The organism is Pseudomonas sp. PDM18, assembly GCF_014852585.1.
GTDB lineage: Bacteria > Pseudomonadota > Gammaproteobacteria > Pseudomonadales > Pseudomonadaceae > Pseudomonas.
Genome location: NZ_JACVBX010000011.1, coordinates 1 through 56,453, shown reverse-complemented (window position 1 = coordinate 56,453; position 56,453 = coordinate 1). Strand labels below are relative to the sequence as shown.

Annotated in this window: 49 protein-coding genes and 1 pseudogene (1 of these 50 running past the window's edge); 20 read left to right on the top strand and 30 right to left on the bottom strand. The window is 65.3% G+C overall.

Translation table 11 applies throughout. From position 1 onward, the window contains the following. The 3 genes from IB274_RS21150 to IB274_RS21140 form a co-directional block, all read right to left on the bottom strand. A protein-coding gene (locus IB274_RS21150; protein WP_192434481.1) for a response regulator transcription factor crosses the window boundary here: on the bottom strand, positions 1-80 show its 5' end (the start). Its footprint begins 571 nt before the window's first position; 80 of the gene's 651 nt are visible here — the first part of the coding sequence; it begins with the start codon at positions 78-80; its stop codon lies off the left edge, out of view. A gap of 220 nt (positions 81-300) precedes the next feature. Beyond that, positions 301-2,667: a hypothetical protein gene (locus IB274_RS21145; protein ID WP_192434479.1), complete on the bottom strand. Its 2,367-nt coding sequence runs from the start codon at positions 2,665-2,667 to the stop codon at positions 301-303. A 146-nt stretch (positions 2,668-2,813) separates the two neighbouring features. Then, the gene (locus IB274_RS21140; protein ID WP_192434477.1) at positions 2,814-3,056 is read right to left on the bottom strand and encodes a hypothetical protein; all 243 of its coding nucleotides are present in this window, start codon (positions 3,054-3,056) and stop codon (positions 2,814-2,816) included. A 198-nt stretch (positions 3,057-3,254) separates the two neighbouring features. Here IB274_RS21140 and IB274_RS21135 point away from each other — a divergent pair, with 198 nt between their 5' ends. The 3 genes from IB274_RS21135 (at position 3,255) to IB274_RS21125 (ending at position 6,067) form a co-directional block, all read left to right on the top strand. Next, on the top strand, positions 3,255-4,637 hold the full coding sequence (locus IB274_RS21135) for a substrate-binding domain-containing protein (RefSeq protein WP_192434475.1): 1,383 nt from the start codon (positions 3,255-3,257) through the stop codon (positions 4,635-4,637). 220 nt (positions 4,638-4,857) lie between these two features. Continuing rightward, the gene (locus tag IB274_RS21130; RefSeq protein WP_192434473.1) at positions 4,858-5,901 is read left to right on the top strand and encodes a TerC family protein; all 1,044 of its coding nucleotides are present in this window, start codon (positions 4,858-4,860) and stop codon (positions 5,899-5,901) included. Continuing rightward, on the top strand, positions 5,867-6,067 hold the full coding sequence (locus IB274_RS21125; protein WP_192434471.1) for a hypothetical protein: 201 nt from the start codon (positions 5,867-5,869) through the stop codon (positions 6,065-6,067). The genes IB274_RS21130 and IB274_RS21125 overlap by 35 nt, the downstream gene beginning before the upstream one ends. Positions 6,068-6,395: 328 nt before the next feature. On the opposite strand, the gene IB274_RS21120 is transcribed toward IB274_RS21125, so the two are convergent. Beyond that, a complete protein-coding gene (locus IB274_RS21120) occupies positions 6,396-7,625 on the bottom strand; it encodes an acyl-CoA dehydrogenase (RefSeq protein WP_192434469.1) in 1,230 nt (409 codons plus the stop codon). 167 nt (positions 7,626-7,792) lie between these two features. Between IB274_RS21120 and IB274_RS21115 the strand changes: the two genes are divergently transcribed. Further along, positions 7,793-8,725 (top strand): LysR family transcriptional regulator, encoded by a 933-nt coding sequence (locus IB274_RS21115; RefSeq protein ID WP_184593259.1) that lies wholly within the window; start codon positions 7,793-7,795, stop codon positions 8,723-8,725. A 156-nt stretch (positions 8,726-8,881) separates the two neighbouring features. Here IB274_RS21115 and IB274_RS21110 read toward each other — a convergent pair whose 3' ends face one another. The 8 genes and pseudogenes from IB274_RS21110 to IB274_RS21080 all read right to left on the bottom strand — a co-directional run bounded on the left by IB274_RS21110 (position 8,882) and on the right by IB274_RS21080 (position 18,851). Then, positions 8,882-10,009, bottom strand: a complete 1,128-nt coding sequence (locus tag IB274_RS21110; protein ID WP_192434467.1) for an acyl-CoA dehydrogenase family protein — start codon at positions 10,007-10,009, stop codon at positions 8,882-8,884. Positions 10,010-10,019: 10 nt separating this feature from the next. After that, complete coding sequence (locus tag IB274_RS21105; protein ID WP_192434465.1) at positions 10,020-11,204, bottom strand: acetyl-CoA C-acyltransferase; 1,185 nt, start codon at positions 11,202-11,204, stop codon at positions 10,020-10,022. A gap of 16 nt (positions 11,205-11,220) precedes the next feature. Continuing rightward, positions 11,221-11,991: a 3-hydroxyacyl-CoA dehydrogenase gene (locus IB274_RS21100; RefSeq protein WP_192434463.1), complete on the bottom strand. Its 771-nt coding sequence runs from the start codon at positions 11,989-11,991 to the stop codon at positions 11,221-11,223. An 18-nt stretch (positions 11,992-12,009) separates the two neighbouring features. Beyond that, entirely contained in the window at positions 12,010-13,674 is a 1,665-nt protein-coding gene (locus IB274_RS21095; protein ID WP_192434461.1) for an acyl-CoA synthetase, read from the bottom strand. Between the two features lie 200 nt (positions 13,675-13,874). Continuing rightward, on the bottom strand, positions 13,875-14,630 hold the full coding sequence (locus tag IB274_RS30195; RefSeq protein ID WP_401090586.1) for a methyl-accepting chemotaxis protein: 756 nt from the start codon (positions 14,628-14,630) through the stop codon (positions 13,875-13,877). 102 nt (positions 14,631-14,732) lie between these two features. Next, a pseudogene (locus tag IB274_RS30190) lies at positions 14,733-15,851 on the bottom strand (HAMP domain-containing protein); the annotation flags it as partial. Positions 15,852-16,103: 252 nt separating this feature from the next. Next, positions 16,104-17,120: an AraC family transcriptional regulator gene (locus IB274_RS21085; protein ID WP_192434457.1), complete on the bottom strand. Its 1,017-nt coding sequence runs from the start codon at positions 17,118-17,120 to the stop codon at positions 16,104-16,106. Positions 17,121-17,171: 51 nt separating this feature from the next. After that, a complete protein-coding gene (locus IB274_RS21080; RefSeq protein ID WP_192434455.1) occupies positions 17,172-18,851 on the bottom strand; it encodes an AMP-binding protein in 1,680 nt (559 codons plus the stop codon). A gap of 512 nt (positions 18,852-19,363) precedes the next feature. On the opposite strand from IB274_RS21080, the gene pbpG reads away from it, so the two are divergent. The 4 genes from pbpG (at position 19,364) to IB274_RS21060 (ending at position 23,037) form a co-directional block, all read left to right on the top strand. Further along, the gene (gene pbpG, locus IB274_RS21075; protein WP_192434453.1) at positions 19,364-20,296 is read left to right on the top strand and encodes a D-alanyl-D-alanine endopeptidase; all 933 of its coding nucleotides are present in this window, start codon (positions 19,364-19,366) and stop codon (positions 20,294-20,296) included. A 165-nt stretch (positions 20,297-20,461) separates the two neighbouring features. Next, complete coding sequence (locus IB274_RS21070) at positions 20,462-21,001, top strand: PaaI family thioesterase (RefSeq protein WP_401090391.1); 540 nt, start codon at positions 20,462-20,464, stop codon at positions 20,999-21,001. An 18-nt stretch (positions 21,002-21,019) separates the two neighbouring features. Further along, a complete protein-coding gene (locus IB274_RS21065) occupies positions 21,020-22,153 on the top strand; it encodes a thiolase family protein (RefSeq protein ID WP_192434451.1) in 1,134 nt (377 codons plus the stop codon). Positions 22,154-22,470: 317 nt separating this feature from the next. Next, positions 22,471-23,037 carry a TetR/AcrR family transcriptional regulator gene (locus tag IB274_RS21060; RefSeq protein ID WP_192434449.1) on the top strand — a complete coding sequence of 189 codons (567 nt, stop codon included), beginning with the start codon at positions 22,471-22,473 and terminating at the stop codon, positions 23,035-23,037. Between the two features lie 255 nt (positions 23,038-23,292). On the opposite strand, the gene IB274_RS21055 is transcribed toward IB274_RS21060, so the two are convergent. After that, positions 23,293-24,096 carry an SDR family NAD(P)-dependent oxidoreductase gene (locus tag IB274_RS21055; RefSeq protein WP_192434448.1) on the bottom strand — a complete coding sequence of 268 codons (804 nt, stop codon included), beginning with the start codon at positions 24,094-24,096 and terminating at the stop codon, positions 23,293-23,295. A 336-nt stretch (positions 24,097-24,432) separates the two neighbouring features. Here IB274_RS21055 and IB274_RS29995 point away from each other — a divergent pair, with 336 nt between their 5' ends. After that, the gene (locus tag IB274_RS29995; protein ID WP_277873433.1) at positions 24,433-24,570 is read left to right on the top strand and encodes a PSPA7_2676 family Cys-rich small protein; all 138 of its coding nucleotides are present in this window, start codon (positions 24,433-24,435) and stop codon (positions 24,568-24,570) included. A 64-nt stretch (positions 24,571-24,634) separates the two neighbouring features. Here the strand turns inward: IB274_RS29995 and peaD are convergent, their stop codons facing one another. The 5 genes from peaD to ccsA form a co-directional block, all read right to left on the bottom strand. Beyond that, complete coding sequence (gene peaD, locus IB274_RS21050; protein WP_192434446.1) at positions 24,635-25,768, bottom strand: quinohemoprotein amine dehydrogenase subunit beta; 1,134 nt, start codon at positions 25,766-25,768, stop codon at positions 24,635-24,637. Positions 25,769-25,812: 44 nt separating this feature from the next. Further along, positions 25,813-26,136, bottom strand: coding sequence for a quinohemoprotein amine dehydrogenase subunit gamma (gene qhpC / locus IB274_RS21045; RefSeq protein WP_015477047.1), 324 nt, complete (start codon positions 26,134-26,136; stop codon positions 25,813-25,815). Position 26,137: 1 nt separating this feature from the next. Further along, positions 26,138-27,568 carry a quinohemoprotein amine dehydrogenase maturation protein gene (gene peaB / locus IB274_RS21040; protein ID WP_081516648.1) on the bottom strand — a complete coding sequence of 477 codons (1,431 nt, stop codon included), beginning with the start codon at positions 27,566-27,568 and terminating at the stop codon, positions 26,138-26,140. A gap of 77 nt (positions 27,569-27,645) precedes the next feature. After that, positions 27,646-29,217 carry a quinohemoprotein amine dehydrogenase subunit alpha gene (gene peaA, locus IB274_RS21035; RefSeq protein WP_192434444.1) on the bottom strand — a complete coding sequence of 524 codons (1,572 nt, stop codon included), beginning with the start codon at positions 29,215-29,217 and terminating at the stop codon, positions 27,646-27,648. Between the two features lie 197 nt (positions 29,218-29,414). Then, a complete protein-coding gene (gene ccsA / locus IB274_RS21030; protein WP_192434791.1) occupies positions 29,415-31,598 on the bottom strand; it encodes a cytochrome c biogenesis protein CcsA in 2,184 nt (727 codons plus the stop codon). A 490-nt stretch (positions 31,599-32,088) separates the two neighbouring features. Here ccsA and IB274_RS21025 point away from each other — a divergent pair, with 490 nt between their 5' ends. Together IB274_RS21025 and IB274_RS21020 are read left to right on the top strand one after the other, a co-directional pair. Next, positions 32,089-33,765 carry an MFS transporter gene (locus tag IB274_RS21025; RefSeq protein WP_192434442.1) on the top strand — a complete coding sequence of 559 codons (1,677 nt, stop codon included), beginning with the start codon at positions 32,089-32,091 and terminating at the stop codon, positions 33,763-33,765. A gap of 186 nt (positions 33,766-33,951) precedes the next feature. Next, the gene (locus IB274_RS21020) at positions 33,952-35,445 is read left to right on the top strand and encodes an aldehyde dehydrogenase family protein (RefSeq protein ID WP_192434440.1); all 1,494 of its coding nucleotides are present in this window, start codon (positions 33,952-33,954) and stop codon (positions 35,443-35,445) included. Between the two features lie 350 nt (positions 35,446-35,795). Here IB274_RS21020 and IB274_RS21015 read toward each other — a convergent pair whose 3' ends face one another. After that, positions 35,796-36,455 (bottom strand): glutathione S-transferase family protein, encoded by a 660-nt coding sequence (locus IB274_RS21015; protein WP_192434438.1) that lies wholly within the window; start codon positions 36,453-36,455, stop codon positions 35,796-35,798. 63 nt (positions 36,456-36,518) lie between these two features. Then, positions 36,519-37,688, bottom strand: a complete 1,170-nt coding sequence (locus IB274_RS21010; RefSeq protein ID WP_192434436.1) for an MFS transporter — start codon at positions 37,686-37,688, stop codon at positions 36,519-36,521. Between the two features lie 116 nt (positions 37,689-37,804). On the opposite strand from IB274_RS21010, the gene IB274_RS21005 reads away from it, so the two are divergent. The 3 genes from IB274_RS21005 to IB274_RS21000 all read left to right on the top strand — a co-directional run bounded on the left by IB274_RS21005 (position 37,805) and on the right by IB274_RS21000 (position 39,788). Further along, on the top strand, positions 37,805-38,302 hold the full coding sequence (locus tag IB274_RS21005; protein ID WP_192434434.1) for a MarR family winged helix-turn-helix transcriptional regulator: 498 nt from the start codon (positions 37,805-37,807) through the stop codon (positions 38,300-38,302). A gap of 274 nt (positions 38,303-38,576) precedes the next feature. Beyond that, entirely contained in the window at positions 38,577-38,711 is a 135-nt protein-coding gene (locus IB274_RS29855) for a hypothetical protein (RefSeq protein WP_263866459.1), read from the top strand. Between the two features lie 63 nt (positions 38,712-38,774). Continuing rightward, positions 38,775-39,788 carry a GlxA family transcriptional regulator gene (locus IB274_RS21000; RefSeq protein WP_192434782.1) on the top strand — a complete coding sequence of 338 codons (1,014 nt, stop codon included), beginning with the start codon at positions 38,775-38,777 and terminating at the stop codon, positions 39,786-39,788. A 226-nt stretch (positions 39,789-40,014) separates the two neighbouring features. Here IB274_RS21000 and IB274_RS20995 read toward each other — a convergent pair whose 3' ends face one another. Further along, positions 40,015-41,709 carry an amidase gene (locus tag IB274_RS20995; RefSeq protein WP_192434432.1) on the bottom strand — a complete coding sequence of 565 codons (1,695 nt, stop codon included), beginning with the start codon at positions 41,707-41,709 and terminating at the stop codon, positions 40,015-40,017. Between the two features lie 433 nt (positions 41,710-42,142). Continuing rightward, a complete protein-coding gene (locus tag IB274_RS20990) occupies positions 42,143-42,532 on the bottom strand; it encodes a hypothetical protein (protein WP_225614961.1) in 390 nt (129 codons plus the stop codon). Between the two features lie 201 nt (positions 42,533-42,733). On the opposite strand from IB274_RS20990, the gene IB274_RS20985 reads away from it, so the two are divergent. Beyond that, on the top strand, positions 42,734-43,153 hold the full coding sequence (locus IB274_RS20985) for a transcriptional regulator (RefSeq protein ID WP_192434430.1): 420 nt from the start codon (positions 42,734-42,736) through the stop codon (positions 43,151-43,153). Between the two features lie 11 nt (positions 43,154-43,164). Here the strand turns inward: IB274_RS20985 and IB274_RS20980 are convergent, their stop codons facing one another. Together IB274_RS20980 and IB274_RS20975 are read right to left on the bottom strand one after the other, a co-directional pair. Beyond that, positions 43,165-43,665: a GNAT family N-acetyltransferase gene (locus IB274_RS20980; protein WP_192434428.1), complete on the bottom strand. Its 501-nt coding sequence runs from the start codon at positions 43,663-43,665 to the stop codon at positions 43,165-43,167. A gap of 83 nt (positions 43,666-43,748) precedes the next feature. Next, entirely contained in the window at positions 43,749-44,144 is a 396-nt protein-coding gene (locus tag IB274_RS20975) for a RidA family protein (RefSeq protein ID WP_192434425.1), read from the bottom strand. A gap of 160 nt (positions 44,145-44,304) precedes the next feature. Here IB274_RS20975 and IB274_RS20970 point away from each other — a divergent pair, with 160 nt between their 5' ends. Continuing rightward, positions 44,305-45,228: a LysR family transcriptional regulator gene (locus tag IB274_RS20970; protein WP_192434423.1), complete on the top strand. Its 924-nt coding sequence runs from the start codon at positions 44,305-44,307 to the stop codon at positions 45,226-45,228. A gap of 11 nt (positions 45,229-45,239) precedes the next feature. Here the strand turns inward: IB274_RS20970 and IB274_RS20965 are convergent, their stop codons facing one another. After that, positions 45,240-45,905 (bottom strand): O-methyltransferase, encoded by a 666-nt coding sequence (locus tag IB274_RS20965; protein WP_192434421.1) that lies wholly within the window; start codon positions 45,903-45,905, stop codon positions 45,240-45,242. Positions 45,906-46,000: 95 nt separating this feature from the next. Between IB274_RS20965 and IB274_RS20960 the strand changes: the two genes are divergently transcribed. Next, entirely contained in the window at positions 46,001-46,630 is a 630-nt protein-coding gene (locus IB274_RS20960; RefSeq protein WP_192434418.1) for a TetR family transcriptional regulator, read from the top strand. Between the two features lie 16 nt (positions 46,631-46,646). On the opposite strand, the gene IB274_RS20955 is transcribed toward IB274_RS20960, so the two are convergent. After that, complete coding sequence (locus IB274_RS20955; protein WP_192434416.1) at positions 46,647-47,327, bottom strand: B3/4 domain-containing protein; 681 nt, start codon at positions 47,325-47,327, stop codon at positions 46,647-46,649. 425 nt (positions 47,328-47,752) lie between these two features. On the opposite strand from IB274_RS20955, the gene IB274_RS20950 reads away from it, so the two are divergent. Continuing rightward, complete coding sequence (locus IB274_RS20950) at positions 47,753-48,661, top strand: MBL fold metallo-hydrolase (RefSeq protein ID WP_192434414.1); 909 nt, start codon at positions 47,753-47,755, stop codon at positions 48,659-48,661. Here the strand turns inward: IB274_RS20950 and IB274_RS20945 are convergent. After that, a complete protein-coding gene (locus tag IB274_RS20945; RefSeq protein ID WP_192434413.1) occupies positions 48,655-49,548 on the bottom strand; it encodes a LysR substrate-binding domain-containing protein in 894 nt (297 codons plus the stop codon). The two genes, IB274_RS20950 and IB274_RS20945, sit on opposite strands and share 7 nt — an antisense overlap. A 379-nt stretch (positions 49,549-49,927) precedes the next feature. Between IB274_RS20945 and IB274_RS20940 the strand changes: the two genes are divergently transcribed. Then, complete coding sequence (locus IB274_RS20940) at positions 49,928-51,475, top strand: nucleobase:cation symporter-2 family protein (protein ID WP_192210855.1); 1,548 nt, start codon at positions 49,928-49,930, stop codon at positions 51,473-51,475. 50 nt (positions 51,476-51,525) lie between these two features. Here the strand turns inward: IB274_RS20940 and IB274_RS20935 are convergent, their stop codons facing one another. The 3 genes from IB274_RS20935 to ptrR all read right to left on the bottom strand — a co-directional run bounded on the left by IB274_RS20935 (position 51,526) and on the right by ptrR (position 54,420). After that, positions 51,526-52,335, bottom strand: a complete 810-nt coding sequence (locus IB274_RS20935; protein WP_192434410.1) for an N-acetylmuramoyl-L-alanine amidase — start codon at positions 52,333-52,335, stop codon at positions 51,526-51,528. Next, a complete protein-coding gene (locus tag IB274_RS20930; protein WP_192434408.1) occupies positions 52,332-53,318 on the bottom strand; it encodes a hypothetical protein in 987 nt (328 codons plus the stop codon). The genes IB274_RS20935 and IB274_RS20930 overlap by 4 nt, the downstream gene beginning before the upstream one ends. 223 nt (positions 53,319-53,541) lie before the next feature. After that, positions 53,542-54,420 (bottom strand): putrescine utilization regulator PtrR, encoded by an 879-nt coding sequence (gene ptrR, locus IB274_RS20925; RefSeq protein WP_192434406.1) that lies wholly within the window; start codon positions 54,418-54,420, stop codon positions 53,542-53,544. Positions 54,421-54,564: 144 nt separating this feature from the next. Between ptrR and IB274_RS20920 the strand changes: the two genes are divergently transcribed. After that, a complete protein-coding gene (locus tag IB274_RS20920; RefSeq protein ID WP_192434405.1) occupies positions 54,565-55,950 on the top strand; it encodes an NAD-dependent succinate-semialdehyde dehydrogenase in 1,386 nt (461 codons plus the stop codon). Positions 55,951-56,453: the final 503 nt, after the last annotated feature.

Below are 56,453 nucleotides of genomic sequence, written 5' to 3'. Positions count from 1 at the left end.
TGGTGGCCGTGCTCCAGAAGAAACCGGCGGATGGTGACGCAGTCACGTCGAGACGGTTCGATGAGTACTATGCGGGCCATGATCTTCCTTGCAACAAAAGCCCTGCGGGTCGAGTGCGGCATGGCGCGTTGAATGGGCCTAGCGCAGTGGTCGATGCCGCAGGAATGTCACTGACTGGCCATGTCAGCTAAATGCATCGCTGGCGCAGCGAAGGGGTCGGACAGTTCCATGTCTCGCCCCGTTTCGACCATCCCTCTCTGCGACAGGTGCTTGCGGCCAGCGCCTGCTATACCGCCTCGGTCACTCGTTGACCGCCTTGGAAATGGCGGACAAGGTGCTGTTGAACTGCACTGTTTCGTTGAAGCTCTTCACAATGGCACTGAACTTGTCCTTGGCACTCTGCAATTGCTTGAGCCGTACGCCCAGTTCCTCACTCTTGCGCTTGAGGGCGCTCTCCCGCTCATCCAACTCACTGGCTCGGATACGCAAGCTAGCCACCTGTTCATCGATGTGCTGCTGCTCCAACTGGATCGACTCAGCACGTTTGGTGGTGCTCTTGTCGCGCAGATCGACGGTCTGAGCCAGCTCCTTGAGTGCTTCGCTGCGCTCGCTTAGCAGACGGTTGTTCTCAGCGGCCATGCGATCGAGGTTTGTCTTGGCCTCCTTGAGATGTGTCTCCAGTTGTAGAAGACGTTCTTCCTTGTCTCCCGCCAGGCGCTCACGCTCCTGAAGCTGCGCGTCCCACTCTTCCAGCTCTTCCTGCAGACGACCAGCTGCCTGCTTCTGCTGGGTCAGCCCCTGGGCCATGCCCGCGAGAGAATTCAGGGTGCTCTGGACATCCGACAGCACATCGTCCGAATCTGCCTCGAACTGGGGCACGCTCAGTGTGGTCGCTACCTCCAGCAGGTCCACCGACGCTATGGGAGCGGAGCCCTGTACGTCGGATTCGGATATCTCATCGCGCATTTCGGTCATTTCAGTTTCCTTCTGGATAAAGATTCCCTGAAGCGCCACCGCTTCGGGGGTACGGTATTCGGCCCGCCGGGCCTCGGCGACAAGGGGCGCGGAAGTAGTGCCGGCAACTCCAGTCGCTGCCTCCGAGTCGACCTGAGCCGTCGGCACTGCATCGTGATCGACGCTGGCCGCAGACAAAACAGCCAGGGCATCCTCCAGACTCGCGATCATTGGTTCGAAACTGAACTCGTCGGGACCGAAGTCCTCCCCAATCTGATCGAGCACGAGCTTGTTTCCAGTGGGCAAATTGGGCTGCAGGGGCGACCCCATGTTTTCCAGGTGCACGCCAGTCAGGCCAGGATCCATACAGACATCAGCAGTCTCCGGCTTCAGCGACTCGGTGCCCCCCTGAGCAGCAGGCGTGATCACCGATATAGCCAAGGGTTCCGCGATAGCGGCGTCGGTGGCGGTCACACACACTTCCGCAGCAACCGGCACATCGACACGTTGCACAACGGGCTCAGGCGCTGCAGTCGGTTGAGGCCTCGCCGCGACCTTGCGGATGGCGCGAATGCCACTGACAACAAATGCCGGGGCTGTCCTCCCCGATAGTTCAGGAATTCCACCCCCTTCCGCTTGGGCAGGCTCGTCGGCGACCGTTGTCAGCGGATGGCGTACAGGAACGTCCCGCGCCTGTCCATCCATTGCATCAACTGCTTCGAAGGCACTCTCGGGGTCGGCTTCTGCGCTGGCCTCTGGCGCGGCCAGTTCGGGAGTGTCGAGAACGGTCTCGCGCTGTAATGGTGGCTCAACAAGCTGCTCCGCAGAATCTGCCACTGAGGCCGACTGCGCCGAGGACTCTGCCGCGAACGGCGAAGACTCATCCATCACGTCGAGTTCGGACAGCTGCACTAACGCTGCGGCTAGGGGCAGCGAAACCTTCGACACTTCGACGCTCTCAGGTGTTTCATCAGCGGAGTCATCCTCGTCGTGTTTACTTGTCTCCGATGGGAGCGAGGTATCCGGCCTGTCTGGCGATGTCGTTGCAAGAACTGTTACGGATTGCAGAGCGTCGGTAGTCAATGAGTCCAGCGACTCTTCCGCGGCGGACGGGGCTTCTCGAGGGCCCTGGCCCTGGAGCGACTGCATCGATGCCGCCTCGGAAATGCCTTGCTCCGAAGCAGCCCCACCTTCGATGGGGCTCTTCAGCGTCGGTGCCGGCTGAGCACCGTCGGCCTCGCGCGCGGCGAGCAGCTCATCGAGTTCGGCGCCGGAATCCTCTGCCTCGGTCTCCACCGGCACCTGCTGCAATGCATCATGAAGCCTTGACTGTCGGGCGAAATTCGCGAAATCCAGAATCATCTCGGTGGTCAGTTCGAAACCAAGCTCCTCGATACGGGCGGGAGCGTCATCATCGTCCCCCGGACGTCTCAGGACGCTTATGGCCGAATGCGCGCCAGATCCAACCGCAACTGCCGAAGGCCGCGCACTCAGCATTCCGGCGTTGGTCAGCAGATGCAGCCATGAGCGCAAAGGCTGAAACGACAACTGGACGCCCTGGAAGGACAAGTCCCGGGGAGATGGCAAGCTCAGTGCACGGCGCCGCCATGGTCTCCCCCAGTGAGGAGCAGAGGCGATGTGCAGGGCTAGAGCGGTAGGCTTCACGCGATGCGCGGAGCCAGCCAGGACTGGTGCGCTGAGGGGTTGGTTCATGATCACTTTCCGGCGGGAACGTTGAAACGGCGCAAGTTTCGCTTGGCCGGAATGCAGGTGTTATCAGGCTTTCCTGATGATCCCCGAGATTTTTCCTATCACTTCATCAAGATTCTTGTTGGCGGCAACGCTCGGCTGGCATCGACTCAGTCGTGGCCCACATGGTGCGAATTCTTTCGGGAAAGTTTGTTGGCAGAGAGGCTCTGCACAACGCCCGCGAGATCCACCACCGTGACCAGGACAAACATCGGCACCACCAGCATGAGCATAGAGGACGTCACTGGGAGCGTCCCGTCCGGCGCGACCGCCATCGATCCGGCCATCAGCACGGCCAACAGGATGAGCACGAGCTTCATCAGAACCGACGCGAAATCGAGGATCTCGTCCATTTGGTACTCCGGCAAAGCCAAATTCGGGCGACAGGTATAGCCCTGCCATGACGGCGCAGAAATAAGAAAATTCCGCCAATCCACCAGTCATGTCCGAAGGCAGTGGTAACTGCCCTGCCCCGCAGCCAAGCGTCATATCGATGCAATGATTCCGACTTAATCTGCCGCGCCAACGATGCCTCAAATGGAAGTTGACCCATGCAGTACAAGTCGAGCCCCAGCGATGCGCAACCCTGGCCCGTCACCATCGCCTGGCTCACCATCGCATTTATCTGCTACGCGTTTCCCTGGTCGGCCTTTGCCGCCCTGCCCTCATCCCAGGACGGCGAGCCGGTGCTGCGTATCCAGGGCTCCAACACCATCGGTGCCCACCTGCTGCCGGAATTGGTGACGGGCCTATTGGTCAGCGAGGGCTACACGGACGTCAGCGCCAAGCCGGGAAAGGCAGAGAATGAACAGCGCCTCGTCGGCCGCAGCAAGGAAGGCAAGGAGGCCATCATCGACCTTGCTGCCCACGGCTCCAGCACCGGTTTCGTTGCCCTGAAGGACAACAGTGCCGAGCTTGCCGCCGCTTCGCGCCCGATCAAGGACGCCGAGGTTGCGGGCCTGTCGGCATCAGGCAACCTGCGCAGCGCCAAGGCCGAACAGGTGATCGGCATCGACGGCCTGGCGATCATCGTCAACGTGGCCAATCCGCTGGACGAACTGACCACCGATACACTGGCGAAGATCTTCTCCGGCGAGGTGAAGACCTGGGAAGAGGTCGGCGGACGCGGCGGAGCCATCCACTTGTATTCCCGCGACGACAACTCCGGCACCTTCGATACGTTCAAGGAGCTGGTGCTCGCCAGCAACGGTAAGGCACTGGCCAGCGCCGCGCAGCGTTTCGAATCAAGTGACCTGCTGTCCGCCGAAGTGAGCAAGGACCCGCAGGGGATTGGCTTCGTCGGCCTGTCCTCCATCCAGAAGGCCAAGGCGCTGCGCATTGCAGACGGCAACTCCCAGGCGATGCCACCGTCGACCACGCTGATCGCCACCGAGGACTATCCGCTGTCGCGCCGCCTGTTCCTCTACATGAAGCCCGAGGAGCCGAATCGCTGGGCCCGCGCCCTGCTGCAGTTCGCTCAGGGCGACAAAGGTCAGGCGCTGGTCAGCGCCAGCGGCTTCGTCGGCCAACGCGTACAGGCGGTGAAGATGGCGCCGCGCGCCGGCATGCCGGAGAACTACCAGGCCCTGGCACGCGACGCCGAGCGCCTGTCGGTGAACTTCCGCTTCCGCGAAGGCAGCGCCACCCTGGACAACAAGGCCCAGCGCGACATCGATCGTCTGCTGGCTTACCTGCAGCAGAACGGCAAGATGAACAAGCGGGCTGTGCTGGTCGGCTTCGGCGATCCGAAGCAGGACCCGGCGCGCGCCGAACTGCTCTCCAAGCTGCGCGCCATGGCCGTGCGCCGCGAGCTGGCGAAGGAAGGCGTGATGTTCCGCGAGATCAGCGGCATGGGCGATGCCCTGCCGGTGGCGGCCAACAGCGACAACGACGGTCGGGTGAAGAACCGCCGCGTCGAGGTCTGGGTGTACTGAGCCGTCTTGCCAGTAACGAGCCTTCCGAGGATCAGCGTCTAGACTTTCCGCCAGACGTTGACTCCTCGGTCTCGAATCCATGTAGGAACTTGTTACGTTCCATCGCTTGCCTGAGGCGTCCGCTCTGCTATTTTCCCGCCAGTGACGCCGGGCCCCTCTGACGGTTGCCAACCGCCATGTCGGAGTCACTTTTCGACAACGACACTAAGGGAGGGGCCACATGACAGCTCTGCACGCCTTTTTGACCGAACCATTCCTCGGAACCGCCACCTGGTTCTGGCTGGCCTTCCTGGCCATCGTGATTCTTCTACTCGTACTCGACCTGGGCGTCCTGCAACGCGACCACCATGAAATCGGTGTACGCGAAAGCCTGATGCTGTCCGCCGGCTACTTCGCCTGTGGCCTGGCCTTCGGTGGCTGGGTCTGGTACGAGTTCGGCGCCATCAGCGCGGTGGAGTACTACACCGGTTTCCTCGTCGAACAGTCGCTATCCATGGACAACGTGTTCGTCATGGCGATGATCTTCGGCTTCTTCGGCATCCCCCGCCGCTACCAGCATCAGGTGCTGTTCTGGGGCATCCTCGGCGCCATTGTCATGCGCGCGCTGATGATCGGCCTGGGTGCTGCGCTGGTGAAGGAATTCGAGTGGATCATGTACGTGTTCGGCGCCTTCCTGCTGTTCAGCGGCGTGAAGATGCTGTTCAGCAAGCATGACGACGAGCCGGACCTGGCGAACAACCCAGTGCTGAAATTCCTGCGCAAGCGCATCCGCATGACCGACACCATTCACGAGCACCACTTCTTTGTGAAGATGCCGGATGCCTCGGGCAAGCTGGTGCGCCACGCCACCCCGCTGTTCCTGGCGCTGATCCTGATCGAACTGGCTGACCTGGTGTTCGCCGTGGACAGCGTGCCGGCGATCTTCGCCATCACCCAGGACCCGTTCATCGTCTACACCTCGAACATCTTCGCGATCCTCGGCCTGCGCGCCCTCTACTTCTCGCTGGCAGCGATGATCCACCGCTTCGTCTACCTGAAGTACGCCCTGGCGCTGGTGCTGGTGTTCATCGGCACGAAGATTTTCCTGCATGGATTCATCGGCAAGGTTCCCGCGGCCCTGTCCCTTGGCGTAACCTTCGGTCTTTTGGCAGGTGGCATACTGCTATCCTTGCTCAAGACCCACCGGACCAGCGAGGAACCGCTGGAAATCGTCAGCCAGGAGAGGCCCCATGCAAGCGCTGGAGGTGAGGATCGAAGCCGTTGAGTTTCGCGGCCGGGCCTATTGGCAGGTCCGCCTCGGTCGTCGCGCGCTGCGTTTCCCCCATGAGGCCGCCGCGCGCGCCTTCGCCGCCCAGTTGCACACGCGGCGGGAGTGGCTGATCGAGCAGCGGGCGACGAGCGACGGGCCGGAGCCCACTCCGCAACAATGAACGAACAAGGCCAGCTTGCGCTGGCCTTGTTCATTGGGCGGGGCGAAGAACCTCACGTAGGGCGCATAACCCGGAACGGGTTATCCGCCGATGGCATCGATGGCGGATAACGCCGTAGGCGTTATGCGCCCTACCCTCTGTCTTCTTTCCGGGAAGTTTGTGCCGACGTTTCCCCCTCACCCCAGCCCTCTCCCTCAGGGAGAGGGGGCAGAGCGCGCCGGCTGAAGTCATATTTTCATCCTGCACCGAACGGTACGCTTTCCCTGCGGGTGAGGGGCGATCATGAAAAAGGCCCGCATCAGCGGGCCTTGTTCATGGTTGCCTGGGATCAGCGGCCGCTGCGCAGCGCGTCACGCGGCACGTACTTGCCGATCTCGAACTTGCCGATGGCGGCGCGGTGCACTTCGTCCGGGCCGTCGGCCAGGCGCAGGGTGCGCTGCATGGCATAGAAGTACGCCAGCGGAGTGTCGTTGGAGACGCCGGCGCCGCCGTGCATCTGGATGGCGCGGTCGATCACCTGCAGGGCGACGTTGGGCGCGACGACCTTGATCTGGGCGATCTCGCTCTGGGCAATCTTGTTGCCGGCTGTGTCCATCATGTACGCGGCATGCAGGGTCAGCAGGCGGGCCTGGTTGATCTCGATGCGCGAGTTGGCGATGTGGTCGATGTTGCCACCCAGACGCGCCAGTGGCTTGCCGAAGGCGGTACGGCTGACGGAGCGCTTGCACATCAGTTCCAGTGCGCGCTCGGCCATGCCGATGGAACGCATGCAGTGGTGGATGCGGCCTGGGCCGAGGCGACCCTGGGCGATCTCGAAGCCGCGGCCTTCGCCGAGCAGCACGTTCTCGTACGGTACGCGGACGTTCTCGAAGAGCACTTCGGCGTGGCCGTGCGGAGCGTCGTCGTAGCCGAACACCGGCAGCGGGCGGAGGATTTTCACGCCGGGGGTGTCGGTGGGCACCAGGATCATCGAATGCTGCTGGTGACGCGGTGCGTCCGGGTTGGTCAGGCCCATGAAGATCATGATCTTGCAGCGCGGGTCGCAGGCACCGGAGGTCCACCACTTGCGACCGTTGATAACCCATTCGTCACCGTCGCGTACTGCGTTGGCTTCCATGTTGGTGGCGTCGGAAGAAGCCACGCCCGGTTCGGTCATGGCAAAGGCGGAGCGGATCTCGCCGCGCAGCAGCGGCTCCAGCCAGGTGCGCTTGTGCTCTTCGGTGCCGTAGCGCACCAGCACTTCCATGTTGCCGGTGTCCGGCGCGGAGCAGTTGAAGGGCTCGGAGCCCATCAGCGAGCGACCCATGATTTCCGCCAGCGGCGCATATTCCATGTTGGTCAGGCCGGCACCCAGCTCGGACTCGGGCAGGAACAGGTTCCACAGGCCCTCGGCGCGGGCCTTGGCCTTGAGCTCTTCCATAATGGCCGTGGGCTGCCAGCGGTCGCCTTGCGCCACTTGCTCCTCGAAGACCTTCTCGGCGGGATAGACATAGGCATCCATGAACGCGGTAACGCGTTCACGCAGGTCCTGAACCTTGGCGGAATATGCGAAATCCATGGGGGCTAACCTTCTGGCGGCGGTTGTTTATGTGGTGATGATGCTAGAACAGCCAAAGCCATTTACCCAGCCTATTATCCGAATCAATGAACATTCATAACCCGTATGGACCTGAGCGTCCGTTCGGGTATGATCGACCGCAGAACAACTACAAGCGGAGCCCTGGAATGAACCTCAGCAAGGTCGATCTGAACCTGTTCATCGTCTTCGACGCGATCTACACCGAAGCCAACCTGACCCGCGCCGGACAGATAGTCGGCATCACCCAGCCGGCCGTTTCCAACGCTCTCGCCCGCCTGCGTGAAACCTTCAATGACCCGCTCTTCGTGCGCACCGCCCAGGGCATGGTGCCCACTCCGATGGCGCAGAACATCATCGGGCCGGTGCGCAACGCGCTGCAGCTGCTGCGCGTCTCGGTGCAGGAGAGCCGCACGTTCACGCCGACCCAGGCGAGCAAGACCTACCGCATCAGCATGACCGACCTCACCGAGGCCATCGTCCTGCCGCCGCTGTTTCAGCGACTGCGCCGCCTGGCGCCGAACGTGCACATCGAGAGCTTCCTCTCCAAGCGCCGCGAGACCACCAAGGAACTGGCCGCCGGTCGCCTGGACTTCGCCGTGGACGCGCCACTCAACACCGACCCGCAGGTGCGCCACGTCAAGCTGATGGAAGACCGCTACGTTTGCGCCATGCGCCAGGGCCACCCGCTGGCCAAGGACAAGCTGAGCCTGGAAGAATACCTATCGGTGGCGCACATTCAGATTTCCAGCCGCCGCAGTGGTCTGGGCTATGTGGACCTGTCGCTGGGCAAGATGGGTCTGCAGCGCAAGATCGCCCTGCGCTCGCAGCACTACCTGATGGCTTCGACCGTGGTGCAGCAGACCGACATGGTGGTCACCGTGCCCGAGCGCTTCGCCCGCCACCACGGCCTACATTTCGTCGACCTGCCGGTGAACGACGTGCCCAAGTTGGAAACCCACTTGTACTGGCACGAAAGCACCGACCAGGACCCGGCCAACCGCTGGATGCGCGAACAGATCATCGAGCTTTGCCAGCAGGTGACGGCGCGGGAAGCGCGCGAGGCGGCAGAGCGCGCCTGATGCTTCCGGCGATACCCATCGAGGGTATCGCTTCGCTCCACGCCATCCTACATTGGTATGCCCGAGCCAACCCTGTAGGAAAAACAAGCCACCCGCAGACCCCGCCCTGCCGAAGTGCCTGTCCAACGAACAGGCCGGGGTCTGCCGGCGAACCCTTCAAAGACTGCGCGCGATCACCAGCCGCTGCACGTCGCTGGTGCCTTCGTAGATCTGGCACACGCGCACGTCGCGGTAGATGCGTTCCACCGGGTAGTCCTGCAGATAGCCATAGCCGCCGAGGGTCTGGATCGCCGCAGAGCACACGCGCTCGGCCATTTCCGAGGCGAACAGCTTGGCCATGGAGGCTTCGGTCAGGCACGGCAGGCCGGCTTCGCGCAGGCTGGCGGCGTGGTGGACCATCTGCCGGGCCACGGCGATCTCGGTCGCCATGTCGCTGAGGCGGAAAGCCACAGCCTGGTGCTGGATGATCGGCTTGCCGAAGGTCTCGCGCTCGTGGGCGTAGTCGCGGGCGTATTCGAAGGCCGCGCGGGCCATGCCGACGGCCTGCGAGGCGATGCCAATGCGCCCGCCTTCGAGATTTGCCAGGGCAATGGCATAACCCTGCCCCTCTTCACCCAGCCGGTATCTGGCCGGGACGCGCACGTCATCGAAGGCTATCTGGCAGGTATCGGAAGCGTGCTGACCGAGCTTGTCCTCGACGCGCAGCACGCGGTAGCCGGGGGTGTCGGTGGGCACGATGAACGCGCTGATGCCCTTCTTGCCCGCCGCCGCATCGGTCACCGCGAAGACGATCACCAGGCCGGCATGCTTGCCGGAGGTGATGAACTGCTTGCTGCCGTTCAGCACGTAGTGGTCGCCGTCGCGGCGCGCGCGGGTCTTCAGGAAACTGGCGTCCGAGCCGGCCTGCGGTTCGGTCAGGGCGAAGGCGCCGATCATCTCGCCGCGGGCCAGCGGCACCAGGAACTGGCGCTTCTGCTCGTCGTTGCCGAACTTGGCAATGGGCATGCAGCCCACGGAGTTGTGCACGCTCATGATGGTCGAGCAGGCGCCGTCGCCGGCGGCGATTTCCTCCAGGGCCATGGCGTAGGCCAGGTGACCGGTCTGCGCGCCACCCCACTGCTCCGCCACCAGCATGCCGAGGAAACCGAGGTCGGCCATTTCCTTGATGGCTTCGGCCGGGAAGCGGTGCTCGCGGTCCCAGTCGGCGGCGAAGGGTTTCAGCCGCTCCTGGGCGAACTGGCGGGCAACGTCGCGGATCTGGATGTCTTCTTCGCTGGGAATCATCACTCGCTCCTTAGGCCAGGCGCTCGACCGCGATGGCCGTGGCTTCGCCGCCACCGATGCACACCGAGGCCACGCCGCGCTTGAGGTCGTACTGCTTGAGCGCCGACAGCAGGGTCACGATCACCCGCGCGCCGGAAGCGCCGATGGGGTGGCCGAGGGCGCAGGCGCCGCCGTGGACGTTGAGCTTGTCATGGGGGATGTCCAGGTCGCGCATGGCGGCCATGGCAACCACGGCGAAGGCTTCGTTGACCTCGAACAGGTCGACGTCGCCCAGCGCCCAGCCGGTGCGCTGCATCAGGCGCTCGACTGCGCCCACCGGGGCGGTCGGGAACAGGTTCGGCGCGTCGGCGTAGGACGAATGCCCACGGATTGCCGCCAGCGGCGTCAGGCCACGCTTCTCAGCTTCGGATAGGCGCATCAGCACCAGCGCGGCGGCGCCGTCGGAGATGGAACTGGCATTGGCCGCCGTCACCGTGCCGCCGTCGCGGAACGCCGGTTTCAGGGTAGGGATCTTGTCCAGCTTCGCCTTGGGCGGCTGCTCGTCTTCGCTGATGGCGCGTAGTTCCTTGCCGGACTTGACCGTCACCGCGACGATCTCGTCCTTGAAGCGGCCTTCGCTCATGGCCTTCTGTGCGCGGGTCAGCGAGGTTATGGCGTAGTCGTCCTGCTGCTCGCGGGTGAAGCCGTATTTCTCGGCGCAATCCTCGGCGAAAGTGCCCATCAGGCGGCCCTTGTCGTAGGCGTCTTCGAGGCCGTCGAGGAACATGTGGTCGAGCACCCGGCCATGGCCCATGCGGTAGCCGCTGCGGGCGCGCTCCAGCAGGTAGGGCGCGTTGGACATACTCTCCATGCCGCCGGCCAGGGCGACGCGGGCGCTGCCGGCGAGGATGGCGTCGTGGGCCATCATCGCGGCCTTCATGCCCGAGCCGCACATCTTGTTCACCGTGGAGCACGGCGTGCCGCGCGCAAGGCCTGCGCCCAGCACTGCCTGGCGCGCCGGCGCCTGGCCCTGCCCGGCGGCAAGCACGCAGCCGAACACGGCTTCGTCCACTTCTTCGGCGCCCAGGCGGGCGCGTTCGACAGCAGCACGGATCGCCGCCGCGCCAAGGGTGGCTGCGGTCACGTCCTTGAAGTCGCCGAGGAAGCCGCCCATGGGAGTACGGGTGGCGCTGACGATGACGATGGGATCGTTCATGACTCTGACCTCCTGCTTACTTCGCGGCCATGCGGATGGCGCCGTCGAGGCGGATGACCTCGCCGTTGAGCATGGTGTTCTCAATGATGTGGCGGGCCAGCGCAGCGTACTCGTCCGGGCGGCCGAGGCGCGGCGGGAACGGCACGCTGGCGCCGAGGGAATCGCGTACTTCCTGGGGCATCGCGGCCATCATCGGCGTCTCGAAGATGCCAGGGGCGATGGTCATCACGCGGATGCCCGAGCACGCCAGTTCACGGGCGATCGGCAGGGTCATGCCGACCACCGCGCTTTTGGAAGCGGAGTACGCGGCCTGGCCGATCTGCCCGTCGAAGGCGGCGACCGAGGCGGTGTTGATGATGATGCCGCGCTCGCCACCGGCGTCCGGCTCGTTCTGCGTCATGGCTTCGGCAGCCAGGCGCAGCATGTTGAAGGTGCCGATCAGGTTGATGTTGATCGTGCGGGTGAAGCTTTCCAGCCCGTGCAGGCCGTTGCGGCCGATGACCTTTTCCGCCGGGGCCACGCCAGCGCAGTTGGCCAGGCCGTGCAGTGCGCCGAAGCTGTCCAGCGCGAGTTGCACGGCGGCTTTGCCGTCCGCCTCGCTGCACACATCGGTGCGGATAAAGCGCGCACTCGCCTCGCCCAGCTCGGCAGCCTGGGCCGCACCGGCTTCGGCGTTGATGTCGGCCAGCACCACCTTGGCGCCAGCGCTCACCAGCAGCTTCGCAGTGGCCGCGCCGAGGCCGGAACCGCCGCCGGTGATGAGGAATACCTTGTCCTGGATCTGCATGAAGTCTCTCCGCTGTACTTAGTGAGCCGCCGCTTTCTCGGCCGCTTCGCGTTGTTTGGCGATCTCCTGGTTGCGCAGGAGGAAGCGCTGGATCTTGCCGCTGGGGGTCTTGGGCAGTTCATCGACGAACTCCACTTCCCGCGGGTAGCTGTGCGCCGACAGTCGCTTGCGCACGTACTGTTGTAGTTCCTCGGCCAGCTCCGCGCCCGGCCGGTAGGACGAACAGAGCACCACGAAGGCCTTGACCAGTTCGGTGCGCTCCGGGTCCGGCTTGCCGATCACCGCCGCCTCGATCACCGCCGGGTGTTCGATCAGCGCGCTCTCCACATCAAATGGGCCGACGCGGTAGCCGGAGGTGGTGATCAGGTCGTCGGCGCGGCCGACGAAGCTGATGCTGCCGTCGGCATTCAGCTCCACGGTGTCGCCACTGAGGTAGTAGTCGCCGACGAAGGATTTGGTCTGCATGCCCTGGTAGCCGGCGAACCACATCAGCGGCGACTGGCGGCGATCCATGGCGAGCACGCCGGGCTGGCCGGCGGGCAGCTCGTTGCCCTGCTCATCCAGCACCACCACGCGGTGGCCGGGAATGGAAAAACCGGCAGCGCCCATATGCACCGGGTGCTGCAGCTCGTGGTGGTTGGCCAGCACCATGCCCAGCTCGGTCTGGCCGTAGTGGTCGTGGATGGTCACGCCCAGCTCGCTGGCGAACCAGCGGATGACTTCCGGGGTCAGCGGCTCGCCGGCGCTGCTCACCGCGCGCAGGCGGCCCTTGAGCGGTTTGGACACCGCCTCGCCAGCAGCAATCAGCAGGCGGTAGGCAGTGGGCGAGCCGGCCAGGTTGGTGATGCCGTACTTGCGCACGATGCGGCAGGTGCTCTCCACCGTGAACGCACCTTCGTAGAAGGTGATCGGGTGCCCCATGGCCAGCGGCCCGGTAACGCCGTAATAGAGGCCGTAGGCCCAGCCCGGATCGGCGAGGTTCCAGAACGAATCTTCCTCACGCAGCCCGACCGCATCGCGCATGTAGCCGACGAAGGCTACGATGGCCTTCAGCGGGACGGCCAGCGGCTTGGCCAGCCCGGTGGTGCCGGAGGTGAACATCAGCAGGAAGGTGTCTTCGCCGCTGCGCAGCACCGGTTCGAAGTCCGGCGAGTGGCGTTCCAGTTCGGCCCAGAAGCTGTAATCGCCATGGCGGATGCCCTGCCCCTTCGGCCCGCCGACTGTCACCAGCGTGGGCGCGTCGGGCACCTCGTCGAGCTTGCCGCGGTTGGCACCGTCGGTGACCACCACCTTGCTGCCGGCCAGCTTGACCCGATGTTCGATGGCCTTGGGCCCGAAGGCGGTGAACAGCGGCTGGTAGACCGCGCCCAGGCGCCAGGTGCCGAGTACGGCGATCAGCAGCTCCGGGGTACGCGGCAGCATGCCGGAGACGACATCGCCGGGACGCACGCCGAGGCCGTGCAGGAAGCTGGCGAAGCGGCCGGAAAGCTCCTTGAGCTGGGTGAAGGTGTAGGAGGCGCTATCGCCGTCCTTGCCCTCCCAGAACAGCGCGACGCGGCCTGGAATGGCGTGGCGGTCGCAGCATTCGACGCAGGCATTGAGGGCATCGAGGTTGCCGGCCAGGACGGCGTCGGCGGTGGCGCGGTAGTCGAATTCGGCCGTGGCGGCAGTATGGGAACGCATCGCGGAACTCCTGGGTTTGTTCTTGTCTGGAGTTCCCTGATGTTCCCGCTGCGCTGGCGCGCGGGCAATGTCGAAAGCCGCCAATCTGGATGAGCGGATTGGACAGCCCGGTGAGTACGTTTGTAGGGCAGATAACCTGTTCCAGGTTATTCGCCCTACGGTGTAACCGGACTGCCTTCCGTAGATGGCATGCCCGGAACTCAGACGCGGAACTGATCCATCAACCCCTGCTGATGATTCGCCAGCTTGTTCAGCGACTGGCTGACCTGCGCCGATTCCTGCGCCTGGCTGGACAGCGATTCGGTGACGTCGCGGATGCCGGCGACGTTACGGTTGATCTCCTCGGCCACCGCGCTCTGTTCCTCGGCGGCGCTGGCGATCTGCAGGTTCATGTCGGTGATCACGCCCACCGCGTCACCGATGCGCTTCAGCGCGGCCACGGCCTGCTCGACCTGACTCACGCTGTCCTGCGCCTGGCGATGGCTGTTGCTCATCGCGCCGACCACGTCGCGGGTGCCGTTCTGCAGGCCTTCGATGACCTGGCGGATTTCCTCCACCGAATCCTGGGTGCGCTTGGCGAGGTTGCGCACCTCGTCGGCGACTACCGCGAAGCCGCGACCGGCCTCACCAGCGCGGGCCGCTTCGATGGCGGCGTTGAGCGCCAGCAGGTTGGTCTGCTCGGCGATGCCGCGGATCACTTCCAGCACCGAGCCGATCTGCTCGCTGCTCTGTGCCAACCCTTCCACCTGGCTCATGGCGCTGCTCATGTCGCTGGCCAGTTCGTCGATCAGGCGGGTGGTGTTGTCGATCACGCTCAGGCCATCGCGGGTCGCGCCGTCGGCGCCGCGTGCGGCATCGGCAGCCATGGCGGCGCTGTTGGCGACGTCGTGGGCGGTGGCGCTCATCTCCTGAGAAGCGGTGGCGACCTGGTCGACCTCGCGGAACTGCTGCTGCATGCCGGCACTGGTCTGGCTGGCAATTTCCGAGGACTGGTCGGCAGTGGCGCGGGCGTCCTGCACCGAGGACTTCACGTCGCGGATGATCGGCTGCAGCTTGTCGAGGAAACGGTTGAACCAGCCGGCCAATTCGCCCAGTTCGTCCTTGCCGCTGTAGTCCAGACGCTTGGTCAGGTCGCCTTCGCCGCTGGCGATGTTGCGCAGCATGGCGGCGACGCCCAGGATCGGGCGGGTCACGCCGCGGGCGGTGAGCCAGACCAGCAGCAGCCCGACGACGGCAGCGGCGAGGCCGAACAGGGTCTGCCACAGTGCGCCGCTGGAGTTGCGATCATCCAGTTGTTTTTGCAGCTCCAGCGCGGGAGCCAGCAGCACGTCCTGCGGGACGTCGAGCACCACGGCCCAGGGCTTGGTGGCATCCGGGATCGGCAGCAGCGGTTGCAGTACGCGCAGCTGGCCGTCCTGCTCCAGCACCTGCGGACGACCGCCGGCCTGCAGGGACAACAGCTCGGCGGCCTGGCCGGGAATGGCCTTGGCCAGCGGCTGGCCGAGCAGCGCTTCGTCGCTGCTGTAGCCGGCGAGCAGGCCGGCCGGGCTGACGATGCTGACGCTGCCGGCGCCATCGTAGAGCTGACGGTCGCCGTCGACGGCGAGCTGCTGCAGGCGGCTGAGACTGATATCGATGCCGATCACGGCGATGACCTTGCCCTGGTCGATCAGCGGCAAGGTCACGGTGGTCATCAACACCTTGGTGCCCGAGGCACTGTCGAAATAGGGGTTGAGCACGCAGGCCTTGCGGGTCTGCAGCGGGCACAATTGCCAGGTGTTGAATGGGCTGCCGTCGAGCATGACGGAGGTGTCGGCGATCATGTCCTCGGTCACCGCCAGGCCGGTCATCTCGCCGGAGGTCTTCTGCGCCCAGTAGGCGCCGAAGCGGCCCTTTTCGTTGCTGCCGGCGTCTGGCTGGTCATGGAAGCCGGCGTCCTGGCCGTCCAGCGCATCGGGCTCGAAGACCACGTAGAGGCTGAGCAGGTTCGGGTTGCTCTTCAGGCTGTCGCGTACCAGTTGGTTGAGGTCCTTGCGCACGCCACCGGCATCCGCACCGTGCTTGATCGATTGCTCGCGCAGTTGGGCGACCTGGCGGGAGAACTGGTTGCCGAAGTGGTAAACGTCGGTGAAGAAGCGCTGGATGATCTCCGCCTGCTGCTCGCTGCGCGCTTGCATCCGCGACTTGGCCGCGTCCTTGAGCATGTCCGCGTTGGCCGCCTTGATCAGCTGCGCGTCGTGGTTCATCCGGAACAGCGAGAGGCCGACCAGCAGGCAGACGATGCAGAGCAGGCAGAGGCCGGTCAGCAGCGTGATCTTCCACTGGATCGAGAGGCGGGACAGGGGCATGGTTGGCGTCCTTGAGCAACAAGCAATTCTTTGAGGTTTTATCGGCTTGTAAGGCGGCTACTTGAGCCGGGCCCTTAAATTTCAGGGCTCCTGGCGGATCAGCGCGCGGTATTGCCCGGGCGTCGATCCGGTCCATTTGCGGAAGGCCTTGTAGAACGCGCTGGTGTCGGCGAATCCCAGCTCCTCGGCCAGGTCGGCGAAGTTGCCGTCGCCGCTGTCCAGCCGCGCGATGGCGAGATCGCGGCGCAGCTGGTCCTTGAGTGCCTGGTAGGACTGCCCCTCGGCGGCGAGCTTGCGGCGCAACGTCGAGGGCGCCATGTAGAAGTGCCCGGCGAGGGCGTCGAGGTCCGGCCAGCGTTCGAACTTGAGGCTGCGCAGGTAGGCCTTGGTGCGTGCGGCAAGGCTCTGCGGGTCGCGATAGCGCACCAGAATGTTCGCCGGCGCGCCATTCAGGAAGCGGCGCAGCTCTCGCTCGTCACGGCGAACCGGCAGATCAAGCGCCTCGGCGTTGAACAGCAGGCGCGAATGGCGGCGGGAGAAATTGAGGTTCTCGGTGAACATCACCCGGTAGTCGGCGATGAAGTCCGGCTGCGGGCAGCGCAGCTCGATGGCCAGCACCGGAATTCGCCGTCCCACCAGCCAGCAGGCCAGGCCGTGCAGCATCAGCCACAGGGTGAAATAGCAGAAGGCGCGCGGCGCCGGGCCCTCGGGTTCGTCGAGGACGATAGCGGCCAAACCTTCCTGGCGCGTCAGGCGCGGGGTGAAGTCGTCGAACACCAGGCCCATGAAGCGCAACGCAGCGTTCATTGCCGCCTCCAGGGTCGGTTCGCGCACCGCTGCGGCCGCCATGAAGTTGAAGCTGCCGGACTTCATGCGCCGGGCGTTCATGCCGAAGAATTCGTCGTCCATCTCCCTGGCCAAGCGCAACCAGAGCCGTGCATAGACCTGGCAGGACACCCGCGCGTAGGGCTTGCCGAACAGCTCCGGGGCGATGCCGGCGGCGGCCAATAGCGGGCCGTCGTCGCGGCCGGCGCGACGAAACTCGGCCAGCGCTTCGCTGACCAGGCGGATGGAGATGGTGCCCTTCTCTACGCCCATGGCGCCCCGGCTTTATGCAAACGCGCCAGGGCGAGGGCAGGCCTGAAACAGTCAACCACGCTTGCTGCGCACCTCTTCGATGCTGATCTCGCGCATGCGGAACTTCTGGATCTTGCCGGTCACCGTCATCGGGAACTCGTCGCAGAAGCGGAAGTGGCGAGGCACCTTGAAGTGGGCGATGGCGTTCTTGCAGAAGGCGCGCAGCTCGTCTTCGACGACGCTGTGTCCGGGGTGGAACTTGACCCAGGCCACCAGTTCCTCACCGTACTTCTCGTCGGGTATGCCGATCACCTGGGCGTCGGCCACTGCGTGGTGGGTATAGAGGAACTCCTCGATCTCACGCGGATAGATGTTCTCTCCACCTCGAATGATCATGTCCTTGCTGCGCCCAACGATGCGCACGTTGCCGGCTTCGTCCATCTCGGCGAGGTCGCCGGTGAGCATCCAGCGTGCCGGGCTGATGGCCTCTGAAGTCGCCTGCGGGTTGTTCCAGTAGCCGAGCATCACGCTGTAGCCGCGTGTGCACAGCTCGCCGATGGTTCCGCGCGGGACGATGCGGCCGTCGGCGTCGATGATCTTGCTTTCCAGGTGCGGCTGGGTGCGGCCGACGGTGGTGACGCGGGTTTCCAGGTCATCTTCCGGGCCAGTCTGCAGCGAGACCGGGCTGGTCTCGGTCATGCCGTAGGCAATCTGCACCTCGGCCATGTGCATCTCGTCGATGACCCGGCGCATCACTTCGATCGGGCAGGTGGCGCCGGCCATGATGCCGGTGCGCAGGCTGGAGAGATCGAAGTCGCGGCGGGTCGGGTGGTCCAGTTCGGCGATGAACATGGTGGGCACGCCGTACAGCGCGGTCGCCTTCTCTTCCGCCACTGCTGCCAGGGTCGCCTCGGGCTCGAAGCTGGGCGCGGGGTAGATCATGGTGGAGCCGTGGGTCAGGCAGCCGAGGTTGCCCATCACCATGCCGAAGCAGTGGTACAGCGGCACCGGGATCACCAGGCGGTCGTGCTCGGTGAGGCCGAGGCTGTCGCCGACCATCAGGCCGTTGTTGAGGATGTTGTAGTGGCTGAGCGTGGCGCCCTTGGGAAAGCCGGTAGTGCCGGAGGTGTACTGGATATTGATCGGCTCGTCGAACTGCAGCAGCGCCTGGCGCGCGGTGAGTTCGGCGGCGGCAATACCCCGGCCCAGCGGCTCCAGCTGGCTCCAGCGCAGGAACCCGGCGGGCGCGGTATCGGAAAGGCTGATCACCCCGCGCAGCTCCGGCAGGCGGTCGCTGGAGAGCTCGCCCGGCCGCCCCTGCCCCAGTTCGGGCAGCAGGTCGGCGAGCATGCCGTGGTAGTCGGAGGACTTGAAGGCGTCGGCGCACACCAGCCAGCGGCAGCCGGACTGCTTGAGCGCGTATTCAAGTTCGTTCACCCGGTAGGCCGGGTTGATGTTGACCAGCACGGCGCCGACCTTGGCGCTGGCGAACTGGGTGACGCACCACTGCGCGCAGTTGGGCGCCCAGATGCCCAGGCGGTCGCCGGGACGCAGGCCGAGGGCGAGGAAAGCGCGGGCGACGCCATCGACCACCTCGGCCAGTTCCGCCCAGGTGTAGCGTAGGTTCTGGTGACGCACGACCAGCGCCTCGCGCGGGGCGAAACGTTCGACGGTGGCGTCGAAGGCAGCGCCGACGGTCATGGCCAGCAGGGGTTTGTCCTGGGGGCCGCGGGTGTAACTCAGGTGGTTCATGGCTTTCCCTTGTTGTGCTTGTTCTGGGATCAACACTGAACGATCGGTTCGGGCAGCGACGCAGAGCGTCGGGAACCGCGCTTGCTTACCGGCAGCCGCGCGGCTGACTGGTCGGTCGCGGCTGCGGAACATGTTTACGTTAACGTAAAGGTAAACGCAACCCCGACCATCGGCAAAGCAGCAGGCCGGGCGCCTCCGCTCATTTCAGGATAGCCACTCACAAAGCATGCCACTCTGCCCGAACGCCATATGTGGCGGGGCTTTGAGAAGGTTTTCAGTCGCTCTGCGGGAAGCACTTCCGGTTGCATTTCGCAACAGCTCGGACAAGCGGCCGCGCCGCGACTGCCAGCACGGTTCATGGCCTCTGCGCAGCGGGCGGCGCGACGTCTCAATCTGTCGCAATCTGAGACGCCTCACGCCGCGTGCGCTATGGCGGACCTTGCATTAGAATTCGCCGAAAATGCCTACATGGATGTAGACACATTCCCACCTCATGCTTGCGAATCACATCCATGCCTAGCCGTCGTTCGATACTGAGCCTGCTGTTTGCCTGCGCCGCTGTTGTCTGTTCATCGAACACCTTCGCCGCCTCCCCCGCCAAGGCGGCCTCTTCCAAGGACCTGGTGCTCGCTTCCGGCAGCGCCCTGGTGATCGACCTGGAGAGCGGCAAGACCCTCTATTCCAGCAATCCCAACCTGGTGGTGCCCATCGCCTCGGTGACCAAGCTGATGACCGCCATGGTCACGCTGGACGCCCGGCTTCCGATGAACGAGCTGATCCCCGTGGATATTTCCGAGACCGCCGAGATGAAGGGCGTGTTCTCGCGCGTCCACCTGGGCAGCATGATCAGCCGCCAGAACATGCTGCTGCTGGCGCTGATGTCCTCGGAAAACCGCGCCGCCGCCAGCCTCGCCCACAACTATCCGGGCGGCTCAAAGGCCTTCGTCGCGGCGATGAACGCAAAGGCGAAGTCCCTGGGCATGACCAGCACCCACTACGTCGAGCCCACCGGCCTGTCGATCCATAACGTCTCCGACGCCAACGACCTGATCCGCCTGGCCAAGGCCGCCTACACCTACCCGCAGATCCGCGCGATGAGCACCACCGCCACCAGCGACGCCCGCTTCAGCAAGCCCAGCTACTCGCTGAGCTTCTTCAACACCAACCCGCTGGTGCGCAGCGGCAAGTGGGACATCCGCCTGACCAAGACCGGCTTCACCAACGATGCCGGCCACTGCCTGGTGATGGTCACCATGATGAACGGCCGCCCAGTCGCCCTGGCGCTGCTCGATGCCTTCGGCAAGCGCACCCACGTGGCCGACGCCGCGCGCATCCGCCGCTGGGTGGAAACCGGCGTCGCCTCGCCGGTGCCCGCCGTTGCCCTGCAATACAAGGCCCAGCGCAGCCAGGCGCGCGCGGCCAGCATCACGGCCACCGCCGAGTAAACTCCTCCCGCGCTGGCGGAGCCCGCTCCGCCAGCCACCCTCTCCTGCTCCCGTCTTCTCGCCCTGTCGCTTCAGCCCTGCTGGATGGCGCTTCCGTCACTTATATGCTGGTCGTCATTCAATGATAGTATGATAATCGTAATATTCGATTGCCGGAGCCTTGCGATGACCGACCTGACCCTCACCCGTGAACAGAAGATCGCTGCCTGGGAAGCCGCCGCGGCGGACATGCGCCAGCGTCTGGCCGAGCCCGGCGTGGTTTCGCTGGAGGAATTACGCGGCAAGACGCCCCAGGAATTCTTCGACGGCATCGGCGCTGGCGAACTGCCCGCCCCGCCGATCAATGCGCTGATCGGCTTCGTCCCACTGGAATGGGGCCAGGGCCGGTTCATCTTCCAGGGCACCCCGGACATGCGTCACTACAACCCGCTGGGCACCGTGCACGGTGGCTATGCCGCCACGCTGCTGGACTCGGCCATGGGCTGCTCGGTGCACACGATGCTCGAACCGGGGCTGGGCTACACCACCACCGACCTGCGCATCAGCTACATCCGCGCGCTGACCCGCGACACAGGGCCGATCCGCGCCGAAGGCACCTTGGTGCATATCGGCCGCTCCACCGCCCTGGCCGAAGGCCGCCTCTACGACGTGGACGGCCGGCTCTACGCCACCGGTTCCACCACTTGCCTGATCCTCGGGCGCTGATCTCTCAGGAGAACGACCATGACTTCCGTCGTCATCGCGGGTTATGCCCGCTCCCCGTTCCACTTCGCGAAAAAAGGCGCACTGATCGACGTGCGCCCGGACGACCTCGCCGCGCAGACGGTCAAGGGCTTGGTTGCGCGCAGCGGCCTCGACGCCCGGCTGATCGAGGACCTCATCATGGGTTGCGCCTACCCCGAGGCCGAACAGGGCATGAACCTGGCGCGCATCACCGGCTTCCTCGCCGGACTGCCGGAGACGGTGGCCGGCGCCACGGTGAACCGCTTCTGCGGCTCATCGATGACCTCCATTCACTTCGCCGCCGGGCAGATCCAGCTCGGCGCCGGGGACGCCTTCATTTGCGCGGGCGTGGAGTCCATGACCCGCGTGCCCATGGGCGGCTTCAACCTCTCGCCAAACCCACGCCTGCTGGCGGAGTTTCCCCAGGCCTACATGCCCATGGGGCAGACCGCCGAGATAGTTGCCGAGCGCTTCGGCATCTCCCGCGCGGACCAGGAAGCCATGGCCGTGGACTCCCACGCCAAGGCCGCCCATGCCCGCGAGCAGGGCCTGCTGGCGGCGGAGATCGTGCCCATCGATACGCCCAGTGGCGTGGTCAGCGAGGATGGTTGCATCCGCCCCGGCACCAACCTGGAAGCGTTGGCGCAGCTCAAACCGGCCTTCGGCGGCAGCGTCACCGCCGGCACCGCCTCGCCGCTGACCGATGGCGCTGCGGCGGTGCTGGTGTGCAGCGAGGACTTCGCCCGCGCCAACGGGCTGGACATCCTGGCGCGGGTGAAAAGCGTCGCGGTTGTCGGCTGCCCGCCGGAAATCATGGGCATGGGCCCGCTATATGCGACCCGCAAACTGCTTGATCGCTCGGGGCTGCGAATGGCGGATATCGATCTGGTGGAAATCAACGAGGCCTTCTCCAGCCAGGCCCTGGCCTGCCTGCGCGGGCTGAAACTGGATATCGACCGGGTCAACCTGCACGGCGGTGCCCTGGCGATCGGCCACCCGCTGGGCGCCACCGGCGCTCGCATCACCGGCAAGGCGGCAGCGCTGCTGAAGGAAACCGGCGGGCGCTACGCCATCGCCACACAGTGCATCGGCGGTGGGCAGGGCGTGGCGACCTTGCTCGAAGCCGTTCGCTGAGGACGACACCTGTAACCCGCAGCCCGTAGGGCGCATAACGCGCCAGCGTTATCCGCCGCGAACCAGCCGGCGGATAACCTGTTCCAGGTTATTCGCCCTACGGTGGTACAGGACGACTCCGGCGCGTAGCCAACTTGTAGGAGCGAGGGGGACGCCGTCGTTATTGCTCGCGAACCCAAAGCCCGCAACGGAGTCTGTTCGCGAGCAAGCTCGCTCCTACAGCCCACTGCACCTTCGTGCCTGCCCTGAGTCACCTCCCCGCGCCCACCCTGCGTTAGAATGACATCCAGCATTCCATGATCCGCAGGAGACCGGTCATGCGTTACTCCGAAGACCACAAGGCCCAAACCCGCGAACGCATCATCAACGAAGCGGCGCAGCGCTTCCGCAGCGAAGGCGTGGACGCCACTGGCCTGCAGACGCTGATGAAGTCGCTGGGCCTGACCCACGGCGGCTTCTACGCGCACTTCAAGTCCAAGGACGAACTGGTGGAGATCGCCCTGCAGCAGGCCGCCGAACAACTGCGCCCCATCGTCGACCAGCAGTTCGCGAAGGCCGACCCGCTACCCGGCTTCATCGACCAGTACCTCTCCCCCGGCCACCGCAATACGCCCGGCAAGGGCTGCCCACTGCCGACCATATCCGCCGAGCTGGGCGCGCGCGGCCATGCCAGCGCGACCACTGACACCATCGTCCAGGCACGTATCGACGCCATCGAGAAAGCGCTGCCCAGCGAGCATGCCGAGGACGAGAGCGTTGCTATGCTCGCCACCCTGATCGGTGCGCTGGTGCTGGCTCGCAGCGTGGCTGATCCCGAGATGTCCGACCGTATCCTGGAGAGCACGCGGCGGCATCTGAAGCGGGAGATTGGGGCGGCGGAGTGAATCTCCCACAGCAATCGCATGCGACGCTTTTGTAGGGCGGATAACGTACCAGCGTTATCCGCCGTTCAAGGACCGGTGGAAAACCTGTTCCAGGTTATTCGTCCTACGCTCCCACGCACCAATTTCAGCGCCGATCGACACCTGCAGGAGCGGGCCATGCCGGCGATCGCGCGCATGGCACGCTCCTACAAAAACCGCGCATAAAAAAGCCCCGGCGCAAGGCCGGGGCAAGCTTTTCGCCACTCAGTTAATCGATCAAACCGCCACGCCATAACGCTGCGCCGGGGCGCTGCGCGACAGGTTCGGCGCCATCTTCAGGCGCGCGGCGGTGAAGGCTTCGAATTCGCCCGCATCCGGCAGCGCCGGCAGGGTCACCACTTCACCCTGGGCCAGGCCGGCCAGCGCGGCGTCGACCATGTGGTTCACGTCCATCAGCATTTCCGCCGGCAGTGCGGAGATGTCGGTGCCGGCGCGGTCCCAGATTTCGGTGCGGGTGGCGCCCGGCAGCACGGCCTGGATGCGCAGGCCCAGCGGCGCCAGCTCCTGCTGCATGGACTGGGTCAGGTTGAGCACGAAGGCCTTGGTGGCGCTGTAGCTGCCGTTGAACAGTTCCGGCGCCAGGGCCAGCACGGACGCCACGTTGATGATGGTGCCGCGGCCACGCCCGGTGAACGCCTTGGCGGCGGCGCCGGCCAGGCGCGCGGTGGCGATGACATTCAGCTCGATCATGCTTTCCAGGCGGTCCAGGTCGGTTTCCAGCAGGGTGCCGTTGATCGCCACGCCGGCGTTGTTCAGCAGCAAGCTGATGCTGGCGTCCTCAGCCAGGCGAGCTTCGATTCGGGCGCGGTCTTCGCGGCGGGTCAGGTCGGCCTTCAGCACATCCACCGAGACGCCGTATTCCTCACTGAGGCGCGCGGCCAGGGCGTCCAGGCGTTGCTGGTCGCGGGCCACCAGCAGCAGGTCGTAGCCCTGGGCGGCGAGGCGCTGGGCGTAGGTGGCGCCGATGCCGGAGGAAGCACCGGTGATCAGTGCGCGGCCCAGTTCGGATTTGGCATTCATGGTTCTTTCTCCAGGGAGGCATTCGCCTCGCTTGCAGGATTGAGTGGGCCGGGTGGCCGTCTGGAATGTCCGGCCAATTGAATGATGGCCGTCATCTGAATGTGAATATTATGCTCATAATATTATCTGTCAAGGTCTGAGGTTCAGCGCTGACGAACGGCCAGGTAAGCAGTGGAAATCCTTGTGCGATGGGCGTCACGCGCCGCTGGGCAGTTTAGGTTGCCCATTCCAGAGCGCTCGCGAGAGGCTCACCGCGTCTCCACACAAGAACAATCCCGGAGCGTCACCTGCACCCTGCTGCCTGCCTACGCACCGGAGCGATCCGGAGGAGGACACATGCGATTGCGCTGCTTTTTCCTGGGATGTGTTTGGGATGAAGGGAATCTGACCGAAGTCGGCCGCGTACCGATGCTGTGCCAGCGCTGTGCGCGCTGCGGTGCACAGAGGTACCTCAGCCCCGAACCGGAAATCTGAGCCGGAAACAAAACTGCCCCGGAGCACGCGAATGCTCCGGGGCAGTTCGTCAATCAGACAGCTTTCAGTTGGCCACGAACGCCTGACTGGTGGTGATCGCCATGTCGCCGCCGGGCAGCTTCAGATCGCCGATGCGCTCCAGGCTGTCGGCGTCGAAGATCGCCACGTCGTTCAGGGTACCGGTCAGGTACAGCTTGTTGCCGGCCTTGTTGGTCGACAGGCAGTAGTAGGAATGGTCCAGGTTCGCCGCCTTGACCAGCTTCTGCTCCTTGATGTCGTACTTGGCCAGGCGGTTCAACACGCCGTAGATGATGTTGCGGTCCTTGGCCGAGCGGATGCCGCTGAAGTACACCTCGGTGACCGGGCCGAAATCGACGGTCTCGGTCTTGCCGGTGGCCAGATCGATGTTGAAGAAGCCGTAGAGGAAGTCGGCCGTGGCCATGTCCTGCTTGGCGTCCTTGAACTTCGCCGTGGTGTAGAGCAGCGAGAAGTCACGCGGGTAGGTCTGCTGGTTCCACACGTAGAGCACATCTGGCGGCGCGTAGTTGGGGCGCTTCCAGTTGCGGCTGGGGATCACCACGTCGAACTTGCCGGTCTTCACGTCCACCTTGTAGATGTCCGGGCCTGCCACGTAGAGGGTGCCGTCATCGCCGCTCTGCATGATGGTCAGCTGGCGCGGCGCCGGGAAGGTGCGCACCGGCTTGGCGCCCATGCCGTCGGCGACGGAATACACCTGCAGGCGCGGCTGCTGCACCTCGTAGTGCTCGGCGAGGATCAGCGTCGGGTTGGCGATGGCGTAGATCTCCTTGCCGTCGTGGCTGACGGTCATGGAGAACATCGCCCGCGCGTTCTCGCCCGGCTTCTGCGCAATGGTGGCGTGGAACACCGGTTTGCAGTCATCGAGCTGGATGCCGTAGATGTCCGCGTAGTGGTTGCTGAGGATGTAGACGGTCTTGCGGTCCGGCGACAGCTGGGTCATGCCCGGGCCGTAGGCGCCGGGGATGGTGCAGGTCTTGAACAGCTTGTCGGTCTGCATGTCGATGACGTGCAGGTTGTTCGGGTAGTTGGTGCTGATCAGGTACTCGTGGCCACTTTCCAGCGCTTTGCTCACGTCTGCGCCGGCGTCGGCGGCTACAGCTTGCAGCGCGCAGGCCAGCGAGAGGCCACCGAGGGCGGCGGCGAATGCTTTTCTGGACATGCAGGTTTTCCTCTTGTTCTTCTGTCCCATATGTTTCAGGGCGATCATTTGTCGTCCGGGAATACGGTGCCGAGGTTGCGCCAGTTCTCGGCCGAGGCCTGCGCATCCTTGTTCCAGTCGGGGTAGGTGCTCATCATGTCCGGCACCTGGGCCGGCCACCAGCAAGGGTCGGAGCAGCCGTAGAGGTCCGCTTCCATCGGCTGGCAGAGCGAGGACACGCCGCCGAACACGTCGACTTCCCAGCCCGGATCGGTGGTCGCCGCGCAGCCGGCCACGGAGTTCATCGCCACCACGTCCTCGATGCGATCCTCGGCGGCGGCCTGTTCGAGCTTCTGTGCTTTGGTGTTGATCGCTTTCAGATGTTTCATGTCAGTGCGCCTTCCGCGGAGTGATGTGGCGGTCGATGAAGCTGGGGTTGGAAGCCATGATCCGGCTGTAGACCTCGATGCCGAAGTCGACCCAGTCCCTCATCAGTTCGCAGTAGTGGTAGGTGGGGTGCGCCGGGTCGCCGTAGCGCGCGTAGCTCTCGTGGTAGCAGCCGCCGGAGCAGAGGTTGCGGATGTGGCAGCTGGCGCAGCCGGTATCGGTGCGGTCCAGGCGCTGCGAGAGGAACTCGTTCAGCTCGGCCTGCTTCACCCCTTCATGCACGTTGCCGAAGGTCGGCAGCGAAGAACCGGTGAAGCGATGGCACAGGTTCAGCTCGCCCTTGTGGTCCACCGCCAGCATCTTCAGGCCGGCGCCGCACGGCAGGGCCTTCTTCTGCCCTTCGTGGATGTCGGTGATCAGCTGGTGCAGGTTGGAGAAGCCGATGTTGCGCCCTTCCAGCGCCTCGTCCAGGTAACGGCGACCGAGGGCCTTCATACCGGCGAAGACAGCCTTCAGCTCATCGGTGGTGAGGTTGTAGCTGCTGATGTCGCCCGAGGTGACCGGTGCGAAGCCGACTTCGGCGAAACCCATCTCGTTGAACAGGTGATTCCAGATGGTCTCGACGTCGGTGACGCCGGTGGTCAGGGTCACCCGCGCGCCAACCGGCCGCGCGGTGTAGCGCGACAGCAGCATGTCGGCCTTGCGCCGCACCACGTCATAGGTGCCCTGCCCGCCCACAGTGATGCGGTTGCGGTCGTGCACCGTCTTCGGCCCGTCGATGCTGATGGACAGCCCGAAGCGATGGGCATTGAGCCAGTCGACGATTTCCTCGGTGAGCAACGTGGCGTTGGTGGTCATGACGAAGTCCACCGTCTTGCCCAGCTCGCCGAAGCGGCGCTCGCAGTACGCGACCATGTGCTCGATCAGCGGGCGGTTGGACAGCGGTTCGCCGCCGAAGAACACCACGGTGTAGCGCTGCTCGTCGGGGGATTCCTGGATCAGCATTTCCACCGAAGCCTCGGCAGTTTCCGCGCCCATCTTCTTGCCGGCGGAGGGCTTGTCCAGGTCTTCCTTGTAGCAGTAGGTACAACTGAGGTTGCAGCCGGTGTTGACGTTCAGCACCACGGTGTTGAGCGCGGTGCGGTCAACCTTCTTGATGCCGATTTCAGGGGTCAGCGGCGAACCGTCGCTGACCAGTTCCAGCGCGATCAGCTCGCGCAGGGTCTCGTCGATATCCTCGGCGGCGAAACGCCCGGCCAGGCGCTGGGTCAGCTCGTCCGGCGAGCAGGCATGCCCGCGCAGCGCATCGATGATCCCGCCGGTCAGCTCGTCGCTGGCGAACAGCGAGGAGCTGGGGATGTGGAACAACAGGCGGTCGGCGTCGACCTGCACTTCATGCAGGTTGCGTTCGACCAGATTCAAGATGGCGCCCATGGCGACCTCCCGGAACTTGCTTGGTACACCCGCCCGAAGGCGGGGGCTCATGCTCTGAGTTCATCCGATACCGACACTTACGGGATCGGCGGGTTGTTCCAACGCTGCACGGTGACGATCATGTGCCCTTCGCCCTTGTGCGACTGGCCGGCGTCGTCCACCGCGGCGATCACCTTCAGGTTGCCGGCGTTGTTGGTCATCATCTTGCGTTCCGGGTTCGGGCCAGCGTCACCCGGGGTGAAGATGCCGGTGGCGGCGTCCATCGCGCCGGCGAACTTCACATCCTGGTCTTCCTTGGCGCGGTCATCGAAAGGCTCGACCGACCACTGCGCCGGGAACACGCCGATGCGGAACGGCTTGCCGTCGGCGCCCTTGCCCCAGGCCTCGGCATCGAAGCTGCCCTGGACCTTGGGCGTGGAGCCGCCATTGCCACCGATGCGGGAGATGGAGAACTCCGGCACTACCTTCACTTCGGCGATGTCCTTGTACACCGCGAGGCTGCCGCCCTTGGCGGTGCCCACGGTGACATCGCGCTCGCCAGCGGCAGCCGCGTCGCTGGCCTTGACCTTGACGGTCACGCGCTCGGGCGTTTCGGAAACCACCGACACCACTTCCACGCCCTTGCCGAACGACGGCTTGCCCTTCAGGCCGGTGCCGACCACGCTGACTTCGGTCTCCGCGCCCGCCTTGATGTAGGCCGGCTGCACACCCAGCACGTGGCTGGTGCCGTCCTTCGCCGCGACGAAGTCCAGGCCGCGCTCGTCGTGGGCCTTGTCGAACATGCGGCCCTGCATCTGGCCATTGAGGGCGGCGAACACCTGACGCATGGTCACGTCACCGACGGTGACCGCGCCACGCCATTCGTAGCCGTTGTAGAGCACCGCGCTGCCCTCGCCGCTGAACGGCGAACCGTCGGCGTACTGGCCCTTCACGCTCACCTTGAAGGCATCGTCGCCGTCCTTGCTCACGCTCATGCTGCCGGCCAGGTCGCCCTTGCCCGGCATGTGCCCGGCGAAGCTCCAGTTACCGGCCAGGGATTCGGCCTTGGGCCGGTTCTTCTGCCAGTCGGACCAGGCCTTGCTGTCCAGCGGGTAGCGCTTGGCCAGTTCCGGGACCATCTCTTTTTTCGCCAGGTCGAACCAGTCGCGATCGCGGGCCAGGGCCTGGTATTCCAGCGACGGCCAGCGGCCGAGGTGGAAGTTCACCAGCTTCTCCCACTCCGCCGCCGGGCGGCGCTGCAGGGCGATGCGCGCACCCGAGTGGCAACGGGCACACATCTGCTCGAAGTTCGTATCGAACTTCTCGACGGTGTTCAGCCGGCGCTCGAGGGCGTAGCGCACGCCTTCGGTCTCGCTGGGCGCCAGGCCCTGCTTGTCGGCGAGGAACTTGACCACCGAGCGGCGCTCGTCGTCGGTAATCTTCAGGCCGTACATCACCTGCATGCGGGCGATGCTCATCAGCCAGCCTTCGGGCGTCTTGCGCTGGTGGCTGATGCGGCTGAGGGAATTGTTGCCTTCGGGCGTGTGGCACGCCTGGCACTTGGCGTTGATGATCGCCTGGCCTTCGGGTGCGGCCTGGGCCGTCTGGTGGAGCGCAAGGGCCAGTGCGGCCAGGGTTCCGGCACCCAGATAGTGCCGAAGTCGTGTCATCTTCAAGGTCAGGCCTCCTCGGTATTCTTGTAGGTTATTCGCGCCCACCGATGGGCTAAGAGCGAGCTCTTGAAAGCGGTTTTGCAGGTTGTGTGCCACTACTGCGCAAACCGCGCCGAATCAGGCTTTCGGCGCTGTTTGCAGGCACGCCCGGCAGAGGACACCGGGATTGCGACGTCACATTTCGCGATTGCTGTCTAACTCTGAGACAGGGCCCGTGAGACACCCTGCGAAGCAGTATGGTCCGGCTGGCGCAAAGCGCCGCCCGCCGGGAGCAACAAGGCGCCGAACAGCATGGTCAGCAGGCCGATCCAGACCAGCGAGAGGAACGGAAAACGGCGCACCACCACGACGCTCTCGATGTCGTCGCCGGGCTGCTTGAGCAGACGAGCGGAAGCCGGCACCCAGATCTGCAGGTCGCCGCTCCAGCCGCGGACGATGAATGGATGCAGCACGTAGCCACGATCCGAGGCGAAGCGCGCGTAGTGGTAGTCGAGGATTTCGCAGAGCTGGCGCACCGGGCCCTGGTAGGCCGGCGGGTTGCCGCGACTGTCCTGGAACAGCGCGTGGCCGGCCAACGTGCGGTCACCGTCACGCAGCTCCACCTTGGCCACCGCGTGGTAACCGGAGAAATCCGGGCGGCTGGCATCCGGCGAGACGCGCATCTGCATACCGCCGATCACCGCGTGCCACTGCTCGAAGGAAGTGCCCGGCGGGATGCTGATCTGCTGGTAGCTGTTCAGCGCCGTGGCGGCCAGCCCGCCCACCAGCGCGATCACCGCGCCGCCGTGCACCAGCGCCAGCCCGCCGCTGTAGCGCAGGTTGCCGACACGCCGGCTGCGCCACAGGCTTTGCACGCCCCAGAGCAGGCAGCTGAACATCAGGAAGGCACCGCCGAGCAGCGCTGCATCCAGCCACGGCAGCATCTGTACGATGTTCTGCGAGAGCATGCCGTCGCCGTTGTAGCCGTCGCTCAGCCAGCCGCCACGCCAGCCGGTCCAGAACATCAGCGCGGCCACCAACACGGTCGCCAGCAGCGCCAGACGGGGCCGTCCGCAACGGCGCAGGAAGCTGTAGCCGCCCATCAAGCCGAGTGCCGCCAGCAGCGGCACCACCCAGTGAGCCAGGCCATAGCCGTTGACATCCCACTGGTCGAAGGCGCGGCGCAGGCTGTCCATCTCCGCCGTGGTGGCCCAGGCGGTCAGGGTCTCGAAGAAGGGTTTCAGCTCGCTGGGCCGTTCCATCCCCAGCCATTCGTAGAGGTGCGCCTGGAGCAGCGCGCCAAGTGCCAGCAGGCCGGTGCCAGCGAACAGGTAGATGGCCACGTCGAGCGTCCAGTCCGAGGCGCCGCGTCGCCGCCCTGCCCGCTTCCGCGCACGCCATCCCACCAGCAGATAGAGCGCCGTGAGAACCAGCAGGATCGCCGCCAGCGCCAGATGGCTGAGCCAGGACGTGGTGCCGATGTAGCGGTGCGAGCTGGCCAGCACCGTGCTGCGTGTCACCGCCATGGCGCCGCAGGCCATGGCTGCGGCCAGCAGGCTGAGGACTGGCAACAGCCGTGTGTAGGGGCCGTCCGCGCGCCAGCGGCGGGCACCGTGCAGCACCGCGCCGAGCAGCGCCCAGATGATGAAGGCCGACGTCTGCACCGGGTCCCAGTGCCACAACTGGCCGTAGGTGAAGTCCTCCATGGCCCAGGCCATGCCCACGCCGATGCCCGCGCTGAGGATCAACCACGCACGGCGGCTATACCGCGGCATCACCCAGGCGTAGGCGTGGCCGCCCCGCCCCAGCGCCTCCAGCGCGGCACCGGCCGGTGCCAGAACCCAGGAGTAGGCGCAGAGAATCAGCGGCGCGTGCAGGGACATCCAGAAGGTCTGCAGGTGGGCGTTCATGCCCTGGCTCGGCTGCGCCGCCAGCCAGTCCGCCGGCGTCGCGCTGAACGGTCCAAGCCAGGCGGCAGTGGCGGCGTACCACGCGGCAATCAGCGCCATGCCGCGCCCCGCCCAGCCGGGCAGCGCCGAACTTTTCAGGGCGATGGCCATGCAGAAGGTCGCCAGCAGCAGCACCGTTCCTTCGTCGCCGCCCCATAGGTTGGAGAACTTCAGGTAGTCCGGCAGCGCCGCGCTGCTGTAGAGCCACGCGTAGCGCAACTGGAAGTGGTCGGCCACCAGGTGCAGGCCAAGCGCCAGGCAGGCGCCGCACAACACACCCAGCGCAACGGGCCACAGGCGCCCGCGCCACACCGGGCGAATGGCGCCCAGGGCGATCAGAACCGCCAGGGCCCAGAGCAAGCCATTGCCCGCGCCGGGCAGCAGCCACAACAACAGGCCGGTCAGCGCGGCAGCCAGCGGCCCCGCAATCCACGGCAGCGATAGGTGCATCCTCTTCAAGCCAGGCCTCCTTGTGCAGCGCCGACGTGGCGCAGGGCGAAGCCCTGAGCGTTTCACGTTGCGTGCCAGGCGGAAAAATCCCTGCGAAACAGCAGGCTGCGCGCGGCCCAAGCCCGTCTGCACGTGGCAGATCGCGACAGCTGTAGCAGTCTGAGACGACCCAGCCGTTATAGACGATGGTCTAATTGCACGTCTTCACCACAAGGAAGTGCCGACCAACGAGGCGCCAGCCAGACGCCTCGCGTTATCCGGCCTGTCCGGAACAGGTACCAATCCGCGCCAGCCGGTGCTTTGCCGGGGCCGGCAGGTGGCTGAATACGTGAGAACGATTATGCTTTCAGATGACCTTGCGGCCTTTCGCAGGGCCGCCTGTTTTCAAGCTTTGCGCAATCCGTACGACCTGACATCAGCCCTGGGCTCGAGTGCGGTAACGGAAAATCGAGGGACTCCGGCCCAAAACAACAACAAGACGGAGACGAACATGGCGCAGACATACAGCCCGGCCGCGGGCAACGCTCCTCACAGCGGGATCACCAAGGAGGAGCGCAAGGTCATCTTTGCCTCGTCCCTGGGTACGGTGTTCGAGTGGTACGACTTCTATCTCTATGGCTCCCTGGCGGCGATCATCGCCAAGCACTTCTTCGCCGGGGTCAATGAAACCACCGCCTTCATCTTCGCCCTGCTGGCCTTCGCCGCCGGCTTCGCGGTGCGGCCCTTCGGCGCCATCGTGTTCGGTCGCCTGGGCGACATGATCGGGCGCAAACACACCTTCCTCATCACCATCATCATCATGGGCGTGTCCACCGCCGTGGTCGGCCTGCTGCCCGCCTACGCCACGATCGGCGTGGCCGCACCGATCATCCTGATCACCCTGCGGCTGCTGCAAGGCCTGGCACTGGGCGGCGAGTATGGCGGCGCGGCGACCTACGTCGCGGAGCACGCGCCCAAGGGCAAGCGCGGCTTCTTCACCTCGTGGATCCAGACGACCGCGACCCTGGGCCTGTTCCTCTCGCTGCTGGTGATCATGGCCTGCCGCACCGTGCTCGGCACCGAGGCGTTCGAAGCCTGGGGCTGGCGAATCCCCTTCCTGCTGTCGATCCTGCTGCTGATCGTCTCGGTGTACATCCGCCTGCAACTCTCCGAGTCGCCGGTGTTCCTGAAGATGAAGGAGGAAGGCAAGGCGTCCAAGGCGCCGCTGACCGAATCCTTCGGCCGCTGGGAGAACCTCAAGGTGGTGATCATGTCGCTGCTCGGCGGCACCGCCGGGCAGGCCGTGGTCTGGTACACCGGGCAGTTCTACGCGCTGTTCTTCCTGCTGCAGACGCTGAAGATCGACGCGCAGACCGCCAACCTGCTGATCGCCGGCTCCTTGCTGCTGGGCACGCCGTTCTTCGTGTTCTTCGGCAGCCTGTCCGACCGCATCGGCCGCAAGAAGATCATCATGGCCGGCTGCATCCTCGCCGCGTTGACCTACTTCCCGATCTTCCACGGCCTGACCCAGTTCGGTAACCCGGACGTGTTCGCCGCCCAGGAGAAGAACCCGGTGACCGTGGTGGCCGACCCGAACGCCTGCTCCTTCCAGTTCGATCCAGTGGGCAAGGCGAAATTCGTCAGCTCCTGCGACATGGCCAAGAGCCTGCTGGCCAAGCGCGCCATCCCCTACGAGAACCTCAAGGCGGAAACCGGCGCACTGGCCCAGGTGCACGTCGGCGACAAGGTCATCGCCAGCTTCGAAGGGGCCGGCATGCCGGCGGCGGAGTTCAAGGTGCAGTCCGAAGTCTTCACCGCGCAGCTCGCCGCCTCGCTCAAGGAAGCTGGCTACCCCGAGAAGGCGGACCCGGCGAAGATCAACCACCTGATGATGCTGGTGCTGCTGACCATCCTGGTGATCTACGTGACCATGGTCTACGGGCCGATTGCCGCGTGGCTGGTGGAGCTGTTCCCGACGCGCATCCGCTACACCTCCATGTCGCTGCCCTACCACATCGGCAACGGCTGGTTCGGCGGCTTCCTGCCCACCGTCGCCTTCGCCATGGTGGCCGCCACCGGGGACATCTATTACGGCCTCTGGTACCCCATCGTCATCGCCGTGATGACAGCCATCCTCGGCATCTTCTTCCTGCCGGAGACCAAGGATCGGGATATCACCAATACCTGAGCCCTGCGTCTCAGCCGCTGTCGCACAATGCGACAGCGGCTTCTCTTCCGCTGGCCAAAAAATCAAATTAAATCCTTTTAATTCAATCATTTATAACAACCAGACAGCCTTGGCACAGCCGTTGCGATGCTCCGCCTCAGCGACTCCCAGACCGGGAGCACGAACAGACAACAAGAGGCCACCGCAATGCTCGCTTCCCTGCCCATCAAGCCCGAATCCCGCGCCTTCCTGCAGCGCGCCCCGAAGATGCTGATCGGTGCCGACTGGACCTCCGCCAGCGACGGCGCCCTGATGGACCTGCGCAACCCGGCTACCGGCGAAGTGCTCTGCCAGGTGCCGGCCGGCACCGCCGCCGACGTCGACCGCGCCGTGCGCGCCGCGCGCCAGGCCTTCGATGACTCGGCCTGGAGCCGTACCCGCCCGCGCGAACGGCAGAACCTGCTGTGGAAGCTCGCCGACCTGATGGAACGCGACGCCGACCTGCTGGCCGAGCTGGAATGCCTGAACAACGGCAAAAGCGCCGCCGTCGCCCGCGTGATGGACGTGCAACTGGCCATCGACTTCCTGCGCTACATGGCCGGCTACGCCACCAAGATTGAAGGCACCACCGTCGACGTGTCCATGCCGCTGATGCCCGATGGCGAATTCCACGGCTATATCCGCCGCGAAGCCGTCGGCGTGGTCGGCGCCATCGTCGCCTGGAACTTCCCGCTGCTGCTGGCCTGCTGGAAGCTCGGCCCGGCGCTGGCCACCGGTTGCAGCGTGGTGCTCAAGCCCGCCGACGAGACCCCGCTGTCCGCGCTGAAACTCGCCGAGCTTGTCCTGGAGGCAGGCTACCCGGCCGGCGTGTTCAACGTCGTCACCGGCGCCGGCATCACCGCGGGCGCCGCCCTCTCCCACCACCCGCTGGTGGACAAGCTGACCTTCACCGGCTCGACCCCGGTCGGCAAGGAAATCGGCAAGGCAGCCATGGACAACATGACCCGCGTGACCCTGGAGCTGGGCGGCAAGTCGCCGTCCATCGTCATGGCCGACGCCGACCTCGCCACCGCGGCCGCTGGCGCCGCCCAGGCGATCTTCTTCAACCAGGGCCAGGTCTGCTGCGCCGGCTCGCGCCTGTACGTGCAGCGCAAGCACTTCGACAACGTGATCGCCGACATTGCCGGCATCGCCAACGGCATGAAGCTGGGCAACGGCCTGGACCCGAGCATCGACATGGGCCCGCTGATCTCCGCCAAACAGCAGAAGCGCGTGTTCGACTACATCGAACTGGGCCGCGACAAGGGCGCCACCATCGCCTGCGGCGGCGAACAGTTCGGCCCCGGCTACTTCGTCAAACCCACGGTGATCGTCGACGTCGACCAGAAGAACCCACTGGTGCAGGAGGAGATCTTCGGCCCGGTGCTGGTCGCCATGCCCTTCGACGACATCGAGGACGCCCTGCGCCTGGCCAACGACAGCCCCTACGGCCTGGGCGCGAGCATCTGGTCCAACGACCTGGGCGCGGTGCACCGCATGGTGCCGCGCATCAAGTCCGGCTCGGTCTGGGTCAACTGCCACAGCGCGCTGGACCCGGCGCTGCCCTTCGGCGGCTTCAAGATGTCTGGCGTCGGCCGCGAGATGGGCGCCGCCGCGATCGAGCATTACACCGAACTGAAGTCGGTGCTGATCCGCCTGTAAGCCTCGACGGCCGGGCAGGAGCCGCCCTCACCGGCTGATGTCTTGGCTTCGTCCTGCGCCGAACGGTCCCCTCTCCCGCTTGCGGGAGAGGGTTAGGGGTGAGGAGCTCTTGATCTTCAAGGGACTCGATTGTCTACCTCCCCGCGCGGTCCCCCTGCGTGGGTCTTGCATCCCCCGGTCGCGGCAGCGCACGGGGGATTTTTTTGCCTGTTGCGCGAGGTCTGTCCGATAGCCGAACGATTGCCCCCTGTAGGAGCGAGCTTGCTCGCGAACATCCCGAGCGCCGTGCCAAGGGATTCGCGAGCAAGCTAGCTCCTACAAGAACGGGAGGCAACGGCGCTCTGTAAAACTCAATCCCGATCCGGCGCCCCCAGCGGGAACAATGGCCGGTGCGGCCGCGCCTCCTCCACCGCGCGGGCAAAAGAGGGGCGCGCCAGCAGCCGCGAGCGGTAGGCGCGCAGCGTCGGGTACGGGTCACCGATGGGATGGGTCCAGTCCGCATAGAACAGCGACGGAGCCGCAGCGCAGTCGGCGAGACTGAAGCTGTCGCCCGTCGCCCAGGTGCGCCCGGCCAGTTCCTCTTCCAGCCAGGCATAGGCCAGTTCGAGCTTGCTCACCGCATGGGCCAGGCCTTCCGCGCGCTTGGCCGCTTCGCCGCTCATGGCGCCCAGAACGGCATGCTGCACCGGGGTCATCACGTGCCAGTCGAAGAAGCGATCGAGGAAGCGCACGTCCAGCGCCTTCAGCGGATCGTCCGGCAGCAGGCGCACCGGGCCAGAGTGCTTGAGGTGCAGGTACTCGATGATGATGCTGGTCTCGGCCACGCTGTGCTCGCCGTCCAGCAGCACCGGGAACTTCGCCAGCGGCCAAAGGCGCAGCCAGTGCGCGCCGTTCTCCGGCTGATCCGGGCCGAGACTGCGGAATTCGAACGGCGTGGCGTTCTCGTAGAGGGCGATCAGCACCTTCTGCGAGTAGGAGGAAAACGGATGGCCGAACAGGACGAGGGACATGGCGGGTCACCTGGGCAGACGGAAGTACTCAGCCTAGCCTCGAATCAGCCCGCCATGGATTGCTCAGCCGACCTGCGCCTGCCCTGCAAACGGGCGCGGCGGTGCAAAGCGGCTGGCGAGAGCGAGCAGCACCAGGCATACCAGCGCCATGCCGATCCAGGCCGGTGCCAGGCTGGCCATGGACTGCCGCGCCAATCCCGCCAGCAGCGGGAACAGCGCGGCGATCAGGTAACCCACACCCTGCACGAAGCCCACCAGCGCACCGGCCTCGGCCGGGCTGCGGGCACGGTCCATGGCGACGATCAGCGACAGCGGGAACAGCGCACCGATGCCCAGGCCGAGCCCGACCATCGCCACCAACGCCAGTTGCTGCGGCCACATCACCAGTACGATCAGCCCGCCGAGCAACAGGGTAATGGCCAGCAGCAACGCTGGGCGGCGGTCTGGCAGGCGATCGATGAAGGCGGAAACCATGAGGCCGGCAACCACCTCGGTCAGCGTCAGGCCACCGAGCAGCGCACCGGCCTGGGCGGGCGTCCAACCCAGCGCCGTGTAGTACGGCGGGAGCCAGGCAAGCACCAGCACATAGGCGCCGGTGCCCAGACCGAAGAACAGCGCCAGCCACGCCGCACGCCGGGCGATGCCGGCAAAGGCTGGAGCGGCATAACTTACGGGCACCCCGCCCTGCGCCGCGCGGCTCCAGACCGGCAGCGCGAACAAAGCTGGCAACGCCCAGAAGGCCAGCGCCGGCAGTTCGCCCCAGGCTTGCGCCAGCCAGGGTGAAGCGACACTGGCCAGCACCGCGCCGCCCATGATCGCGGTGGAATAGGCGCCCATCGCCCCGCCGACCCGCGCCCCGAAACGCTGGCGGATGAATACCGGCAGCAGCGCCTGGCAGGCGGCGATCCCCAGACCGGCCAGCACCGCGCCGCCGAGCAACCCGAACGGCCCCGGCAACAGACGCAGCACGCAGGCACACGCGATCAACAACAAGCCGAATGCCACGCCACGGAGTACGCCGAAGTGGCGCAGCAACCGTGAAGCGCCCAGCGCACCCAGGCCCATCAGCAGCACCGGCAGACTGGTGAGCAGGCTGGCGAGGCTGTCGGACAAGTGCGCGTGCGCCTGCAGAGCATCCAGCAACGGGCCAATGGAGGCCAGCGCCGGGCGCAGGTTGACGCCCGCCAGCACGACGGCAAGCAGGCAGGCTGCAAGGGAGAGGGTTCGAGACATGACAAACATCCTTCCAGTGGGGCGCCGGCACTTGATCGCGAAGACGGCGCAGGCGAATATCTCTACATCAAGACAAATCCAATGTATCTCGACATCAAGATAAAAAGGAAGCCCCCATGGACAGAGCCGCGTTCGCCGTCGCGCAATGGCGCCAGCAACTGCCCGAGCTGGAAACCGACGGCATGCTGCTGCTTGGCCGCCTCGGCGAAGCAGCGCAGCTCATCGCCCGAGACCACCTCAATCCGCTGTTCGCCGAGTACGGCCTGCAACCTGGCGAGTTCGACGTGCTCGCCACCCTGCGCCGCAGTGGTCCACCCTTTCGCCTCACGCCCACCGTGCTCTACGAGGCGGCGATGATCTCCTCCGGGAGCATGACCAACCGCCTCGACCGCCTGGAAAAACAGGGCCTGATCCAGCGCACACCCAACCCCGAGGACGGCCGCGGTTCGCTGGTCGGCCTGAGCGAGACGGGCCTGGCGCTGATCGACCAGGCCGTCGGCGCCCATGTCGACAACCAGCGCCGAGTCCTCTGTGGCCTGAGCGTGGCCGAGCAGAAGAAGCTCTCCGCCCTGCTGGAAAAACTCCTCGCCAGCCTGCCGGAAGCTGGCCGCTGAGCAGTCCCTTTCCAGCGCAGCCGCGCACAGGAACCGTGGTCCCGGAGCTACCCCTGGCGAGCCCTCCGCCGGCCGACCATGTCGTTTTTGGTCATGCCCATGGCGATCTCGAGCAACCGGCTACCCATCCACTGCCTTAGCTTGAGACCTGCGTGAAACGCACCGGCGCCCCCCCGTTTTCCCGGCTCCTGTTGAAGACCCCAGCGCGGCGGGGAGCCGCCCCCGACCTTGCGTCACCGCGCCCGAGCCGACAATTTCAATAAAAGGCCGACAAATGAATGCTTCCAGCGCAAAACGCGCCCATGGCGATCTGATGCAGGGCTCCAAGCCCCGTGAGGTCACGCTGCTTTCCATCGCGGGAATCATCGGCGCAGGTTCGTTCATCGGCCGCCACGCCATGTGCGGCTGAGTCAGTCACCCACAGACGCAGACGAGGTGCCGCTTGGTCGAACGCCGCCAGTTCAGTGGGGCCATGCAGGGCCGCAACCTGCGCTACCTCGACGGTGAATCCCGGCAGCCGGCCCGCCTCGCGCGGGTGGGTTTCCTGCTGCTAGAGAACTTTTCCCTGCCCGCCTTCACCCAAGCGCTGGATACGCTGGTCACCGCCAACCTGATCCGCGCACAGACCTTCGCCACCGAGACCTTCAGCCTTAACGGCGAATCCGTCACCAGTGACCTTGGCCTGGTGATCTGCCCCGGCGCCGCGCTGGCCCCGGCGCAGCTCGCCGAGCTGGACCTGCTGGTCATCTGCGGCGGCCTGCGCACACAGCTGCGGGCTATACCTGAACTGACGCGTCTGCTGCAGATGGCCGCCGACAAGGGCGTCGCTCTCGCCGGCCTGTGGAACGGCGCCTGGTTCCTCGGCCAGGCTGGTCTGCTCGACGGCTACCGTTGCGCCATCCACCCGGAAAACCGCGCGGCGCTGGCGGAGATTGCCCGGCACAGCGAGGTCACCAGCGAGAGCTACCAGGCCGACCGCGACCGCCTTACCGCCGCCAGCCCCACGGGCGCCTTCAACCTGGTGCTGGAGTGGATCAACGCCCACCACGGCCGCGAGCTGGTGGACGCCATCGTCGACATCCTCGCCTTCGAGGAATCGCGTTTCCGCCGCACCCGCCCGGCGCTGCACGAGAAGCTCAGCGAGCCGCTGCGCGAGGCGATCAACCTGATGAGCGCGAACATCGAGGAGCCGCTGAGCCAGGACCAGCTGTCGAGCTATGTCGGGCGATCCAAGCGGCAGATCGAACGGCTTTTCCAGGAACAGCTGGGGACCACGCCGGTGCGCTATTACCTGGAGCTGCGCATCACCGAAAGCCGCCGCCTGCTGCAGCATTCCAGCCTGCCGATGTACGAGGTCGGACTGGCCTGCGGCTTCGTCTCGCCCAGCCATTTCAGCAAGTGCTACACGTCCTTCTATGGCTACTCGCCTTCGAAGGAAGCACGCTTTGGCAACGTGAAGTCGGCGAAGTCAGCACAGCTCCCGTAGCGGACCTTATCCGCAAATGGTTCGGCTCGCAGAAGAGCATCGCCAGGACACCCCGTTCCTACCGGATAGCTCTGCGTTCGGATCGCCCCTCACCCTAACCCTCTTCCCTTGGGAGAGGGTTAGGGGGGGTAAACGCGAACCACGGACCCGCACCGACAACGCGCGCCCCTCTTCGCGCTCATAAAAAAACCGCGCCCTGAGGCGCGGTTTTTTATCCTGCAGCCAATCAGCCCAGCGGCGGCGTGCTCGGCGGCACCAGGCGCTTGGAGCCGGTAGCTTCGAAGGCCGCGGCGAAGCGCAACAGCGCGGAGTCGTCATAGGCGCGACCGGCGAAGGTCAGGCCCACCGGCATGCCGATGTCGGCCATCACGCCCATCGGCACGGTGACGGTCGGCACGCCCAGGTGACGGATCGCCAGGTTGCCGTTGGCGACCCAGATACCGTTGCTCCAGGCGATGTCGGCCGATTCCGGGTTGACGTCGGCGTCCGCCGGGCCGACATCGGCCACGGTGGGGAACAGCACGGCGTCCAGCTTCAGGCCGTCCATCCAGTCTTCCAGGTCGAGCTTGCGGGTCTTTTCAAGGCCGCGCAGGCCGTCGGGCAGGGTCTCGATCTGGTCCCAGGTCTTCAGGCCGCGCTTGGCCATATTGACGTACTCGTCCATGCCCGCGACCAGGTCGTCTTCACGGTTCGGCAGGGTGCCGGGGTCGTGCGGAAAGATCTTCAGCCCATCGACGTCGGCCAGCTTGTTCAGCTTGGGATCGCCATTGGCACGGAGGAAATCATCGAAGCCCCAGCCGGACAGCTCCCACAGCTCGTCGTGGAGGAATTCCGGGGAAACGATGCCGCGATTGAACACGGTCGGCGCGCCCGGGCGGTCGCCCTCGCAGTTGGAAACCAGCGGGAAGTCCACCTCGACGACTTCGGCGCCAGCGGCCTCCAGGGCCTTGCGGGCCTGCTCCCAGAGGTCGATGACCGAGGCGCGGGTGTGGATGCGCTGGCCGGTCGGGCCACCTATGCCGGGCTTCTCGCTGGTGCCGGCCAGTTCGTCTTTGTTGATGTACATGCGCGGCACGCCCAGGCGTTTGCCCTTGAGGGCTTCAGGGCCGGCGGCGAGGTCCAAGTAAGAAGACGGGCGCACCTCCGCGACGGCGGGGATCGGTACCCACGGCTGCAGGCGCCACAGGTCACCACGCTTGTCGGTGTCTTCGGCGACGACCACGTCGAGCACTTCCAGCAGGTCGGCCATGGTGCGTGCGTAAGGCACGACCACGTCCATGGTCGGGGTCAGCGGCCAGTTGCCGCGCACCGAGATCACGCCACGGGACGGCGTATAGGCGCACAGGCCGTTGTTCGAGGCCGGGCCCCGACCGCTGGACCAGGTTTCCTCCGCCAGGCCGAAGGCCGAGAAGCTCGCGGCAGTCGCGGTGCCGGCACCATTGGAGGAGCCGGAGGCGAAAGGCGCGGTGAGGAACTTGCTGTTGTACGGGCTTTCCGCACGGCCATAGACGCCGCGCTGCATGCCGCCGTTGGCCATGGGCGGCATGTTGGTCTTGCCCAGGCAGATGGCGCCGCCGGCGCGCAGGCGCTCGACGGTGAAGGCGTCGCGGTAGGCGACCAGGTCCTTGAAGGCCGGGCTGCCGGAGGCGGCGGTCAGGCCCTTCACCAGGTAGCTGTCCTTGGCGGTGTAGGGAATACCGTCCAGCGGGCCAAGGGTCTCGCCACGGGCGCGGCGGGCATCGGAGGCTTCGGCTTCCTTCAGGGCGTCGGGATTGCGTACGACCACGGCATTGAGCTTAGTCGGGCCATCGTAGGCGTCGATGCGCGCGAGGTAGGCCTTGACCAGTTCGACCGCGGTGGTGCGGCCCGACTCCAGGGCTTCACGCAGCTGCGCAATGGAAACTTCGGTTACCTCGATCATGCTTTCACCGTCGGCTGAAGGTTGATGGGAAGGGGCAGGTCTGCGTCGCGACGGACCCAGACGGCGCAAGTCGGAAAATGCGTGTTCATCTCGATTCTCTTGTACTTCTGTTACGCGACGGGAGTGAGTGTACCGTCGGCCGGCGGCAAGGTTCAGCGCCCGGCGGACAAACCGGATGCGCATCGACAGGCTGTGAAAGGCGAATACAGCCGCCAGGGCGCACACACTGGCATGCGCGATCAGAATACACAACAGTCGTAAATTAAAAAAAACGCCCATCGAGTGGGGGCTCGACAGGCGATAGGCGAGGCGCTGGGGGGAGCGCCCCTGGAGAGTGAATCAGCGTAGGCCCGATGGCAGACACTGACGCAGGCTATTCGCCGCCTGCCGGCGCTGGGCGGGTCGCTGGGGGGGCGACCCGCTCGAAGCGGATTCAACTGTGCTGCGCGCACTGGTAGGCGGCGTCCAGCAGCTCACCCTTGTCCTGCCAGGCGCTGCGCTGGTAGGCACTGAAATGGTTGCCGCCGTCGATCGGAGTCACCTGGACGATACCGCTGGCCAGCAGCGGGTCGGCGCTTCCGGTGAGCAGCTGGCGGGTGGCGCCGGTGTCGCTGACGAAAGTGGCGGTACCGGGGGTGAGCCTGCCGTCGACACAACTCAGGTAGGCGCTGCTGTCCTGCGCGGTGGTGCCGCCCAGGCTGTCCCAGCTCAGCCGGGTTTCGGAGGTCGCCGCGCAGCCGCTCAAGCTGGCCACGGCCAACACCAGCGAAGCCAGGGCAACACGGGTCGTCAGGCGATTGGGTGTGAGGCGCGCAGTGTTCATCGATTCTGTCCCTTGCTCGGTTCGACAAGCTCGTGGGACAGATAGTCAGGCGCGCCGGGCCCGCGCACCACTCGATTGCATCGATAGTGAAACTCGACGCCATCGATGGCCACGCACCGCCGCGCAGGAAGTTCGAACCCTCCCCGCCTCGCCGGGTCGCAAATCAGGAAGCACCTGCTTTCCCAACCCGGAGGACACGCCATGAGCTACGACTGGGACCTGATCGAACGCCTGTTGCTGCGCGCCCAGGATTGCGCCAACGAACCCTACAAGGCCCGCGAATGCGGTGAGGAAGTGGCCGAGCAGCACCGGCTGCAAGGCGAGCCGGTGGAAGGTAGCGTCGATCACCTGAAGAAGGTCGCCGGCGACCTGGAGGGCGACCTGTTCGCCAATGGCTATATCCAGGAACGCCCGCGCGAACACGGCGGCACCGGCAACAACTTCGAGCTGACCGAGCGCGGCACCGAGCTGCTGACGCTGATCAGCCGCAGCTTCCCGGATCACCTGGTGTTCCGCCAGCTGCTCGACGAACAGGGCGAATCCGCTCTGCTGCCGGAAACCTTCGACCAACTGGCCGAACGCGCCACCCGCGATAGGGTGAACGACCGGCCGGAACGCTGAGAACTGCGGCGTCAGGCTGTGGGCAATTCCATCACCATCTCGTGCCACGCCATGCCGCCGTGGTCGGACGCCGAAGGCTTGACGTAGCGGTAGCCGAAGCGTTCGTAGAGCGGTACGTGGCGGTCTTTGCACATCAGATGGATGGTGCGCTTGCCCCGGCCGGCCATGTGTTCGATGAAGGTGCGCATCAGCAGCGTGGCGTAACTCTTGCCCTGCTGCGCCGGGTCGATCACCACCGACATGATCACCACGTTGGGCGCCGCCGGGTCATGGCCGATGAGTTCCTTGAACTCCTCGTCGGACATCTCCACCTCGAAAGCGCAACCGCAGTTGATGAAGCCGATGATCTCGCCGTCCAGCTCCATGATCAGGAAGCCCTCGGGATACTGCGCGATGCGCGTGGCGATCTTCTCCCGAGTCGCGGCCTCGTCGCCTTCGTAAGCGGATATCTCGATCTCGAAGCAGCGGTCGGTGTCGGCTAGGGTGGCGGTGCGAAAGGTAGGAGCAGTCATGGGGAATTCCTGGCGGTACGAAACAGGACGGCATGGTAAAGAAACCCGGCCATCCCGTCTCGCCGCCCTGCCCTGCGGCCTCCTCAGTGTTGCGGCAGGCGCGCGATGACCTTGATCTCGAAGTCGAAGCCGTACAGCCAGGTCACGCCCACGGCCGTTACCGTCGGATAAGGCGCCGCGCCCCAATAGTCGGCGGCAACCTGCCAGGCGCGCTCGAAGTTCGCCTGCGGATCGACCATGAACACGGTGACGTCGAGAACGTCCTCAAAGGTGCAACCGGCGGCGGCCAGGACCGCGTTGAGGTTGCCGAAGGCGCGGCGCACCTGGGCTTCCAGCTCGGGCTCGGGCGAGCCGTCCTCGCGGCTGCCAACCTGGCCGGAGACGAACAGCAGGCCGTCGCTGCGGACCGCCGGGGAATAGCGATTGCGTTCATAGAGGGCCTGGCGGCCAGCGGGGAAAACCACGTCACGGATACTCATCTGCTTACTCCATCGAGGGCCACGCTGGCCCGGTTTCAACGATGGAGGCAGGTTACGGCGCACGGCACTCGCGATAATCCGGCAACGCTGGTCAGCATTGTTTGTAGAATCCAAACAATCAGACCTTTCCCGCCTTCTTCAGCCGTCAGCCGGAGCCGCCATGGACCGTTTCGATGCGATGCAAGCCTTCGCCCGCGTGGTGGAAACCGGCAGTTTCACCAAGGCCGCCGACACCCTGCACATGAGCCGCACCAGCGTGACCCAACTGATCCAGCAGCTGGAAGCGCGGCTGCGCGTGCGCCTGCTCAACCGCACCACACGCAAGCTGAACCTCACTGCCGATGGCGCGGCGTACTACGAGCGGGTGACACGCCTGCTGGCGGACATGGATGACGCCGAGACCAGCCTTTCCAGTGCCGCAGCCCTGCCGCGCGGGCGCTTGCGGGTCGACGTGCCCACCCCGCTGGCGCGTCTGCTGTTGATCCCTGCCCTGCCTGATTTCCACGAGCGCTATCCGGACATCCAGATCGACCTGGGCGTCAGCGACCGCATGGTCGACCTGATCGACGAGAACGTCGACTGCGTGGTACGTGGCGGTGAGCTCACCGACCTGTCGCTGATGGCGCGCAAGGTCGGCGACCTGCCGCTGGGCGTCTTCGCGGCTCCCGCCTACCTGCGGCGCGCCGGTGTCCCCCGGCATCCGCGCGATCTAGAGGACGGCCAGCAGCGCATCGTCGGCTACCTCTGGGCGCGGACCGGCAAGCCGCTTTCGTACGCCCTGCAGAAGAACGGCGAATCCGTGCAGGTCCAGGGTCGCCCGGTGCTCACGGTGGACGATGGCAACGCCTACCTGGCCGCCGGGATCGCCGGCATGGGCGTGCTCTGGCTGCCGCGTTACATGGCGGTGGATGCCCTGGCGCGCAACGAGTTGGTAGAACTGTTCGGCGACTGGAGCATGCAGAGCATGCCGCTCTACCTGGCCTATCCGCCCAACCGCCACGTCAGCGCCAAGCTGCGGGTCTTCATCGACTGGGTCGCCGAACTGATGGCGCGGCATGCACCAGTGTCTAACCCGCCGCTCTAGCCCGCGCAGCCTCAGCCCAGGCGCATGGACAGCTCCACGTCGTCGGCGAAGGGAATCGACAGGTAGCGCCCGCCCGGCATGCGAACCTCGGCCAGGTACTCGGGGCAATAGTCGGCGTTGTCCGCGATGATCATCGCACCGGGGCGCAAGCGGTTTTCCACCAGCGCAAGGATATCCGGGTAAAGCGATTTGGCGCCGTCGAGCAACAGCAGGTCGATGTGCTCGGGCAGGTCACTGGCCAGGGTCTGCAGCGCATCGCCCTGACGGATTTCCACGAGTTCGGCCAAGCCGCCAGCCTCCAGGTTGGCTTGCGCCCGCGCTACTTTCGAAGGCTCGAACTCGCTGGTGATCAGCTGCCCGCCGCCGTTGTCGCGCAGTGCGGCAGCCAGGTGCAGGGTAGAGATGCCGAACGAGGTGCCGAACTCGACGATGTTTTTCGCGCCGATGCTGCGCGCCAGCATGTACAGCAGCGCACCGGTTTCCCGCGAGACGGGCAGCGGCTGGTCCTTGAGCTGGCCGTAAAGCTCGCGGTACTGCGTCTTGCTCTGCATCAGGCGGGTCAGCGCGGCCTGATCGAGGTTCGCGAAAGCCGGGCTGGCCTGCGGAGAAGCCGCGTCGGCCTCCTCGAAAAGCTGCTGCAGAAGGGGCGCCACGGGGGCGGAAGTGAGGGTCGTCATGGTGGTTTCCCGTGTGGAGTTTGAGTGCGGAATAACGCCCGACTAGAATGCGATCTTTTCGTCAGGTTTTACTATTCGCATTGCCGGAGCCAGCCATGAGCGAACGCCGCAGCCCGCGTATTTCCACGCGCAAGGAGCCGAAACAGGCCCGCTCCAACGACCTGGTGACGGCCGTTCTCGACGCCGCTGTTCAGGTTCTGGAGAAGGAAGGCGCCCAGCGTTTCACCACGGCACGGGTCGCCGAACGCGCCGGCGTCAGCGTCGGTTCGCTGTACCAGTACTTCCCGAACAAGGCCGCGATCCTGTTCCGCCTGCAGAGTGATGAGTGGCGACAGACCACTGAAATGCTGCGCGGCCTGCTGGTCGATGAAAGCCAGCCGCCGCTGCAACGTTTGCGCAATCTGGTGCATGCGTTCATCCGCTCCGAATGCGAGGAAGCGCGCATGCGCATCGCCCTGAGCGACGCCGCCCCGCTTTACCGCGACGCCCCCGAGGCCAGGGAAGCCAAGGCTGCCGGCGAAGGCATCTTCCAGACCTTCATCGCAGAAGTTCTTCCTCTCGCATCCGATGAGCAGCGTGCGCTGGCGCGCGAATTGATCACCACGACCCTCGGCTCGGTGGGCAAGCAGTTCTCGGAGACCCCGCGCAGCGTGCAAGAGACCGAAGCCTTCAGCGGAGCGATGGCGGATATGTTCTGCGCTTACCTGGAAAGCAGGGTGAAGTAACGGCTCACGCCCTGCCTTACACCAGCAGCACTTCTGCCCTGGCTCCCGGCATCATCGCCTGCAACCCGCCAACCAGCTGGTCGCCCGCTTGGTGCAGTGCCTCAAGCGGCATTTCCGGCAGGCATTCGAGGATGAACCACATGCGCTGCGCCTCTGCATCCAGGCGAGTGCGCACGCCCTGGCGCCAATTCCAGCGCCGGCAGGTGACGCCGAAGTCGTCGCGCCAGATGACTTCGCCAGCATCGGGTGATTCATGGGCCGGCGCACCGTCCTTCAGGGTATCGAAGGTTTCGCTGCCGTCGGCGATCACCAGGCGCGGAGTACCGGCGTAGGCGGCGAGGTTTTCCCCACCGACCGGAATGGCGAACTGCACGCTGATGGCGTTGTAGAGGTCCACTACCGGATCGATGCTCGGCAGGCTGCCGTCACGCAGCGCGCGTTTGCGCAGCGCTTCCGCCGAACAGGGCGTGCGCTGGGGCTTGGCGCCGAAGCGGCGGAACACCTCGGCCCAGGCCGCCAGGTGCGCGTCGCCCCAGGCCGGCTCGCCCGCCGCCAGTGCCGCGCAAGCTCGCTGCAGCGCCAACTCCGCCACCTCCGGATGGAGGATCGGTGCGGCTTCCAACGTGATGCTCAGGGCTCGAAAGCCGGGAGCGATGGCGGCGATGGCGGGATCGATCTGTGGCGTGACACGTTGCATGGCGAAATCCTTGTACGGTGAAACGGGGTGATTCGGACTCTCAGGTTGCCCGCCTCAGCGGCGGACGAAGTTGCGCTTGTTGTAGTCGCCCCAGGCGACGGAGAGGGTTTTCAGCACACACAGCAAAGCGGTCCATCTGGACTTCATTGGAATAGCTCCGCAAACAGGGGAATGGGCGCGCACAGCGCGCCCGACCCGCACAGTTCTACCGGCAGAGCGTCGTCGCTGCCATGAATTCCCCGAATGAACAATTAGCCCTGCTTATGCACAACCACGAAAATCAGCGTCGCTAATCCCGCCAGGCTTTAGCCGAGCTGAACTGTCGGCCGCAGAAATCGTGCATTGAAGTACGCCCTCGCCAGCGGTGAGATGGACCGGCGGACAACCCGCCGTCCCCGACAACAACGAGAAAGAGGTACGCGCTCATGCGCACACTGATGAAAGTCCTGGCCGTGGCTTCCACTACCCTCCTCGGCGCGCCCTTCGCCGCGATCGCCGCCGAAGCACCCAAGGCTGAAAAGCCGGCGTTCGTGGTACACAAGCTGACGGACTTCCTCTACGCCATCGGCGAGCCGAACTACTACCAGAAGAATTATTCGTACCTGTTGGTAGGCTCGAACCAGGCGCTGATGTTCGACTCCGGCGCCAACCAGAAGGAAGACATCACCCAGGTCGCCCGCCAGATCACCGACAAGCCACTCGCGGTGCTCCCCTCGCACTTGCACTTCGACCATCTGGGCGGGCTGCACAACTTCCAGAACATCTATCTGGTGGATACGCCCTTCACGGCGAAATTCCGCCGTGCCGACGGCCTCTACCAGGTGCCCGAGCCGGTCTACCTGGGCAACATCGACCACATGACCCTGGCGCCCTTCAAGGTCGCGCGACTGGTGAAGCCCGACGAGGTGATCGACCTGGGCGGCCTCAAGCTGCGCCTGCTGAGCATGCCCGGCCACACACCGGACGAAGTGGCGCTGTTCGATGAGGCGCACAACATCCTGCTCTCCGGCGACCACCTCTACCCGTCCTGGCTGCTTGCAGGGAATCTCAAGGACTACGTCGCCTCGCTGGACGCCACGCTGAAGGTGATCAACCCGCAGACCACCCTCTACGGCGCCCACGCCGACGAGGACCCGAGCAAGGTGCCGGCCATGACCTACGCCGACGTCGTCGCGGTGCGCGACAAGATGCAGCAGATCCAGGCAGGCCGCGCCAAGGGCGAAGCCTTCAGCGACCCGGAGCTGATCAGGAGCTCGGAGCTGTACAAGGTCGAGAAGGGCATCAGCATCCTCACCGACATCCAGTTCACCGATGGGCGCGGTTACGGTTACTGAGCCGGCTCGCTGATCGACAGCAACCACTCGATGAACGCCCGGACCTCCGGGCGTTCGCGTTTCGCCTCGGGGCAGACGACGTAGTAGTTGTGGACCGCCGCCACCGAGATAGCCAACGGGCGAACCAGCCGACCTTCGTCTAGATCGCGCTGTGACACCGTCTCATCGCTGAGCGCCACGCCGAATCCATCGCGCGCCGCCTGCAGGATCATGCCGAAGTCCTCGAAATGGATGTCCTCGGCGCCACCCCGACTGTATCCAGCCTCGGCCATCCACTGCTGCCACTGGCTGCCGTCGTCCTCGTGCAGCAACCGGTGTCGCGCCAGGTCGGCGACCTCGACAATGGCCAGCGGTCCGCGCAGATATTGCGGGCTGCACACCGGCGTCATGCGGATGCCATGCAGCAGGCGCCACCAGACACCCGGCCACGGCGGCGTGCCGTAGATCACCGCCACGTCGGCGCGGCGCCAGTCGACCTGCGGCATGCCCGGCGCGGTGATCACACTCACCCGCACCGAACGCGATTCCTCCATGAAGCGCAGCAGCGGTCGTGTCAGCCACTCCACGCCTTCGGCTGGAGGGATCGACAGGCAGAGATCCACCCTTTCCGCTTCCGGCCGGGCCCCCGCCTGCAACGCCAGTACGGCCTCGGTGATCTCGCCCATGGCACTGGCCACGCGCTTCTGCAGCTCACGGCCGCTGACGGTCAGCACCAGCTGGCGGCCGCGCTTCTCGAACAGTTCCAAGCCCAGGCTGGCCTGCAGCGCCTTTACCTGCTGGCTGACCGCGCCCGTGGTGACGTGCAGCTCGACGGCTGCCGCGGCCAGGCTGCCCAGGCGAGCCACGCTTTCGAACACCCTGAAACTGTGCAGCGGTGGAAGGGCCATGTCTTTTCGAAATCCGACGAAAACCAAGGCGAATGGTTATAGCAGGAGCTGCTTTCGCCGGGGAGAACGGCGAGTCCGGCAAACCGCTGGCCCGCAATTTGCGATGACCTGCATACAGGGGGCCGGAAAGAACCTTTCGGAGCTTTGCATGCAGCCAACTGGTGCTTTTGGATTCAAACATGCACACATTTCGTGCAAGACAATTCGGGTCAGGATTTCATGCAGAGCGCCTATTGCAGAGCAATCTAATCCGATCAATTACATAACCGACCGGTCAGATTCCGGACCATCGGCCGAAAACATGTATACAAAATAGTGGATATTCACCATGGACTTTGTCTACAGTGGCCCCACAACAAAAACAAGCGAGTCCTCAGCCATGAATGATCGTTCAGCTGTAGCGTCCGCCGGAGCACGCCCGGAAGACGAGAACCTCGGAATCGGCGCCAACCTGGCGTACGGCCTGCAACACGTTCTGACCATGTACGGCGGTATCGTCGCCGTGCCCCTGATCCTCGGCCAGGCGGCCGGGCTCTCCCCCAGCGAGATCGGCCTGCTGATCGCTGCCTCTCTCTTCGCCGGTGGCCTCGCCACCTTGCTGCAGACCCTCGGTCTTCCCTTCTTCGGCTCGCAGATGCCACTGGTGCAGGGCGTTTCCTTCGCCGGTGTCGCGACCATGATCGCCATCCTCGGCGGCGGCTACGAAGGCGGTGGCATGCCCGCTGTCCTGGGCGCCGTCATGGCAGCCTCCTTCATCGGCTTCCTGATCACGCCGGTGTTCTCGCGCATCACCAAATTCTTCCCACCCATGGTCACCGGCATCGTCATCACCACCATCGGCCTGACGCTGATGCCGGTAGCGGCGCGCTGGGCCATGGGAGGCAACCCCAAGGCGCCGGACTTCGGCAGCATGGCCAACATCGGCCTGGCGGCCCTCACTCTGGTGTTCGTCCTGCTGCTGAGCAAGCTGGGCAACGCGTCCATCTCGCGGCTGTCGATCCTGCTGGCCATGGTGATCGGCACCGTCGTTGCCGCCGCCCTGGGCATGACCGATTTCTCCCGCGTGGCCGAGGGCCCGATGGTGGCCTTCCCGGCGATCTTCCACTTCGGTCTGCCGACCTTCCACATCGCCGCCATCATCTCGATGCTGATCGTGATCATGGTGACGCTAGTGGAAACCTCGGCGGACATCCTCGCCGTCGGCGAGATCATCGGCACCAAGGTCGACTCCAAGCGCCTGGGCAACGGCCTGCGCGCGGACATGGCGTCGAGCATCCTGGCGCCGATCTTCGGCTCCTTCACCCAGAGCGCATTTGCCCAGAACGTCGGCCTGGTGGCCGTGACCGGCGTGAAGAGCCGCTACGTGGTCGCCACCGGCGGCCTGATCCTGGTGACCCTCGGCCTGCTGCCGGTGATGGGTCGGGTGATCGCCGCGGTGCCCTCCTCCGTCCTCGGCGGTGCCGGCGTGGTGCTGTTCGGCACCGTGGCGGCCAGCGGTATCCGCACCCTGTCCAAGGTGGACTACCGCAACAACATGAACCTGATCATCGTCGCCACCTCCATCGGCTTCGGCATGATCCCGATCGCCGCGCCCAGCTTCTACGAGCACTTCCCCAGCTGGTTCGCCACCATCTTCCACTCGGGCATCAGCTCGGCGGCGATCATGGCCATCGGCCTGAACCTGCTGTTCAACCACCTCAAGACCGGCAACTCCAACCAGCAGTCGGTGTTCGTCGCCGCTGAGGAGCGCACCCTGCGCTACCGCGACATCGCCGCGCTGAACGAGGGCGACTACTTCCAGAATGGCAAGCTGTACGACGCCGAAGGCAACGAAGTCCAAGTGGTCGGCGACGATCATGACCACGACGAGCATCACGCGCCAACCGCCAGAACGGTGAAGCGCGAAACGGTGAACAGCAGCGCCTGACGCTCAGTCAGACGCCCATGAAAAAGGCCCCTTCCGGGGCCTTTTTCCGTTCAGGGTGCCTGCTCCTGCAGCATGGTTTGATCGATCAGCCGCCAGGTCTTCGGTCCGACTATGCCATCGGCCACCAATTCGTGGCGGCGCTGGAATTCCCGCACCACGGCCTCGGTCTTCACACCGAAATGGCCATCCTCCTCGGCCCCGCAGGCGCGCTGGAGCAACCGAACCAGATCGCCTACCGCACCGCGCCGCAAGGTCGGCCGCGGCAGCTGGCCAGGCACGGTGTCCGGCTCCAGGGCCGGGATCATCGGCCGGAGGATCGCCTTGCCATCGAGGATCTCGCGTACCCGCGCGCGAAATCCGTCCATATCGAAGGTCGGATCGTTCTTGCGCCCTGGTGGCAAGGCGTACTCCTTGTGGCCGGCACAGGCCTGCTCGTCCTGCTGCAGGTACCTGAGAATGGCCGCGACACCACGCTGGTAGCTGTCCATCTGCACGTCGCTCCAGGCTTCATCAAGACCGGTGTTTTCCGCTTCGATGCCGATGAAACTGCTGTTGCCCGAATTGATGCCTTCCCAACTGCCCTTGCCAGCATGATTGCAGCGGCCGGCGGCGATCACGTAGTAGGTGCCATCCCGCCCGAGGCCCAGTTGCGCCAGGGGTCCGCTCAGATCACGGCGCCCCTCGATGAGGGTCTTCAGACTGGGCATGTTGCCGCGCAACGGACCGGCGGTGTGGTGGCAGATCACGCCGTGTACCTGCCCCATCTCACCTACTCCGCGACTGCTCCAGCCGTCAACGCGGGCGACTTTCAGGCCGGCGGCTTCGAGCACGTCCGGCAACCAGGTCAATGCATAGCTCATGCTTGGACTCCTCCGGTGGCGGCGGGCAGGTCCTCGTCCGCGGTTTCCTCCTCGATGGGGCAATCGCAGCCGTCGAGCTCAATCTCCGGGTGCAGCATGACGACGCCGGGTGCCGACAACCCCACCGGGGCAGCGAGTGGCGCCACGGCGGGCTCCAGCAGCGGCAGCATGAGCGGGGCTGAGGCGCCTCCGCCCGGCGGCGGATTGACCACCACCAGACTCAGTGGACGGCCCGCCTCCAGGTCTTCCTCCAGGAGCTGCACCGCCAGGCGGGTACTGTCGCTGACGGTGGTTTCACGGCTCACGCCGTTGACCTGAACGACGGCCCCGCGCACGAAGCCGCTACCCTGCAGGCAGACGTAGAGCGACTGGGCATCCACGGCGCCAGGCTGAGCGTCGGTAAGGGTCGGCACCGGGTTGCCCAGGCCGTCGCGGCGCTTGTCACCCTCGCGGGTCCGGAACAGGGTGTCGAACAGCTCGCCCAGCTTGTCAGTGGCCTGTTTGGCGAACATGCCGGCGAGGCAGGCCATGCCGACCAGGCCGTAGAGATTGACGTTGACCACGCCATCATCGGCCGCCGCCGTGGTGCCAACGGTAAGGAACCCGCCACGGATGACCAGATAGAGCATCAGCGCGAGGATCATGCCGATGAAGGGCTTGAGGATGTACCACCAGATCCAGCTGGCCATGAAGCGGTCGTTACCGACGAAGTCGCCGAACGACTTGGCGATATGCACGAAGCTGCCCAGGCCACCTGCGACCATGACCATCACCAGCAGCCGGGCATCAGGGCCAGGGCACCAGCCAAGCAGGCACTGCGCGCCGACATCGCCTTCGACGCCGGCCAGCGGGAACTTCGGATAATGCTGCGGCCAGAGCGACACCAGCAGCCAGGCCAGCAAGAGGGAAAGCAGGATCAGGCCGGCGCCCATCGTCCATATCTGCAGACGATTCGCGCGACGAGTCCGGGTGCGTGTGTCCATGACGGCTCCGGGCAACGAGGGATGGGAACAATCCCTGTCGCGAAGCGCCACGGCATGCGCCCGAAGCATCAACCATGGGCGCCTTCCGCGCATTCGCACGGCTGACAGTCCAGCTCACGTTAGCGCAGCGCCAAGTCTCTGCAAGGGGGCTTTGCAGATAAATTCACGCTTCTCGCCAACGTTACGTTGCAATGCTGAAACAGGTGCCGTTCCAGCACTGCAATCAAGCCGCTTCGGTCTCCGCCCCCGGTGCGTTCAGCAGACCGATGAAGGCCCGCAGCGCCGGCGTATCGGTGCCGCGTCGCCAGAACAGCCAGGTCGTGGCGTCGGCATGCTGCGGCGCCAGGCGGTGGATCGCTACGTTGCGCCCGCCCGCCAGGCTCTCGAACATCGCCCGCGGAATGATCGCCACGCCGCCGCCCGCCGCGATGCAGGCGAGCATGCCGTGGTAGGACTCCATCTCCATGATCTTTCCCGGCACCACGCGGTGCTCGGCGAACCAACCCTCCAGGCGTTTGCGGTAGGAGCAGGTGTCGCGGAAGGCGAACACCGTCTCCCCCGCCACGTCCCGCGCGTCATGCACCGGAGCATGGTGCTTGGCGCTCATCAGCACCAACTCCTCGCGGTATACCGGTTTGCCGTCCAGTTGTGGGTGGTTGGCCGGGCCGTCGGCGAAGGCGGCGATGAAACGGCCGGAGAGCACGCCGTCGATCATCTCGCCCGAGGGGCCGGTAGACAGGTCCAGTTGCACCTTCGGGCACTGCTGGTGATAGCGCGCCAGCATCTCGGGAATGCGCACCGCCGCCGTGCTCTCCATCGATCCCAGGGAGAAGCCGCCATGGGGCTCGGCGCCCACCGCCACCTGCCGGGCTTCCTCCACCAGATCGAGGATGCGCTCGGCGTAATCGAGGAAGCTGCGGCCGGTAGGCGACAGACGGAGGCGCAGCTTTTCGCGCAGGAACAGTTCGGTACCCAGCTCCGCTTCCAGCTGCTTGATCCGCGTGGTCAGGTTCGAAGGCACGCGGTGCAGACGGGCCGCGGCGGCGGTGATGCTGCCCTCGTGGGCGACAGCACGGACGATTTCCAGCTGGGTCAGGTCCATCATTCTCTCCGAGAGAAAGAGTCTTTCTTGATTATTCATTTTACATGAATGATTGCGCATCTTAATTTCTACGCCATCCCGGAGCCACCCCGCCCGGACGAACGACCGGCCTTGCACCCTTACACAGAACAAGCAGGACTCACCATGAACCAGATCGCCGCCATCCCCGCTGCCATCTCCCGCAGCCCCGCCACCGGCCAGGAACTGGCCCGCTACACCTTCGAAGACGCCGCCCAGCTGGAAACCTCGCTGGCCCGCACCGATGCCGCGTTCCGCCAATGGCGCGACACCAGCATCGCCGAACGTGTCGCCGTACTGCGCAAGATGGCCGAAGTGCTGCGCGCCAACGTCGAGCCGATGGCCCGCATGGAAGCCCAGGAAATGGGCATGCCGGTCACCCAGGCCCGTGGCGAAATCAACAAGTGCGCCAACCTCTGCGAGTGGTACGCCGACAACGGCCCGGCCATGCTCGAAGACGAGAAGACCAGCATCGAAGGCGCGTACATCTCCTACCTGCCGCTGGGCCCGGTCCTGGCCGTGATGCCGTGGAACTTCCCCACCTGGCAGGTCATGCGTGGCGCGGTGAGCATCATCCTGGGCGGCAACACCTACGTGCTCAAGCACGCGCCCAACGTTATGGGCTGCGCCTATCAGCTGCGCGACGCCTGGCTGCAGGCCGGCCTGCCGGAAGGCGTGTTCGAGGTGCTGAACGTCGAGCCGCCGCTGGTCTCCAAGGCCATCGCCGATGACCGCATCGCCTCCATCGCCGTGACCGGCAGTGTCGGCGCCGGCGCCGCCATCGCCTCCCAGGCCGGTGCCGCGCTGAAGAAATGCGTGCTGGAGCTGGGCGGTTCCGACGCCTTCATCGTGCTCGCCGACGCCGACCTCGATGCCGCCGTGAAAGCCGCCGTCGCCAGCCGCTTCGGCAACTGCGGCCAGGTGTGCATCGCCGCCAAGCGCATGATCCTCGAAGAATCCATCGCCCCGGCCTTCACCGAGAAGCTGCTGGCCGCGGTCAAGGCACTGAAGATCGGCGACCCGCTGGCAGACGACACCTTCGTCGGCCCGATGGCCCGCTTCGACCTGCGTGACGAACTGGACGGCCAGGTACAACAGGCCATCGCCGACGGCGCCACCCTGCTGCTGGGCGGCCACAAGCTCGAAGGCGAAGGCAACTACTACGCACCGACCGTGCTGGCCGACGTGAAGCCGGGCAACACCGCGTTCAAGAAGGAAATCTTCGGCCCCGTCGCTTCGCTGATCGTCGCCCGCGACGCCGAGCACGCCCTGGAACTGGCCAACGACAGCGAGTTCGGCCTCTCCGGCGCGATCTGGTCTGCCGACAAGGTCAAGGCCCAGCACATGGCCCGTCGTCTGGTCAGCGGTGGCGTGTTCATCAACGGCTTCTCCGCTTCCGATCCCCGCGTACCGATCGGCGGCGTGAAGAAGAGCGGCTTCGGTCGCGAGCTGTCGCACTTCGGCCTGCGCGAGTTCACCAACCCGCAGACCGTGTGGATCGACCGCAAGTAAGCGCCCCATTAAAAAAGGCCCCTTCGAGGGGCCTTTTTTTATTGCTCGTGCAAACCTCGCACCGTGCCCGAACTGTAGGAGCGCGCCATGCGCGCGATCGCGGGCATGGCCCGCTCCTACAACAGGACTCAGGGCTTGGCCGCGTCCTTCTTCAACTGCAGACCGTAGGGCGCATAACCTGGAACAGGTTATCCGCCGGTTCATCCTGTAGGAGCGCGCCATGCGCGCGATCGCGGGCATGGCCCGCTCCTACAACGGGACTCAGGGCTTGGCCGCGTCCTTCTTCAACTGCAGACCGTAGGGCGCATAACCTGGAACAGGTTATCCGCCGGTTCATCCTGTAGGAGCGCGCCATGCGCGCGATCGCGCGCATGGCCCGCTTGTGTCTGCAAAGCTCGATAAGCTCGAAGGTGAGAGCGACGGGAGGCAAGCTGCAGGTCCGCGGTGTTGGTCGCACGAGTAGGAGCCCAAGCTGCCTCCCGCCGTCCTCTGACCTAGCCCGA

Excerpts from the sequence above, each read along its gene's own strand:
- IB274_RS21145 (WP_192434479.1), bottom strand. The coding sequence starts at position 2,667 with ATGAACCAACCCCTCAGCGCACCAGTCCTGGCTGGCTCCGCGCATCGC.
- IB274_RS21140 (WP_192434477.1), bottom strand. The coding sequence starts at position 3,056 with ATGGACGAGATCCTCGATTTCGCGTCGGTTCTGATGAAGCTCGTGCTC.
- IB274_RS21135 (WP_192434475.1), top strand. The coding sequence starts at position 3,255 with ATGCAGTACAAGTCGAGCCCCAGCGATGCGCAACCCTGGCCCGTCACC.
- IB274_RS21130 (WP_192434473.1), top strand. The coding sequence starts at position 4,858 with ATGACAGCTCTGCACGCCTTTTTGACCGAACCATTCCTCGGAACCGCC.
- IB274_RS21125 (WP_192434471.1), top strand. The coding sequence starts at position 5,867 with ATGCAAGCGCTGGAGGTGAGGATCGAAGCCGTTGAGTTTCGCGGCCGG.
- IB274_RS21120 (WP_192434469.1), bottom strand. The coding sequence starts at position 7,625 with ATGGATTTCGCATATTCCGCCAAGGTTCAGGACCTGCGTGAACGCGTT.
- IB274_RS21115 (WP_184593259.1), top strand. The coding sequence starts at position 7,793 with ATGAACCTCAGCAAGGTCGATCTGAACCTGTTCATCGTCTTCGACGCG.
- IB274_RS21110 (WP_192434467.1), bottom strand. The coding sequence starts at position 10,009 with ATGATTCCCAGCGAAGAAGACATCCAGATCCGCGACGTTGCCCGCCAG.
- IB274_RS21105 (WP_192434465.1), bottom strand. The coding sequence starts at position 11,204 with ATGAACGATCCCATCGTCATCGTCAGCGCCACCCGTACTCCCATGGGC.
- IB274_RS21100 (WP_192434463.1), bottom strand. The coding sequence starts at position 11,991 with ATGCAGATCCAGGACAAGGTATTCCTCATCACCGGCGGCGGTTCCGGC.
- IB274_RS21095 (WP_192434461.1), bottom strand. The coding sequence starts at position 13,674 with ATGCGTTCCCATACTGCCGCCACGGCCGAATTCGACTACCGCGCCACC.
- IB274_RS30195 (WP_401090586.1), bottom strand. The coding sequence starts at position 14,630 with ATGCAGCAGCAGTTCCGCGAGGTCGACCAGGTCGCCACCGCTTCTCAG.
- IB274_RS21085 (WP_192434457.1), bottom strand. The coding sequence starts at position 17,120 with ATGGGCGTAGAGAAGGGCACCATCTCCATCCGCCTGGTCAGCGAAGCG.
- IB274_RS21080 (WP_192434455.1), bottom strand. The coding sequence starts at position 18,851 with ATGAACCACCTGAGTTACACCCGCGGCCCCCAGGACAAACCCCTGCTG.
- pbpG (WP_192434453.1), top strand. The coding sequence starts at position 19,364 with ATGCCTAGCCGTCGTTCGATACTGAGCCTGCTGTTTGCCTGCGCCGCT.
- IB274_RS21070 (WP_401090391.1), top strand. The coding sequence starts at position 20,462 with ATGACCGACCTGACCCTCACCCGTGAACAGAAGATCGCTGCCTGGGAA.
- IB274_RS21065 (WP_192434451.1), top strand. The coding sequence starts at position 21,020 with ATGACTTCCGTCGTCATCGCGGGTTATGCCCGCTCCCCGTTCCACTTC.
- IB274_RS21060 (WP_192434449.1), top strand. The coding sequence starts at position 22,471 with ATGCGTTACTCCGAAGACCACAAGGCCCAAACCCGCGAACGCATCATC.
- IB274_RS21055 (WP_192434448.1), bottom strand. The coding sequence starts at position 24,096 with ATGAATGCCAAATCCGAACTGGGCCGCGCACTGATCACCGGTGCTTCC.
- IB274_RS29995 (WP_277873433.1), top strand. The coding sequence starts at position 24,433 with ATGCGATTGCGCTGCTTTTTCCTGGGATGTGTTTGGGATGAAGGGAAT.
- peaD (WP_192434446.1), bottom strand. The coding sequence starts at position 25,768 with ATGTCCAGAAAAGCATTCGCCGCCGCCCTCGGTGGCCTCTCGCTGGCC.
- qhpC (WP_015477047.1), bottom strand. The coding sequence starts at position 26,136 with ATGAAACATCTGAAAGCGATCAACACCAAAGCACAGAAGCTCGAACAG.
- peaB (WP_081516648.1), bottom strand. The coding sequence starts at position 27,568 with ATGGGCGCCATCTTGAATCTGGTCGAACGCAACCTGCATGAAGTGCAG.
- peaA (WP_192434444.1), bottom strand. The coding sequence starts at position 29,217 with ATGACACGACTTCGGCACTATCTGGGTGCCGGAACCCTGGCCGCACTG.
- ccsA (WP_192434791.1), bottom strand. The coding sequence starts at position 31,598 with ATGCACCTATCGCTGCCGTGGATTGCGGGGCCGCTGGCTGCCGCGCTG.
- IB274_RS21025 (WP_192434442.1), top strand. The coding sequence starts at position 32,089 with ATGGCGCAGACATACAGCCCGGCCGCGGGCAACGCTCCTCACAGCGGG.
- IB274_RS21020 (WP_192434440.1), top strand. The coding sequence starts at position 33,952 with ATGCTCGCTTCCCTGCCCATCAAGCCCGAATCCCGCGCCTTCCTGCAG.
- IB274_RS21015 (WP_192434438.1), bottom strand. The coding sequence starts at position 36,455 with ATGTCCCTCGTCCTGTTCGGCCATCCGTTTTCCTCCTACTCGCAGAAG.
- IB274_RS21010 (WP_192434436.1), bottom strand. The coding sequence starts at position 37,688 with ATGTCTCGAACCCTCTCCCTTGCAGCCTGCCTGCTTGCCGTCGTGCTG.
- IB274_RS21005 (WP_192434434.1), top strand. The coding sequence starts at position 37,805 with ATGGACAGAGCCGCGTTCGCCGTCGCGCAATGGCGCCAGCAACTGCCC.
- IB274_RS29855 (WP_263866459.1), top strand. The coding sequence starts at position 38,577 with ATGAATGCTTCCAGCGCAAAACGCGCCCATGGCGATCTGATGCAGGGC.
- IB274_RS21000 (WP_192434782.1), top strand. The coding sequence starts at position 38,775 with ATGCAGGGCCGCAACCTGCGCTACCTCGACGGTGAATCCCGGCAGCCG.
- IB274_RS20995 (WP_192434432.1), bottom strand. The coding sequence starts at position 41,709 with ATGATCGAGGTAACCGAAGTTTCCATTGCGCAGCTGCGTGAAGCCCTG.
- IB274_RS20990 (WP_225614961.1), bottom strand. The coding sequence starts at position 42,532 with ATGAACACTGCGCGCCTCACACCCAATCGCCTGACGACCCGTGTTGCC.
- IB274_RS20985 (WP_192434430.1), top strand. The coding sequence starts at position 42,734 with ATGAGCTACGACTGGGACCTGATCGAACGCCTGTTGCTGCGCGCCCAG.
- IB274_RS20980 (WP_192434428.1), bottom strand. The coding sequence starts at position 43,665 with ATGACTGCTCCTACCTTTCGCACCGCCACCCTAGCCGACACCGACCGC.
- IB274_RS20975 (WP_192434425.1), bottom strand. The coding sequence starts at position 44,144 with ATGAGTATCCGTGACGTGGTTTTCCCCGCTGGCCGCCAGGCCCTCTAT.
- IB274_RS20970 (WP_192434423.1), top strand. The coding sequence starts at position 44,305 with ATGGACCGTTTCGATGCGATGCAAGCCTTCGCCCGCGTGGTGGAAACC.
- IB274_RS20965 (WP_192434421.1), bottom strand. The coding sequence starts at position 45,905 with ATGACGACCCTCACTTCCGCCCCCGTGGCGCCCCTTCTGCAGCAGCTT.
- IB274_RS20960 (WP_192434418.1), top strand. The coding sequence starts at position 46,001 with ATGAGCGAACGCCGCAGCCCGCGTATTTCCACGCGCAAGGAGCCGAAA.
- IB274_RS20955 (WP_192434416.1), bottom strand. The coding sequence starts at position 47,327 with ATGCAACGTGTCACGCCACAGATCGATCCCGCCATCGCCGCCATCGCT.
- IB274_RS20950 (WP_192434414.1), top strand. The coding sequence starts at position 47,753 with ATGCGCACACTGATGAAAGTCCTGGCCGTGGCTTCCACTACCCTCCTC.
- IB274_RS20945 (WP_192434413.1), bottom strand. The coding sequence starts at position 49,548 with ATGGCCCTTCCACCGCTGCACAGTTTCAGGGTGTTCGAAAGCGTGGCT.
- IB274_RS20940 (WP_192210855.1), top strand. The coding sequence starts at position 49,928 with ATGAATGATCGTTCAGCTGTAGCGTCCGCCGGAGCACGCCCGGAAGAC.
- IB274_RS20935 (WP_192434410.1), bottom strand. The coding sequence starts at position 52,335 with ATGAGCTATGCATTGACCTGGTTGCCGGACGTGCTCGAAGCCGCCGGC.
- IB274_RS20930 (WP_192434408.1), bottom strand. The coding sequence starts at position 53,318 with ATGGACACACGCACCCGGACTCGTCGCGCGAATCGTCTGCAGATATGG.
- ptrR (WP_192434406.1), bottom strand. The coding sequence starts at position 54,420 with ATGGACCTGACCCAGCTGGAAATCGTCCGTGCTGTCGCCCACGAGGGC.
- IB274_RS20920 (WP_192434405.1), top strand. The coding sequence starts at position 54,565 with ATGAACCAGATCGCCGCCATCCCCGCTGCCATCTCCCGCAGCCCCGCC.